Annotated in this window: 50 protein-coding genes and 2 tRNA genes (1 of these 52 running past the window's edge); 12 read left to right on the forward strand and 40 right to left on the reverse strand. The window is 61.6% G+C overall.

The window, feature by feature from the left end:
* Window positions 1-201 precede the first annotated feature (201 nt).
* From JS536_RS09795 to JS536_RS09840, 10 genes are all read right to left on the reverse strand, one after another.
* Window positions 202-1,443, reverse strand: a complete 1,242-nt coding sequence (locus JS536_RS09795) for an ABC transporter ATP-binding protein (protein ID WP_240544358.1) — start codon at window positions 1,441-1,443, stop codon at window positions 202-204.
* A 6-nt stretch (window positions 1,444-1,449) separates the two neighbouring features.
* Window positions 1,450-2,316 carry an ABC transporter permease subunit gene (locus JS536_RS09800; protein ID WP_214356822.1) on the reverse strand — a complete coding sequence of 289 codons (867 nt, stop codon included), beginning with the start codon at window positions 2,314-2,316 and terminating at the stop codon, window positions 1,450-1,452.
* A gap of 26 nt (window positions 2,317-2,342) precedes the next feature.
* Window positions 2,343-3,269 (reverse strand): ABC transporter permease subunit, encoded by a 927-nt coding sequence (locus JS536_RS09805; protein ID WP_214356784.1) that lies wholly within the window; start codon window positions 3,267-3,269, stop codon window positions 2,343-2,345.
* A gap of 50 nt (window positions 3,270-3,319) precedes the next feature.
* Window positions 3,320-4,492, reverse strand: coding sequence for an ABC transporter substrate-binding protein (locus JS536_RS09810; RefSeq protein ID WP_214356785.1), 1,173 nt, complete (start codon window positions 4,490-4,492; stop codon window positions 3,320-3,322).
* Between the two features lie 292 nt (window positions 4,493-4,784).
* A complete protein-coding gene (locus JS536_RS09815; RefSeq protein WP_214356786.1) occupies window positions 4,785-5,972 on the reverse strand; it encodes a D-alanine--D-alanine ligase family protein in 1,188 nt (395 codons plus the stop codon).
* Between the two features lie 100 nt (window positions 5,973-6,072).
* Window positions 6,073-7,074 carry an NAD(P)H-dependent glycerol-3-phosphate dehydrogenase gene (locus tag JS536_RS09820; protein ID WP_214356787.1) on the reverse strand — a complete coding sequence of 334 codons (1,002 nt, stop codon included), beginning with the start codon at window positions 7,072-7,074 and terminating at the stop codon, window positions 6,073-6,075.
* A gap of 276 nt (window positions 7,075-7,350) precedes the next feature.
* A complete protein-coding gene (locus JS536_RS09825) occupies window positions 7,351-8,268 on the reverse strand; it encodes a lysophospholipid acyltransferase family protein (protein ID WP_214356788.1) in 918 nt (305 codons plus the stop codon).
* A 194-nt stretch (window positions 8,269-8,462) separates the two neighbouring features.
* Window positions 8,463-8,852 carry a Rid family detoxifying hydrolase gene (locus JS536_RS09830; RefSeq protein WP_055427441.1) on the reverse strand — a complete coding sequence of 130 codons (390 nt, stop codon included), beginning with the start codon at window positions 8,850-8,852 and terminating at the stop codon, window positions 8,463-8,465.
* 45 nt (window positions 8,853-8,897) lie between these two features.
* The gene (locus tag JS536_RS09835; protein ID WP_214356789.1) at window positions 8,898-10,013 is read right to left on the reverse strand and encodes a glycerophosphodiester phosphodiesterase family protein; all 1,116 of its coding nucleotides are present in this window, start codon (window positions 10,011-10,013) and stop codon (window positions 8,898-8,900) included.
* 666 nt (window positions 10,014-10,679) lie between these two features.
* Window positions 10,680-11,666 carry an HNH endonuclease signature motif containing protein gene (locus JS536_RS09840; RefSeq protein WP_109057976.1) on the reverse strand — a complete coding sequence of 329 codons (987 nt, stop codon included), beginning with the start codon at window positions 11,664-11,666 and terminating at the stop codon, window positions 10,680-10,682.
* 87 nt (window positions 11,667-11,753) lie between these two features.
* Here JS536_RS09840 and JS536_RS09845 point away from each other — a divergent pair, with 87 nt between their 5' ends.
* On the forward strand, window positions 11,754-12,029 hold the full coding sequence (locus tag JS536_RS09845) for a helix-turn-helix transcriptional regulator (RefSeq protein WP_109057977.1): 276 nt from the start codon (window positions 11,754-11,756) through the stop codon (window positions 12,027-12,029).
* 7 nt (window positions 12,030-12,036) lie between these two features.
* Here the strand turns inward: JS536_RS09845 and JS536_RS09850 are convergent, their stop codons facing one another.
* The 7 genes from JS536_RS09850 to JS536_RS09880 form a co-directional block, all read right to left on the reverse strand.
* Window positions 12,037-12,435: a hypothetical protein gene (locus JS536_RS09850; RefSeq protein WP_109057978.1), complete on the reverse strand. Its 399-nt coding sequence runs from the start codon at window positions 12,433-12,435 to the stop codon at window positions 12,037-12,039.
* Window positions 12,436-12,483: 48 nt separating this feature from the next.
* A complete protein-coding gene (locus JS536_RS09855; protein ID WP_214356790.1) occupies window positions 12,484-14,055 on the reverse strand; it encodes a DUF3631 domain-containing protein in 1,572 nt (523 codons plus the stop codon).
* Window positions 14,052-14,627, reverse strand: a complete 576-nt coding sequence (locus tag JS536_RS09860) for a hypothetical protein (RefSeq protein ID WP_109057980.1) — start codon at window positions 14,625-14,627, stop codon at window positions 14,052-14,054. The genes JS536_RS09855 and JS536_RS09860 overlap by 4 nt, the downstream gene beginning before the upstream one ends.
* Complete coding sequence (locus JS536_RS09865; RefSeq protein ID WP_109057981.1) at window positions 14,624-14,851, reverse strand: helix-turn-helix domain-containing protein; 228 nt, start codon at window positions 14,849-14,851, stop codon at window positions 14,624-14,626. The genes JS536_RS09860 and JS536_RS09865 overlap by 4 nt, the downstream gene beginning before the upstream one ends.
* A 155-nt stretch (window positions 14,852-15,006) precedes the next feature.
* Entirely contained in the window at window positions 15,007-15,465 is a 459-nt protein-coding gene (locus JS536_RS09870) for a hypothetical protein (protein ID WP_146194752.1), read from the reverse strand.
* A gap of 30 nt (window positions 15,466-15,495) precedes the next feature.
* A complete protein-coding gene (locus JS536_RS09875) occupies window positions 15,496-16,839 on the reverse strand; it encodes a site-specific integrase (protein WP_109057982.1) in 1,344 nt (447 codons plus the stop codon).
* Between the two features lie 172 nt (window positions 16,840-17,011).
* Window positions 17,012-17,084 (reverse strand) — tRNA-Arg (locus JS536_RS09880).
* A 219-nt stretch (window positions 17,085-17,303) separates the two neighbouring features.
* Here JS536_RS09880 and JS536_RS09885 point away from each other — a divergent pair.
* Window positions 17,304-17,930 (forward strand): hypothetical protein, encoded by a 627-nt coding sequence (locus JS536_RS09885; protein WP_214356791.1) that lies wholly within the window; start codon window positions 17,304-17,306, stop codon window positions 17,928-17,930.
* Between the two features lie 30 nt (window positions 17,931-17,960).
* Here JS536_RS09885 and JS536_RS09890 read toward each other — a convergent pair whose 3' ends face one another.
* The 3 genes from JS536_RS09890 to JS536_RS09900 form a co-directional block, all read right to left on the reverse strand.
* Window positions 17,961-18,932: a tetratricopeptide repeat protein gene (locus tag JS536_RS09890; protein WP_214356792.1), complete on the reverse strand. Its 972-nt coding sequence runs from the start codon at window positions 18,930-18,932 to the stop codon at window positions 17,961-17,963.
* An 85-nt stretch (window positions 18,933-19,017) separates the two neighbouring features.
* A complete protein-coding gene (locus JS536_RS09895) occupies window positions 19,018-20,055 on the reverse strand; it encodes a hypothetical protein (RefSeq protein ID WP_214356793.1) in 1,038 nt (345 codons plus the stop codon).
* Window positions 20,052-21,245 carry a hypothetical protein gene (locus JS536_RS09900; RefSeq protein WP_214356794.1) on the reverse strand — a complete coding sequence of 398 codons (1,194 nt, stop codon included), beginning with the start codon at window positions 21,243-21,245 and terminating at the stop codon, window positions 20,052-20,054. Before JS536_RS09900 ends, JS536_RS09895 begins: the two co-directional genes overlap by 4 nt.
* An 81-nt stretch (window positions 21,246-21,326) precedes the next feature.
* Between JS536_RS09900 and JS536_RS09905 the strand changes: the two genes are divergently transcribed.
* On the forward strand, window positions 21,327-22,313 hold the full coding sequence (locus JS536_RS09905) for an FKBP-type peptidyl-prolyl cis-trans isomerase (RefSeq protein ID WP_214356795.1): 987 nt from the start codon (window positions 21,327-21,329) through the stop codon (window positions 22,311-22,313).
* Between the two features lie 239 nt (window positions 22,314-22,552).
* Here the strand turns inward: JS536_RS09905 and nucS are convergent, their stop codons facing one another.
* The 10 genes from nucS to metA form a co-directional block, all read right to left on the reverse strand.
* Window positions 22,553-23,368, reverse strand: coding sequence for an endonuclease NucS (gene nucS, locus JS536_RS09910; RefSeq protein WP_214356796.1), 816 nt, complete (start codon window positions 23,366-23,368; stop codon window positions 22,553-22,555).
* A 282-nt stretch (window positions 23,369-23,650) separates the two neighbouring features.
* Window positions 23,651-23,944: a F0F1 ATP synthase subunit epsilon gene (locus tag JS536_RS09915; protein WP_109057989.1), complete on the reverse strand. Its 294-nt coding sequence runs from the start codon at window positions 23,942-23,944 to the stop codon at window positions 23,651-23,653.
* On the reverse strand, window positions 23,944-25,431 hold the full coding sequence (atpD, locus tag JS536_RS09920; RefSeq protein WP_109057990.1) for a F0F1 ATP synthase subunit beta: 1,488 nt from the start codon (window positions 25,429-25,431) through the stop codon (window positions 23,944-23,946). Before atpD ends, JS536_RS09915 begins: the two co-directional genes overlap by 1 nt.
* A 9-nt stretch (window positions 25,432-25,440) precedes the next feature.
* Window positions 25,441-26,361 (reverse strand): F0F1 ATP synthase subunit gamma, encoded by a 921-nt coding sequence (locus JS536_RS09925; RefSeq protein ID WP_109057991.1) that lies wholly within the window; start codon window positions 26,359-26,361, stop codon window positions 25,441-25,443.
* Window positions 26,362-26,364: 3 nt separating this feature from the next.
* Window positions 26,365-27,993: a F0F1 ATP synthase subunit alpha gene (gene atpA, locus JS536_RS09930; RefSeq protein ID WP_109057992.1), complete on the reverse strand. Its 1,629-nt coding sequence runs from the start codon at window positions 27,991-27,993 to the stop codon at window positions 26,365-26,367.
* An 80-nt stretch (window positions 27,994-28,073) separates the two neighbouring features.
* On the reverse strand, window positions 28,074-28,904 hold the full coding sequence (locus tag JS536_RS09935; RefSeq protein WP_214356797.1) for a F0F1 ATP synthase subunit delta: 831 nt from the start codon (window positions 28,902-28,904) through the stop codon (window positions 28,074-28,076).
* Between the two features lie 46 nt (window positions 28,905-28,950).
* Complete coding sequence (locus JS536_RS09940) at window positions 28,951-29,472, reverse strand: F0F1 ATP synthase subunit B (protein ID WP_109057994.1); 522 nt, start codon at window positions 29,470-29,472, stop codon at window positions 28,951-28,953.
* Window positions 29,473-29,561: 89 nt separating this feature from the next.
* Window positions 29,562-29,792 (reverse strand): ATP synthase F0 subunit C, encoded by a 231-nt coding sequence (gene atpE, locus JS536_RS09945; RefSeq protein WP_109057995.1) that lies wholly within the window; start codon window positions 29,790-29,792, stop codon window positions 29,562-29,564.
* 116 nt (window positions 29,793-29,908) lie between these two features.
* Window positions 29,909-30,718, reverse strand: a complete 810-nt coding sequence (atpB, locus tag JS536_RS09950; RefSeq protein ID WP_109057996.1) for a F0F1 ATP synthase subunit A — start codon at window positions 30,716-30,718, stop codon at window positions 29,909-29,911.
* 466 nt (window positions 30,719-31,184) lie between these two features.
* On the reverse strand, window positions 31,185-32,225 hold the full coding sequence (gene metA / locus JS536_RS09955) for a homoserine O-succinyltransferase (protein ID WP_214356798.1): 1,041 nt from the start codon (window positions 32,223-32,225) through the stop codon (window positions 31,185-31,187).
* Window positions 32,226-32,699: 474 nt separating this feature from the next.
* Between metA and JS536_RS09960 the strand changes: the two genes are divergently transcribed.
* Window positions 32,700-32,776 (forward strand) — tRNA-Met (locus tag JS536_RS09960).
* A 52-nt stretch (window positions 32,777-32,828) separates the two neighbouring features.
* Here JS536_RS09960 and JS536_RS09965 read toward each other — a convergent pair.
* The 3 genes from JS536_RS09965 to JS536_RS09975 all read right to left on the reverse strand — a co-directional run bounded on the left by JS536_RS09965 (window position 32,829) and on the right by JS536_RS09975 (window position 35,770).
* Window positions 32,829-33,062: an antitoxin gene (locus tag JS536_RS09965; RefSeq protein WP_170115054.1), complete on the reverse strand. Its 234-nt coding sequence runs from the start codon at window positions 33,060-33,062 to the stop codon at window positions 32,829-32,831.
* A 40-nt stretch (window positions 33,063-33,102) separates the two neighbouring features.
* Window positions 33,103-33,375: a BrnT family toxin gene (locus JS536_RS09970; RefSeq protein WP_214356799.1), complete on the reverse strand. Its 273-nt coding sequence runs from the start codon at window positions 33,373-33,375 to the stop codon at window positions 33,103-33,105.
* 451 nt (window positions 33,376-33,826) lie between these two features.
* Entirely contained in the window at window positions 33,827-35,770 is a 1,944-nt protein-coding gene (locus tag JS536_RS09975; RefSeq protein ID WP_214356800.1) for a cell surface protein, read from the reverse strand.
* Between the two features lie 238 nt (window positions 35,771-36,008).
* Between JS536_RS09975 and JS536_RS09980 the strand changes: the two genes are divergently transcribed.
* The 8 genes from JS536_RS09980 (at window position 36,009) to valS (ending at window position 47,252) form a co-directional block, all read left to right on the forward strand.
* Complete coding sequence (locus JS536_RS09980; protein WP_214356801.1) at window positions 36,009-38,252, forward strand: alpha-1,4-glucan--maltose-1-phosphate maltosyltransferase; 2,244 nt, start codon at window positions 36,009-36,011, stop codon at window positions 38,250-38,252.
* Window positions 38,253-38,420: 168 nt separating this feature from the next.
* Window positions 38,421-38,915 (forward strand): inorganic diphosphatase, encoded by a 495-nt coding sequence (locus tag JS536_RS09985; protein ID WP_109057823.1) that lies wholly within the window; start codon window positions 38,421-38,423, stop codon window positions 38,913-38,915.
* Between the two features lie 331 nt (window positions 38,916-39,246).
* Window positions 39,247-39,825 (forward strand): manganese efflux pump MntP family protein, encoded by a 579-nt coding sequence (locus tag JS536_RS09990; RefSeq protein WP_109057824.1) that lies wholly within the window; start codon window positions 39,247-39,249, stop codon window positions 39,823-39,825.
* A 145-nt stretch (window positions 39,826-39,970) separates the two neighbouring features.
* Entirely contained in the window at window positions 39,971-40,675 is a 705-nt protein-coding gene (locus JS536_RS09995; RefSeq protein ID WP_214356802.1) for a hypothetical protein, read from the forward strand.
* 260 nt (window positions 40,676-40,935) lie between these two features.
* Window positions 40,936-41,733 carry a response regulator transcription factor gene (locus JS536_RS10000; protein WP_214356803.1) on the forward strand — a complete coding sequence of 266 codons (798 nt, stop codon included), beginning with the start codon at window positions 40,936-40,938 and terminating at the stop codon, window positions 41,731-41,733.
* Between the two features lie 26 nt (window positions 41,734-41,759).
* Window positions 41,760-42,428 (forward strand): endonuclease III, encoded by a 669-nt coding sequence (nth, locus tag JS536_RS10005; protein ID WP_214356804.1) that lies wholly within the window; start codon window positions 41,760-41,762, stop codon window positions 42,426-42,428.
* Window positions 42,429-42,705: 277 nt separating this feature from the next.
* Complete coding sequence (locus JS536_RS10010) at window positions 42,706-44,358, forward strand: ABC transporter substrate-binding protein (RefSeq protein ID WP_214356805.1); 1,653 nt, start codon at window positions 42,706-42,708, stop codon at window positions 44,356-44,358.
* A gap of 143 nt (window positions 44,359-44,501) precedes the next feature.
* Window positions 44,502-47,252 carry a valine--tRNA ligase gene (gene valS / locus JS536_RS10015; protein ID WP_214356806.1) on the forward strand — a complete coding sequence of 917 codons (2,751 nt, stop codon included), beginning with the start codon at window positions 44,502-44,504 and terminating at the stop codon, window positions 47,250-47,252.
* Between the two features lie 313 nt (window positions 47,253-47,565).
* Here valS and JS536_RS10020 read toward each other — a convergent pair whose 3' ends face one another.
* From JS536_RS10020 to gatB, 7 genes are all read right to left on the reverse strand, one after another.
* Window positions 47,566-49,695 carry a hypothetical protein gene (locus tag JS536_RS10020; RefSeq protein ID WP_214356807.1) on the reverse strand — a complete coding sequence of 710 codons (2,130 nt, stop codon included), beginning with the start codon at window positions 49,693-49,695 and terminating at the stop codon, window positions 47,566-47,568.
* Between the two features lie 122 nt (window positions 49,696-49,817).
* Entirely contained in the window at window positions 49,818-50,207 is a 390-nt protein-coding gene (locus JS536_RS10025) for a chorismate mutase (RefSeq protein WP_214305008.1), read from the reverse strand.
* A 98-nt stretch (window positions 50,208-50,305) separates the two neighbouring features.
* Entirely contained in the window at window positions 50,306-52,507 is a 2,202-nt protein-coding gene (gene rho, locus JS536_RS10030; protein WP_214356808.1) for a transcription termination factor Rho, read from the reverse strand.
* A 401-nt stretch (window positions 52,508-52,908) separates the two neighbouring features.
* Window positions 52,909-54,522, reverse strand: coding sequence for an NAD(P)-binding protein (locus tag JS536_RS10035; RefSeq protein ID WP_214356809.1), 1,614 nt, complete (start codon window positions 54,520-54,522; stop codon window positions 52,909-52,911).
* 283 nt (window positions 54,523-54,805) lie between these two features.
* Window positions 54,806-55,120, reverse strand: a complete 315-nt coding sequence (locus JS536_RS10040) for a DUF2469 domain-containing protein (protein WP_033890645.1) — start codon at window positions 55,118-55,120, stop codon at window positions 54,806-54,808.
* A gap of 6 nt (window positions 55,121-55,126) precedes the next feature.
* Window positions 55,127-56,170 carry a GNAT family N-acetyltransferase gene (locus JS536_RS10045; protein WP_214356810.1) on the reverse strand — a complete coding sequence of 348 codons (1,044 nt, stop codon included), beginning with the start codon at window positions 56,168-56,170 and terminating at the stop codon, window positions 55,127-55,129.
* Window positions 56,171-56,444: 274 nt separating this feature from the next.
* Window positions 56,445-57,671: the 3' portion of an Asp-tRNA(Asn)/Glu-tRNA(Gln) amidotransferase subunit GatB gene (gene gatB / locus JS536_RS10050; protein WP_214356811.1), read on the reverse strand. It continues 273 nt past the right edge of the window; only the last 1,227 of its 1,500 coding nucleotides appear in the window; its start codon lies off the right edge, out of view — the gene reads right to left on this strand; it ends in the stop codon at window positions 56,445-56,447.

Genomic DNA, 57,671 nt, shown 5'->3' on the forward strand with positions numbered 1-57,671 from the left:
CCAAGATCGCGGGCGTCCGACCGGAAGACCACAACGAAACACCAGCCGACACCGACTAGGATTTCGCGCTCACTTCCAGTGAGGCACCACTCCCGGTTTCGCGCTCACTTTCAAATGAGGCACCTCGAGAATCCCGCGGCCCTGCCATCGTTAGTCGACGTTTGTCTACAACGACCGCCGCAACAGCGGACTGCGCGCCTTTCAGCAGGCGAGCGCGGCCACGGCGCGCGGCGTGACCACCACGTCGTCGCCGACGGCCAGGCCTGCGGGCAGTTCGCTGGCCGGCAGCTGCACGGTCACCTTGAGCTGTTCGCCCTTGTTCCAGCGCTGGTATTCGCCGGAGGTGATGACCGTGTCCACGCGCACCAGCGATCCCAGGAAGTGGATCACCTCGACGCGGGCGCGTTCGCCCACGTGGGAGTCGTGCTGCGAGGGCAGGGCCAGCGTGAGGTTCTCCGGGCGCACCAGCACAGCCACGGCATCGCCCTTGGTGGAACCGGGCAGCAGCGGCAGACGCTGGCCGAACACCACCGCCTCCTCGCCGTTGGAGGCGCCGGGCAAACGGTTGGTGAGTCCGATGAACGTGGCCACGTACTCGGTGGCGGGACGCTGGTAGAGGTCCTGCGGGGCCGCGATCTGCTCGATCTTGCCCTTGTTCATCACGCCGATGCGGTCGGCGACGGCCAAGGCCTCCTCCTGGTCGTGGGTCACGAACACGGTGGTGGTGCCGGTGTTGAGCTGAATGCGGCGGATCTCGTCGCGCAGCTGCACGCGGACCTTGGCGTCGAGGGCGGAGAGCGGCTCGTCGAGCAGGAGTACGCGCGGCTTGATGGCGAGGGCGCGGGCCAGGGCCACGCGCTGCTGCTGGCCGCCAGACATCTGCTGCGTGTACTTCTTGGCCTGATCGGCCAGTCCCACGAGCTCGAGCTGCTCCATGGCGACCTTGCGGCGCTCCTCCTTGCCCACGCCGCGCACTTCGAGGCCGAACGCCACGTTCTCAAGCGCGGTCATGTGCGGGAAGAGGGAGTAGGCCTGGAACACCATGGCCATCTCACGCTTGTTGACCGGCACGCCGGTCACGTCCTGACCGCCCACCATGATGCGGCCGCCTTGAATGTCCTCGAGGCCGGCCAACGAGCGCAGCGCGGTGGACTTGCCGCAGCCTGAGCCGCCGAGCAGCACCACCATCTCACCGGGCTTGATGTCGAGATTGAAGTCGTCGAGGGCGCGCTTGGTGGAGCCGGGGTAGATCTTGACCACGTCCTGCATCTGGATGGAGCCGCCGCCGCGCTTGGCGCTTTCGCGCAGCAGCTGCTTGGCGGCCTTGGTCACGTCCTTGCCGCGCACGCCTTCGAGCGTGGCGGTCGGGTCGTTCTTGAAAGCGTCCTCGTCCGGCTTGACGGCGGTGAGGGAGGACGCCGAAATCTTCTGATCAGCGGTCATGTCTGGTCACTTACCTTCCTTGGATTTGCGCATCGCGTCGGAGATGAGGTCGAGCGCGACGAGCAGCACCACGCCGAAGAGCAGAGCAAGCAGCGACATGGCGGTGGAGATCTGAGAGTTGGATTGGCCGAGCTGGTAGAGCGCGACCTGGAGGTTCATGCGGCCGAGCAGCGAGGCGACGGTGTATTCGCCCAGCACCACGGCGATGGAGATGAAGGATGCCGAAAGGATCGACTGCCACAGGTTCGGGATGATCACCCGGAAGAACACCTTGGGCCAGGAGGCGCCAAGCGAGCGGGATGCCTCCACCAACGTCTTGACGTCGATGGAGTTGAGGCCCACTGCGATGGCGCGGAAGGCGAACGGCATCACGAGGATCACGTATGCGAAGCACAGCCAGATGGGGTTGGTGCTCAGCACGTCGGCGGACAGCCAGCGGTAGATCGGGCCGAGGCCCACCACCAGCACGATGGCGGGGATGGTCAGCGGCAGCGTGGCCACCCATTCGATGGCGCGTTCCAAAGCCTTGGAACGGATGTGCACGATCACCATCGTGGGCACCATGAGCAGCAGCATGATCACCACGGTCACCACGCACAGCGCCAGCGAGGTTCCGAGGCCCTGCCACAGCACGGTCAGGTCCGCGCCCAGCGACTCGCCGTTGCCGGTGAAGATCGCGACCCACGGGGCCAACGACCAGCGACCGGACAGCGGGTGGCGCAGCGTGAAGATGAGCATCGAGAACAGCGGGATGAACAGGAATCCCAGCGTGACGAGCAGGATCACGAATTTGATGATGCTCTGCTTGCGTACGCGGGCGGCGCGCAGCTGCGGCGGCTTGGTGCCGACGGTTTCGGTCGCGACGGCTTCCACGGTCGCGTTTGTCGCATTCGTTTCGTTCACTGCCAACGTCCGGCCCTCTTTTCCACGGCGTGGCTCAACAGCATGACGATGGCCACGACCACGATCATCGCGAATGCCAGCACCTGAGCGAAGCCCTGCTGGTTCGGGTCCATCTCGTTGCGCATGGCGCCCTGGATCATCAGCGGCACCAGAATCGAGCGCTGGGAGAACAGGGCGGCTGCGGTGGCGTACGCGGAGAACGCGGAGGCGAACAGCAGCAGGAACGCAGAGATGAAGCGGGGTGCCAGGATCGGCAGGGCCACGCGCGTCCAGTACTGCACGGTGTTGCCGCCGAGCGATTCGCAGGCCTCACGCCACTGCGGACGGATGGAATCGACCGCGGGCAGGAAGATGATGATCATCAGCGGGATCTGGAAGTAGCAGTACACGGTCACGAGGCCCGGCAGCGAGCTCAGCCAGTTGGGGTTGACGGTCAGTCCGGTCACCTGCTTGATGAACATGGTGCCGATGCCGTTGATGCCGATGGTGGCGATGAACGCGAAGGCGAGCATCACGCCGCCGAACTGGGCGAGCACGGAGGAGATGGCGGAGACCATGCGGCGCATGAGGCCGTTGGGCTTGGCGCCGATCACCAGCGCGTAGGAGGCGAGGCCACCCACCACGGCGCCGATCACCGAGGATGCGATGGACACCAGGATGGACGTGACGAATGCGGAGACGGTGTTGGCTTCGAACAGCTTGCTGAAGTTGGCGAGCGTGAAGCCGCCGTCACGGGTCTGGAACGCGCCGAGCACCACGATCACGGTGGGCGCGAGCAGGAAGCACGCGGTGTAGGCGAAGAACGGCAGGGTCACGGCAAGGGTGCCGAGTTCCTGGCGATGCCGGGCCAGCGTGGAGGAGGTAGCGGACGGACCCGCGGCCTTGGCGGCTGCAGGTCCGTTCTGTGCGATTGCGGCGGTCATGAATGATGCCTTGATTCTTGACGTTTCGGTATGGTCACCGAGCCAGCGGCTCAGTTGCCGATCGTCTTGTCCCAGTTGTTCTGGAGCCAGTCGGTGATGCGGGTGGCGTCGTCGTTGGTGTAGTTCACAGGCTTGCCCTCGATGGTGATGGCGTCCTTGAGCACGTCCTTGTCCACGGTGCCGTCCTGCTTCATGGAGTCGAGCAGGACCGGGTTGGCGCCGCCCTTGAACCACAGGTTCTGGGCTTCGGCGGTGTACAGGTACTCCTCCCACAGGCGGGCGGCCGCCGGGTGCGGGGCGTCCACGTTGATGGCCTGGTTGTAGTAGCTGACCACCTGGGCCTTCGGGAAGGTCTTGTACTCCCAGTTCACACCCTTGCTCTTGAGCTCCTTCTTGTAGGAGGCCTGGTTGTAGGTCCAGTCCATGACCACGCCGGTCTGGCCGGAGTCGATGGTGCCGTTGGTCACGTCCACGGTGGTCAGGTTGCCGGCATCCTTGAGCTTCTTGAAGAAGTCGAGGCCAGGCTGCAGGTTGTTGATGTCGCCGCCGGCCAGCTGGTTGACCATGAGGTAGCCGTTGAAGGCGGCGCCGGCCTCGGCGGGCTTGCCGTTGAGGGCCACGGTGCCGGCGAACTTCGGGTCGAGCAGGTCCTCGAGCTTGGTGATGTCGCCGTACTTGTCCTTGTTCCAGCCGATGGACATGATGCCGGTGTAGTCGGCGTAGTAGGCGCCGTTGGCGTCCTTGTTCTCGTCCGGGATCTTGTCCCATGCCTGCACCTTGTAGGGGGCGAAGGCGTCCGTGGAGGTGGCGGCGATGGACTGGCCGACGTCGAACACGTCCGGGGCGGCGTCGGTGCCCTTGTTGGTCTTGGCGGCGTCCAGCTCCTCCTTGGAGGAGGCGTTCGGGTTGAGCTCGGTGATCTTGATCTTCGGGTACTTCTTCTTGAAGCCGTCAATCACCTCGCCGTAGTTGGACCAGTCGTGCGGCAGGGCGATGACGTTCAGGGCGCCCTCCTCCTCGGCGGCCTTGACGAGGTCGTCCATGGTGCCGAAGTCCTTCAGGGAGGTGGCCTTGGCGGACTTCTCGTTGACCTTCACGGCCTTGCCGGTGGAGGCGGAGCCGGAAGCGGAGTCGGAGGAGGCGTTGCCGGAGCCGCAGGCGGCCATGGTGAACGCCAGTACGGCGGCGAGGGAGCCGGCCGCGATCTTACGCAGGTTCTTCATGATGTTCCTTTTCTTGGGCATACATCCGGATACGGCATATGAGGCCGAATCCCGGGAGTCGTGGGCTTGTTTCGCGTCGTGATTCGCGCGGCCCGTAATTCCAAAAAACGAACATAAGCGTTCAGAATGTACCGACACTGGCGTGCAGATGAACGCTCGGCACCGTTTGGCGACCGTTCGCTGAACAAAAGGAAACCGAAGATGAATTCGTGACGATTGCGGCGGATACGTCAAAGGGGACCGACCTACCGGCCGATCCCCTTCAAGGCTTCCGTGAATGCAGGAACGCGCGTCAGCGCAGCACGCCCTCGATGAGGCGGGTGATGAGCTCGGTGTAGCCGATGCCCGTGGCCTCCCAGGCCTTGGGGTACATGGAGATCGGCGTGAAGCCGGGCATGGTGTTGATCTCGTTGACCATCACCGTGCCGTCCGGGGTCACGAAGGTGTCCACGCGGCTCAGTCCGGCGCCGTCCACGGCCTTGAAGGCGCGACGGGCCACGTCGCGCACGTCCTCCAGCACGCTCACCGGCAGGTTGGCCGGCACTTCCACGTGGCTGGCGGAGGCGTCCATGTACTTGGAGTCGAAGTCGTAGAACTGGTCGTCGTCCTGGTGGTCGAGCACGATCTCGCCGGGCCAGCTGGCCTCCGGCTCGTCGCCCGGCTTGTCGCACAGCACGGCGCACTCCACCTCGCGGCCGTCGATGCCCTGTTCGATGAGCACCTTCCAGTCATGCTCGCCGGCGGTGGCGATCGCGGCGGCCAGACGGTCGAGCTGGGTCTCGCGGTCGTCGGCCTGTTCCACCTTGGTCACGCCGAAGCTGGAGCCGGCGCGGGAGGGCTTGACGAACAGCGGGTAGGCCAGCTGGGCGGCTTCGATCTGCTCCAGCACGCCCGCGGCGGTGAAGTTGCGCGCGTCCACGGTGATGCCGGGCGCGGTGGGGATGCCGGCCGAGGAGAGCACCACCTTGGTGAAGTGCTTGTCCATGCAGGCGGCGGAGGCGAACACGCCACAGCCCACGTACGGTACGTCCATCATTTCCAGGAGGCCCTGGATGGTGCCGTCCTCGCCGTACGGGCCGTGCAGCACGGGCAGCACGGCGTCCACATGGCCCAGCGAGGTGAGCACATGGTTCATTTCGGGATCGTTGAGGCTCACGAAGCTCGTACCGAAACCGGATTCGCCGGAGCCCAGATGCTCCGGTTCGCCCATGAAGAAGCCGTCCTTGCCGCGGGAGGGGTCCAGCAGCACCGGGCGCGATTCCGGTGTGATCTTCACGGTCGGCAGCTCGCCGCCGTCCAGGCTCCATCCGCGCGGGTCCTCACCGTTGACGATCCACTTGCCGTCCTTGGTGATGCCGACCGGAATCGGCTCGAAGCGATCGGTGTCCATGGCGTTGAGCACGCCGGCGGTGGAGATGCAGGAGATCGAATGCTCGTCCGCACGTCCGCCGTACAGCACCACAACACGCTTTTTGGCCATAACCATCCCTATCTTTCGACTCTTGTCCGGCGTCTGTCCGCCGTTCCTAAATCCGTGACCCGAGTGTACTCGCGCCCCGGCCCTATGTTGGGCCGCAGTCCTACTCGGCGGTGACCTCGCGGCCGAAGAGGCCGGCCAGCATCTCGGAGCAGGAGATGCCCTCGTTGAGCACGCGGCTCATCTGGTAGGCCAGCGGGGTGGGCACGCCAAGCTGATCGCCGAGCGCCACGACGGCGTCCGTGGTAGGCACGCCCTCGGCCACGCCGTTGCTCACCTTGGTGGCCTCCTCGACGCTCATGCCCTTGCCCAGGTTGGAACCGAACGTGTAGTTGCGGGAGAGCGGGGAGCCGCAGGTGGCGATGAGGTCGCCCACACCGGCCAGGCCAGCGAAGGTCTTGGGATCGGCTCCGGCGGCCGCACCCAAAGCGGTCAGTTCGGCCAGACCGCGGGTCTCGATCATGGCAGCGGTGTTCTCGCCGTAGCCGGCGCCACGGGCCATGCCCACGGCGAGCGCGGTCACGTTCTTGAGGCTGCCGCACATCTCCAGACCGATCACGTCGGTGGTCACGAAGGCCTTGAAGTAGGAGGTGGTGCAGGTTTCGGCCACCTTCTTGGCGTTCTCGATGTCCTCGCAGGCCACCACGGTGGCGGCGGGGTGACGATCGGCGATCTCCTTGGACAGGTTCGGGCCGGAGATGGCGGCGAAACGGCCGGCCGGCAGGTCGAGGGTCTCACGCACCACTTCGTCCATGCGCTTGTTGGTCTTGCGTTCGATGCCCTTCATGAGGCTCACCACGATGGCGGTCTCGGGAATGAGGCCCTTGAACTCCGTCAGGGCCACGCGCGCGAACTGGGCGGCGATGGCCACCACCACGATCTCGGCGTCCTTGACGGCCTCGGCACGGTCGCCGGTGGCGGTCATGGCGTCCGGCAGCTTCTCCACGGACGGCAGGCGCACGCCGTTGTGATGATGGTCGCGGATGCCCTCCACGATTTCGGGCTCCATGGCCCACATGGTCACGGTGTTGCCCGCGTCGGCCAGCACCTGACCGAAGGCGGTACCCCATGCTCCTGCTCCGAGAACCGTTACTTTCCTACCCATGATGTTCGCTCCTTCGTTTGTCGCATGGGGTGCTGTTTTGCTGCTTCACGGCTGCCGCCGCTCAGCGTCGCCTACTGACAGTCCACCGGACTGTCAGCTTAACGGCTCCGCCCATGCTCCTGCTCCGAGAACCGTTACTTTCCTACCCATGATGTTCGCTCCTTCGTTTGTCGCATGGGTCCAGTCCCTCGGCTCCCCTTGTCAGGGGAGCTGTCAGCAACGCTGACTGAGGGGTAGTCATACGCCGCGCGATTACCTCGTGCCATGTTACTCCGGTTACTCCGCCGGGAACGGCCCGCCGATCTCGGGCCACGGCTTGCGGCTCATGCTGCGGTAGTCCCAATAGCCCTCGGCCGGGAATTGTTCGCCTCGGATCGCGGCCAGCACCGTGTTCATGCGCTTGAGCACGCGCCACGTCAGCTCGTTGACGGCCTCGACCGGCGGCTCGTCGCCCCACGAATCCATGTCCGTAAGCAAATCGGCGTAATCGAGCTGATGGTCGTAGCACATCACCACGTTCTTGCGCGGCCACGGCCACCAATGGTTGATGGATGCCGCGCCCCACGTGACCGCCGGGAACAGCGGCACCTGACGGCCCAGTCGGCGGGATGATTCGAGCGCGATGAATCCCACGCCCTCCTTGATGCTCATCACCCATTTCTGTGGGTCACGGGTCACGGTGCCTTCCGGCCAGACGGTGAGCGGACGGCCGGAGGTGAGGATGTCGATGGACGTCTCCTCGATCTGCTTGGCCTTGCCGGAGTGACGCTGGACCGGCTGCATGCCCACCAGCTGGAACCACTTGCCGATCACCGGCCACTTCGCCATCTCGGCCTTGGCCATGTACCGCGGGCGGCGGCCCATGTGGAACAGGCTGGCCATCGGCACGAACACGTCGAACATGGTCACATGACTGGCCGCGGTGATGAAAGGACCGTCCTCGGGTACCTGTTCGAGACCCCATGCGCGGGTCTTGCAGCTGGCGCGGAAGACCACGTCCACGCCGGTGAGCAGTCGTTTGGTGGCCTTGGGATTCTGTGCGTTGATCTCGTCGAGTTTGGCCTTGCGCCCCGCTCCAGTGGGGAAATCATGCATCGGATCGACCAGACGATGCTGTTTCGCAAGCTCGGCGACCCGTGCGTCGCTCAGGGGACTGACCGCGGAACGCGGTGACGGTTTTCCTTTGGATGCCATGCCCACCATTGTTGCACGGCCCCACCCGAATCGGAACCATCATTGTTCGCGTTACTCAGACCGCTCACGCCCAGCCCTACAGGCTCCCTACAGGCTCCCTACAGACGAAAGCGACCCGCCGCCCACCTCGGATTCGTATATCCAAGCAGACGACGGGTCGACTTAAATCGCAAAGCAAAATGGCGATCAGCGCATCACAGCACGGCGATGGCGTCGATCTCCACGAGCGCGCCCTTGGGGATGTCGTTGCCGCCGAACGCCACGCGGGCCGGCTTCACGGAGCCGATGAACACCTCGGCGTAGCGGGCGTCCACCTCCTTGAAGTCCTCCACGTTCTTCAGGTAGATGGTGGCGCGGCACACGTGCTCGATGCCCGTGCCGGCGGTGTCCAGAATGCACTTGATGTTCTTAAGCGCCTGAGCGGCCTGCTCGCCCGCGGTCTCGCCGGCCAGTTCGCCGGTGGCCGGGTCGATGCCCAGCTGGCCGGAGACGAACACGAATCCGTTCGCCTTGACGGCCTGGCTATACGCGCCCAATGCGGCCGGTGCCTCGGAAGTCGCGACCGCTTCCATCTTTTCGCTCATGATGATGCTCCTCTCATAGGTGGCGCCCGTCCGATACCGCCGGCGTCAGTGCCCGGCCATTGGCCGATTACGTTGCAGTCTAGCGATTGCACCGTCATGCGGGCCGTCCGATGCCCGCGATGCGGCCATATCGCCAGGCCTCCCCTGCCTCACCGTGAAGGCGAACCGGCGCGCCAGCCTGCGCACGCTTTTCGCACTGGCGCCTAGCACGCCGTCCGCACCGAGTTTCAGGCACCGTCTGCCTTCGTTATAGTCGCCGCTCACACCGGCGTACACGGGGATGTTGCTGCGGTTCGCGCGGTCCAGAACGGCCTGGTCCAGCCGGTTGCCACGCATCACCACGAAGCTCACTCCCCTGGGCCAGCCGACTTCCGGATGGCCCGCCGGGCTCACGCACTTGCCGACCGTCCAGCCCGGATGCAGCTTACGCATGAATTCGACCGCGTCGTCGTTGGTGGACATGAACATCGCACGGTCGGAGAAATTGTTGCGTTCGATCACGCGGGAGATGGCGCGGGTCAGCTTCGGCGCATGGACGGAACCGGTCTTCATGTCCAGCAGCAACCCCAGATGGTCGTTGACGTGCTGGGCGGCCATCACGGCCTGTTCGAGGGTCGGTACATGGAAGTCCTCGCCGTTCTGCCGCATGGTCAAGTGCTGCAGTTCGCGGGTGCTCAGGATGCCCACCGAGACGTTGCGGCCGTCCGCGGCGAGGCGGCCGGTGGAACGGTCATGGAAGACCACCGGGGTGCCGTCGGCATCCAACCGCACGTCGATCTCGGCATAGTCGGCACCGTTCGCGCCGGCGTTGGTGATGGCGTGCAGCGAGTTCTCGGGAGCGGAGTCATCACCGCGATGGGCGATGGCGAGCGGACGCACCTGCCAGTCGATCGGCCCGTCCTGCTCCTTGCGACGCACACGTACCGCAGCGGCCGTGGCCATGCCGGTGATCAGCGCCAACGCCAACACCAGCACGACGATCTGGGCGAGCCAGCGGCGGAGAGACTGAGTATGAACGGTTCCGGGTGCATTTGCAGGCGGAACCGCGGAGACATCCAATGCCCGATTCCGCGCGGTATGAGGTACGAACAGGAAATCGACGATATTGCGGAACCCACCGCCATGTTCAGGCCCTTGGGGATTATCCATCTTCGCCATCATGCACCTCCCTGCCGCGACGGACACCGCTTGCGCCGCGTAGTGCTTTCATTATGCGATGCAGCAGAGGTTCTTGCGCCTAATTTCATGCCAAGTTCATGGTTATCTCAGGGAAAACTCAGGGAGGCCCTGACATGGGCTCCGTCATACAAGCAGGGTCTCTTGTCTGACGGACAATACGGCTCCAAACCACCCGCGAGCAGTATGCAACAGCCTCTCAGCGGTCTTTTGAGTACAGAAGCGCATTCATCCTGTACCAGCAAGACCGCCAAACACCTTTTCTGCGGTCCTTTCAGTACAGAAGCCCTCGTCTCCTGGACTGAAACGACCGCAAATCGCCTCCTCAGCGTCCATTTGATGATAGGAACGAGCGTCTTCTAGCTCGAAACGATCGCAAATCGCCTGCTCAGCGACGGTTTCATGCCAGAAGCACCCGTCTTCTGTACCGAAACGATTGCTTAGTTCCACCGACCTGATACGAAAAACGGGATTCCAAGACCTTGCAAATCTTGGAATCCCGCCAATCTGGTGGGCCCAAAGGGAACTCAATATATATCGCCATAGCCGTTGCAAAATAAGGATTCTTATGAGTTTGAGGGATGCTTTGTACCTAAAATCGTACCCATAAGAACTTAATCAAGTGTTTGAGTAGCAGTCAGAGCCCCACGACTATTCTTGCATCTTAGCTCCCTTGCTGCGGTTGCAGCGCCAGCATAGTGTTTGCAGGTTGCTCTCCGTGGTCATGCCGCCTTTGGAGACGGGGATGATGTGATCGACCTCCAGCAGCAGGTGCGGTTCGGCGTTGAGGTTCGCACCGCAGATGCGGCAGGTGTAGTTGTCGCGTTGCAGGATGTACTTGCGCAGGGCCGAGGTCATGAGCGCTCGCTGTCCGGCCACGCTCTTGCGCCACTGGATTCGCCCGCTGAGGTATTCGACCATGGCGTTGAGGTTCGGGATGTCCAGCGTGACGACGGAGTTCGTCGAGGCGTTGCCGCCGGAGGAAACATATTGGAACTTGAAGCTGGGATAGAACATATCGTTCAGGGTCACGTCCTTGAAGCCGAGCTTCCTCGCCAGCTGCTTCTTGGCAAGCACCTTGATCGGGAGCGGTATCTCATTAGCGATGCTGCCCAGTATCTCGTTCTTCTCGCCCGCGAGCGCCTGCTTGCCGTCTTCGGCGGCGGTGAAGTTGTTGAGCATGGTCTCGAATTGGTTCAGGGTGGGCTCGTCCGCGTTGAATCCGAAGTATTTGCAGAGGTATTTTATGGGGTCTCGTTGTGCTCCGGCCACGATGTCGCGTGAGCAGTTGTAGACGTTGGCGGCGTTGCTGTCTTTCCTGAACTCGGTGCGCTTGTAGTTCCAGCGGCTGTTATCGCGTCGTTCGGCGTGGCCGCGGTGGGACATGTCGGTACCGATCTGGGTGCTTTTCAGTTCCTCGATGTGGTCGTTGAGGTTGTTGCAGTCTTGGATATGCGCGCTGATGCGGCTCTTGATGGCAAGGAACTTCGCGCTGCGGAAGTAGAAGAACTCATACGCCTTGTATCCGTAGACAATAACGAACAAGGCCAAGGCGATAGGCCAGTCCGATGTGGCCATGCCGCAGAGCAGAACCACCGCCCCCGCGGCCCATATGGCAGAACTCTTCAGGTTTGACATGCTGCACCCTTCCCTTTGGTAAGGCTTTACCCATAATGCTTTACCGGTAAGGCTATAGTCTAGTTGGCACAAACATAGCTTGGCAACATGCCACACACCCAGACGCCAGCGGACTGGCCCGAATACGCCAAGAGGCTGGGCTTAAGTATCCAGCGCCGCCGCGTCAGCATGAACCTGAGTCAGGAATACGTGGCCTATAACGCCAATCTCTCGCGTTTCACCTACCAGCAACTGGAAAAGGGCGAGTCACGGCCCGGCACGCCCTCCAATCCGAGCCTGATGAACGTGATGGCCGTGGCTCAGGTGCTGGACGTGACAATCGACGCCCTGCTACCCGAGCCGTGGCCCGATCTCCACGCCTGAACGGCCGTCAGGCGAACGTGATATTCACCTGCGGCGGCTCCGGCTGCCCCACCGTAGCATCGAGGGCCTGCCTCGGCCTGCCCTCCGCCCTATCCAACAGCTCACGCAACGCCTTAAGCTGCTGCACGGGATTACTGCCATCCTTGGCGCTCGCCAGCAACTGCAAAACAAGCTGCTGAACCTGCGTCAATTCACCACGCTCGACCTTCTCCATTTCGTTCGCCAATTGCTCGTCAGTCATATCGAGATAACGACGCGCAGTCAGCTCAAAGGAACGGCCTTTGGTGGGGAACGTATTACGCCGCTCCGGGTTCGTATGAAAACCCGTCACCGGGTGATTGCCTTGCGCGAACCTGCCCAGCTCGTCCCTGTCACCAGCGTTGTTGTTATCATCGTCGTCCGTCATTATTACGCCTTTCTCCGCTTGGAATGCAAGCGGCAAATATCACTATGCTCATAGGTTCACACCTCGCTTCGTTAGTTCGTCGGAGGTTTTATTGAGCCACAGCCCGGTGTTCTTAACCTTGCGAATAGCGAACAGCTGAGCTATCGAAAGCGCGGCCCAATTCTTCACATCGGCGGTGGTAATCAGGCTAGCGGCCCATTGCTCCAAGTCGGGCGTCGCATCGGCGGAAGACTCGAACACATCAGAGGGCCTGTCCGCATTGGAGCCCTTACTCTCATATAAAGTGTCCGATGCGTCCTTTCCGGCCAAAACGTCCGGCAGTTCGGGTTGCTGACTTTTGTTTACCCCCTCTCTAAAAGTGTTCGACATGTCCACAACGTCCAGCGCATTCGGCCTCGGTGGCCCTAGTTTCAACGTCTCCCATATTCTCAGGGCCTTCCACGCTTGAGAAAACGCCGAGAACCGATAACCACGTTTGGTATGGCCACGGTTGCGGCTCGCTTCTACACCGGCCTTCTTCAACATCGATGCCAAACGCTTCGTGGTCAGACGCCCGAAACTTCCTACTTGTTCGCTGCCCCATTGCTTCGGATTACTAGCTGCAAGGGCATCGCACATCTGCTGTGAACCGACAAATGGCATTGAAGCCCACTGACTCGCCCACAATCTCGCGATGTCTTTCAGCAGAAGAATGTGCGGCGAATCATTGGCAAGCCCCATGTCGGCATCCATTTTGGCTTGTTCCACGTACTCGGCGGACAAGCGGCGCACTACGTCAAGCCATTCGCCGGATTGCGTTTGAGCAATGCGGGCCAGCGGTAGCCATACTTCTTTATATCGTCCCTTGACGATATCAGGCAATATAGGACGCGGCTTGATAGACTCTTTCGCGATTGCCGCCCAATTGTCCAGATCGCGCTTCAGGTCAAGAAATTCCTGATCATTCTCGATTATCTCCCAGTCAGTTTCTTCTACCTCGTCGTTCGGATAGAGGAACACTTGGATACACCGCTGTTTTGTATCCGCCGAAAGGTCAGGGTTATTGCCTGCGAATGCAACAGGCGCATAGGTACTCTTACGTACCACCTTCCAACCGTGATTCTTATCCGGTTCCTGAACAGTACGGCTGCCTCCTCGCTTGTAACCGGTGTTTACTACGGCGATGAAGTCAGCAGTCAGGGGGTTATCCTTGCGCAAGCTCCTATCCGCCTCGTCTACAAGCAGCACATAGCCCTGATCGGCCAAGTTGGCAAGCAAGGACGCCGAACTGATTGCACTCAGCATTTCAGATTTCGCACACAAGTGCGCAATCCATTCCAGCAGTGTGGTTTTGCCCGCACCCGGTATGATGCTTGTAATCAACAGGCGTGGCGTCGTGTACATTTCGCGGTAAACTCGCGCGTGCATAATCCACAGGGCAAGTATCCTCAGATTGTCGTCCGATGTGCCCACGTGATTCTTCAGCATGCGGAATATACGGTCGGCAATTCTGCTGGGGTCGAAACTCTGTCCACCATCGCTGGACGTTTCGGTCGGGTAGGACGCATTGGACACATTATGCGAAGTAGCGCCGAACAGGTCGTCCTCCGGTCCCATATCTACGGTCGTATTCTCGATCATGCCACCACCTTCCACCCGTCGGCGAGCGCCGCCGCAATCTCATCCCAAGGCGCACCCGCCTGATTTGCGATGAACTTCAGGACGTTGTCACCCGTATAGTTCAAAAGTCGGGCGCTCGCTGCCATGCGTTGCCGTATGCAATGGAGGTCTTGCCGGTTGCGGGTCGGCAGTAAGCCGAGCGTAAGCACGCTGTCGATCATCACGTCGGTTTGGTTGGTGCGGATAAGCTTGTGACCGCGCTTTGGAAATGGGCCGGTAGTGAGCGTTGTCCGGGCGTCGGCGCACAGCAGCATGGCGGCTTGCAGCATCCTTAAGGCGGGGAGATCGTTGTTTTTAGCGGTGAACGCTATTGAAGTTGGTGCAATCCATGTAGCATATGAGCACATGGTCAGGCAGCGGGCCGTGCCGATGGCGTCGTGGGTGACGGTCAGCTTGTAGAGGCCATAGGCGGCCTCCAGTAGATAGTCGGTGGTGGCCTGAAGCACGTAGCCGGGCGCATTAGGGGCGAAATTCTCGCCTAGAATGGTAATTGACTTCCCCGCCCCGACATTAATCATGTTGGGGTTTCTCATTTTGCACTATCCTTCAGCACGGCTGCGTTTGCCGGGACTGCAAATAATGCCTCAACTGATTCGAGATCAATTAGGACTCGTCTTGGCGTAGGTTTGTAGTACTTCAGGATTCCTGAATACATCAAGTGCTGCACGTGCCGCTTGCTGCAACGCATTAAGCTTGCAGTTTCTGCGATAGTGAGTACTTTTGGAATATTAATATCTTTGCGTACGCTGACGCTCATGATACTCCGATCATGCCATCACTGCGTAGCAACTCACAATGTTTTTTACCCCTCCGCACCAGTGGAATACCAGCACCGGTCACATGGAGAATTCATACCATGCCTCTAGGTAGTATCGGGGAAGCTATGTGAATAATAGCACAAATGTACGAAGATTAGTGCAACTTGGCTAATATCTCTGTCAGAGAAACCGAAATCCACTCATTGTTCTTGTCATTTGGACAAATATCAATATGCTCGTCACCCGACATTTCATCTACGCCTTCAATGACAAAATAGCATTCTGCATAAGCGGGGGTTTCTTTCCCCGTCACGCAGATTCTTCGTCTGGCTCCAAATGCTCGCCCACTTTTTCTTACACGGTCGGTATGCCATTCCCCATCTTCAAAAGTGTTATCCAACCGTGTACGACTATTTTTCACCAGTTCCCTAACCTGCTTCGGCGCAGTTAGTTCAGTTAAATGAATTGCAAGTTCTCTCTTACTAGCCCCGAAACAAGCTTCCAAGGCAAGTTTTTTATTCCTGACGTATTTTCTATAAAGAACTGCTTTCTGTATCTTCGCTTCCGTGATATAGCTTTTAGCGTCTTCAGATCGTTGGATTCGCCATGCCATGGCCCATAATATCCTTCCCACAACGCAACATCATTGCGAAAACGTTGCAAGCTCGGCTTCCAATATCTGCCTTTTGGAGTCTAGCTGCTCCAACTCAGCAATTACTTTATTTAATTCGTTGCGCACGACTTCTTCAGTACGCTTCGGCTCAATAAGTTTTTCAAATGCCTTATTCCCCAGCTCTCGAACTCGCTTTTTGTCTGCTCGCTGATAATGTTTTACCCCTACGGCTACATCACGTCGGCGCGTTGCAGCCATATAGTCTTTTGCGTTTTCTGCATCGCGCGAAATCTGAGTATCATACGTGGCGCGCAATGTATGAAAATGCAAGTCGGAACGCCCAGCCTTTTCACGCGCTTCGGCAAATTGCTTTCGAAGGGTGTTCGGGCTTAATATTGAAGACCGCTTAGCCGAGATCAACATCGCCTCCGGACTGCTTGCGTTCGCGTACTTCTCTACGTGTTCTTTCAGCAAGTTCACCATTCCTTCAGGAATGGGCATAGCATCATTAGATGCAGCGTTTTTTGTATCCGCAAGACGCAATGGCCCTGTATCATTTTCTCCACGCCCTAGGCTATGGCGAACGCGCAACAGGCCATGTTTGAAATCTATATCGCATACTCGTAATGCACAGACCTCGCTGATACGCAAACCAAAAGCGGCGCCCAAGTAGACTGCAATTCTTGAATATTCGGGCATACTCTCATATATCACCCTTATTTCATCTTTCGTAGCTACGGGAATCTTCGCTTGTTCGCTATCAGGCACTTTGGGAAGAGGAATGCCTTCGCAGGGATTTTTAGAGATCAACGCCGGCCGCTCTTCGGTTTCCAATAGAGCCTTACGCATAATGGTACGCATTTCTTTCATGGCGCGCTGTCGAGCAAATGGGCCATATTGTTCCAGCCATTCAGAACATGCGCGAATATCTTTACTTGTGATATCGCGTATCAGCATATCTTTGAAGAAATCCGTTAGGTGTTTTACCGCTGTCTTCTTTGCTCGCATTGTGTCAGGGCGAACGGCTTCACCGGTAGCGGCATTTCGGTACCCTTCTAGATATCCTTCAGCGAAATCTTTGAATCTTACCGTCTTGTATCGCTCCAGCTCCTTGCGCTGCTTTGATGGCACATACGGCAGTCCTAGAGACGCCGCCTCATCCATACGACGAATCTCTTCCTTCAGCCAACTGCTAGCTTGCTCTTTTTGTCCGACTTTAAAAGACTTCGTAATGTACCTACCGGGCCTATTGGGGTCAAGCACCTTCGCTCGATACCCAGTCAGCTTTCCGTTTCGGTTTATCTTTGATATACCGCCACGGCCATTAATCGAGTTAGAACCTCTTGCGGCGCGTTTGGATGTTTTAACAGTCATACACACCTCCGGCCTATGTACCTAAGAATGTACCTAAGTGTTTCATAATCCGTCGTTTTCTGACATAAACCGTCATCTACTATGATACCGCACAACAGCCCATAAACCCAATAAAAATAACGGTTTTGCGTATAGAAAAGGGGCTCTGAATATAATTCAGAACCCCTTAGAGTGGGCCCAAAGGGGATCGAACCCTCGACCTTCTGTTCCGGAGACAGACGCTCTATCCACTGAGCTACGGACCCAGACAACTTCACTACTGTACACCACGCCCGGCCAGCCCGCACCCATCGGTCCGCCATTCGCAGCGATTTCACAGGTTCAACGAGGCCCATCGCGCAGAACAGCACGGAACAGCGCCAACCACCGCGTGGAATAGGCCCGCCGGCACACCCCGACTGCAAACCGTTGCAACAACGATTGCAAACCCCGCAAATCCCCGCGCTTCGCCCTACAATGGGGCTATGTCGGAACCTACAGATGACTTCGAATACGAGCGCCGCTTCTTCTGCCGCGAACTGCCGGCGGAATATGACGACGGCGATGCCCCGGCGCTCATCATTCAGAGCTACTACGTGTACACCGACAATTACGCCTTGCGCGTGCGGCTGCTCTCGCACAGCATACAGATGGACATGACGCCCGATTTGGACCCGATCGCCGTGCTGGAGGACAACCGCGAGCGCTTCTCCGAGGCATACGTCACTGTCAAAGGCCCATCCGTGGGCGGCACGCGCTATGAGGTGGAGCGCGAGATCGATACGCGCATCGCGGTCGAACTCGTCAAGCGCGGCGGCAGGGTGGTCATCAAGAACCGTTATTCCGTGTGGATCGCGGAGGACGGCTGGAGCGTGGACGTGTTCGGCGGCCCGAACGCGCCGCTCGTGGTGGCCGAGGCCGAGCGTGCCACGCCCGTCACCAATCTGACGATTCCGAAGTTCTGCATCACCGAAATCACCGATCAGCCGCGGTTCAACAACGACGGACTCGCCGAGCGGCCGTTCGGCGAGTGGAAGGATGATTTCGAGCGGGAGCTGGCCAAGGACGGCCCGCACTTCCAGCCGTATTTCGGCAAGAACCGGATGGCGTAGCGCGGGTCAAACCCTCGACTCAGCGCATCCTCAGTACATCAGCGTGGCGAGGCGACGACGGGCGCGCTTCAGGCGCTCATCGGTCGGCTCGGGAATGGCGAAGTATTCCAGCAAACGCTTGCGCACCTCGTCCAGGTCGGCCTTGTGTCCGGCGGCGAGGAAGTCCAGCAGACGGTCGAAGGCGTCCTGAATCTGGCCGCCGATCATGTCGATGTCGGCCACGGCAAGCTGCGCCTCGACGTCGTCCGGGGCGGCGGCCGCGGCGGCGCGCACCTCACGCACGTTCGCCTGACCGGAGCGGGCCAGCAGCAGCGCCTTGGCGCGTTCGCGGGCGGCGAGCGCATCGTGCGGGTCGGATTCCAGCACGCGCGCATATTCGGCGGCCGCACCGGCGTAATCGCCCTCCTCGGCCAGACGATGGGCCTCGGCGTGCTCGGGCGGCACCTGATCAGCACCGGCGGCACCGGACGCACCGGCGGACTTGGCCGCATCCGAATCAGGGTCGCCGGAGTACGGGGCGGTGCCGCTCACACCGGCCTGCGCAGCGGCCTGGATGATCTTCGGAATCACCTCGTCGCACAGCTGTTTGATCTCGTCGTCGCCCGGCAACCCCTGCAGCAGCGGCATCGGACGGCCGCCGATAAGCGCGAACAGCGCGGGCGCGCCCTGCACCTGCAGCGCCTGGGCGATGGATGGGTTCGAGGCGATGTCGATGCGGGAGAGCTGGATTTTGCCGTCCAGCGCGTTCACCGCGTCGCCCAGCGCGCGGGCCATCGGGAAGAGACGGTCGTCCGTGGGCACCCACAGCAGCATAAGGATCGGGAACGTGGCCGAGGTCTGCACCATGGCCTGGAAGGTGTTCTCGTTGGTGTCGATCACGTAGCCGCCGGCCGCGGGAGCGCCGCCCGCCTGCCCCGGTTCGGCCTTGACCTGATGCTTGAGAGCCTCCAGATCCACTGCCCCTGCCAGGGACACTCCGGGATGGAACTGCTGATCAGCCATACTTGCCTCCACAAATGCTTACAAATACAAAAACGGTGCCGGAACCGATTGTAGTTCCGGCACCGCAAGTACGCGGCGGATACGCTCAGAGCGCTTCGACCTTGACCGGCTGACGGTCGGCGCCCACTGCGGTGACCTGCGCGTCGGCCCCGCCGGCCTTGGGGATGTACAGCGCCACCACATTCACATACGTCACCTGCATGGTGCTGGTGTACTTGTCGCTGTTGTACAGGGCCTTCTCGTCGTCCGAGGCGGGCTGCGATTCGCGGCCGTCGCCGGCCTTGCGCACCCACACGGAGTTGATGCGGCCCACCACCAGCTCGCCGCCCTCAGCCGAGCGCATGACCCACATCTGGTCGGGCACGGCCTCGAAGGTCTGTTGCTGGGTGCCGTTGTTGCGCTCCATGCCGGCCTGCACGTCCGCGGCGGTCTTGGCCAGGTTCTGGCGCAGCAGATCGTCCGCGAACTTGGAGGCGTACTGGCTGTTCGAGCCGTTCTGCAGCACGTCCGCATACTGGGTCAGCGCGTCGGCGGCGGTCATGACCAGGCCGCTGTCCTTGGCCGACCCCTGCTTGGAACCCAGCGTGGGAATCTCGAACTTGGGCAGCTGTGCGCCCTCGAACAGGCGGGCCATGGCCACCAGCTTGTAGTTCTGGCGGGCGGAAGCCTGATTCATCACCAACAGACGCTTGGACTGCTGGTCCGACGTGGTGGTGGTGATGGTGAACACCGAGCGCGGCCAGCCGTCATCGGTGGGAATCACGACCTGCGCCACGTCCTTCGGAATCACGGCGAACTTGCTCAGGGAGCCGGTCTTCTGTGCCACGGTGATCTGGCTGCTGCGGATCTCCAGCTGCGGGCCGCCCATCACGGCGGCGAGCTGGTCCACGCTCTTAGCCTGATCGGCCGCGTCGATCCCATCGAGGATCGCCAGTCGGATCTTCTTCTCCTGCGCTTCGGTCAGGTCCGGCGTGGCCTGGGTGGACGAATCGGCCACCGGCGTGGGCAGCTGGCCTTCGCAGGCGGCCAGCGGGGTCACCATCGCGGCGACGGCGAGCGCGGCGACGGCGAGCCTGCCCCACCGTGCGAATGGTGCACGTGCGAACGTATTCGGCTTGTTCATCGGCTCTCCTCCTGTCCATCGCCGTTCGCATCACCGCTGTTGTTGACCTCCTGGGCCAAGCGGGAGAAGTACGCCTGCAGTTCGTCGGGCGTGATCACCGAAGTCGATTCGGCGTCGGTGTTGGCGGCAGGCAGCGGCGATGCGCCGGTCTGGTCGGATGCGGCCGGTGCCGCGGACTGCTGGTCGGCGACCAGGTTGCGGGAGGCGGGATCGATGATGGTGGGTGACTGTGCGGCGGATTCGTCGGTGCCGGACTGCTCGCTGACGGCCGGCGTGGCGCCACGGCGATGCGAGGCGTGACGACGGCGCTTGCGGCCGGCGGCATCGCCCGAAGCCGGGTACGACGGGGCCACGGCTCCGGAAGCGGCTCGTTCGGCACGCTCGGCGAAGGACAGTCCGGCCTCCACGACCTCATGGGCCACGCCTTCGATCACGCGCTTGTTGCGGCGCTTGTGCGGCGGCATGGCGAACACGGAGGCGCACAGCACGGCGATGATGGCCAGCAGTCCGCCGGACAGGTAGAACGGCATGGCGAAGTCCGGCACCTCGGAACGCACCCAGTTGAGCTTCACGGTGGCGTCCGCGTTGCCTTCGCCCAGATCCACGATAGCCACGGTGGCACCGGTGGCCTTCTTCACGTTGAGCGTGGCGGAACCCGTGCCGCACTTGACGGAGGTCCACAGATCGGAGTCCTTGAACGCTACCTCGGCGGTCGCGTTGGCGGATGAATCGGACGAACTGGACGAATCGGAATCGGACGACGAACTATCCGAGCTGCCCGAGCCGGAGCCGGCACGCTCGGTGCTCAGCGTGGTCCACGAGCTCAGCCCGGTGATCCGCTGGTATGCATCCGAACCGACCCAGCCGGTCACATCCTTGGCGGGGCCCAGCGCCACGCACGTCTGGCCGGATGAGGACCGTGATTCCACGGTCAGCGTCGTGTTCTGGTCGAGCAGGTCAAGTACGCCCGGATCGGTGATGATGTATTGCGAGCCGGTGATGCTGGCGGAAGCGGTGATTTCGGTGGACGGCTTCCAGATCGTGGCATTCAAAACCCCCAGCACGATCGAGGCCACCGCAAGAAGTCCGAAGATGGGCGTCACCACGCCGCGCATGATTGTGGCATGCCGAGTAGGACGCTTTGGCTTGGCGTCCTGGTTCGGCTCTGTTGTCTGTTCTTCAGCACTCATAACGTTCCCATTCTACAATCTTCACCTCTTGATTACTCAAAACAGGCTGAAAATCAGGGTTTGCCGGTAGGGTGGTGTGTCATGCGCAAGTCTTCCCTGACCAAGAATACGGTCTCTTTCCTGACCAAGTCCGCGGCCCTCGCCTGCTCGATGATCATGTGCGTCTCGCTGGCCGCCTGCTCGTCGTCCTCGTCCTCCTCGGACTCCAAGGATTCGTCCAAGTCCTCGTCTTCTTCTTCCTCCTCGTCCTCCGGTTCGGAGAAGAACCAGATCGCCGGCGTGACCGCCACCGGCAAGCTGGGCGAGAAGCCCACCATCTCCTTCAAGGCCCCGATGACCGTGTCCGACGGCTCGTACGTGGTGCTGCAGAAGGGCGACGGCGACGTCATCGAGGACGGCGACCGCGTGTGCTCCCGGGGCATCGCGCTGAACGTCAAGGACGGCACCGAGCTCATGGACACGTGGACCAAAAACGCCCCCGACTGCTCGATGGTGGTGAGCTCCTCCACGCTGAAATCCACGTATTACAACCAGATCAAGGGCGCCAAGCTCAACACCACCATCGGCTTCGGCGTGAACGATGAGAACTCGTCCGGCTACTCGTACATCCTCGCGATGACCTTCGTCTCCAAGTCCAAGGACTACACCAAGGCCACCGGCGAGAAGGTCGAGGACGTGCCCGCCGACCTGCCGAAGGTCACGCGCGCCAAGAACGGCAAGCCCTCCATTGACATGAACGGATACAAGGGCAGCAGCGAACTGGTGGTGCAGCCGCTCATCAAGGGCTCCGGCGCCAAGGTGAAGGAATCCGGCTCAGTCAAGGTGCAGTACACCGGCTGGCTGCTGGACGGCACGCAGTTCGATTCATCCTGGGACAAGGGCCAGGCCACCGAGTTCGCGCTGAGCGACGTGGTCAAGGGCTGGAGCCAGGGCCTGGCCGGCCAGACCGTCGGTTCCCAGGTGCTGCTGGTGGTGCCGCCGGACCTCGGCTACGGTGACAAGGCCCAGGGTTCGATTCCGGCGAACTCCACGCTGGTCTTCGTGGTCGACATCCTCGCCACGTACTGATCCGTCCGCCGTTTCCGGCTCCCCTCAGAGAGGGGAGCCTTTTTGTTGTTTTGATATGATTTGGCCCCCTCTGACGAGGGGGGCTGTCTCGTGAAACGAGACTGGGGGAGAGAAGCGGCGGTTTGCCGCGGGAAACAGCATCGGTCATAGGCCGATTCCTTCATTCCGGCGACTGCGTCGCGATCTCTCCCCCAGTCAGCTTCGCTGATAGCCCCCTCGTCAGAGGGGGCCAAGTCATATCAGAACAGCCTCAACGAATCGTCCTCGGTGCCCTTCATGTCGTCATAGTCGAGAATCAGGCAGGTGAAGCCACGGTCCTTGGCGAGCACCTGGGCCTGCGGGGTGATGGTCTGCGCGGCGAAGATGCCGTGCACCGGAGCCAGCAGCGGGTCGCGATTGAGCAGCTCGCAATAGCGCGTGAGCTGCTCAACGCCGTCGATGCCGCCATGACGTTTGATCTCCACGGCCACATGTTCGCCGTCGGCGTTGATGGCCATGATATCCACCGGGCCGATGGCCGTGGGATATTCGCGGCGCACGAGTTTGGCGCCCTTGCCGATACGTTCGATCTGCTCGGCCAGATACCGCTGGAGATGATCCTCCACGCCGTCCTTGATGAGGCCCGGATCCACGCCCAAATCATAGGACTGGTCGGAGTAGACGTGGTACAGCGTGACCTCCAGCACATCCGAGCCCTTGTCCGAGGTGACGCGCAGCACCTTTTCCACGTGTTCGGCGGATTCAATGGAGTCGGCAGCCGCCCCTTCGGCCGCAACGGACTCCTCCAAAGACGAGGTATCCGCATCGGCCCCCGCTCCCCCGCTCGTCAGGGCATCGGACGACGCATCGTCCTCGGGAGCCTCAGACGTCTCCGGCGTGATCTCGCGGATCGTGCACGGTGCCGCCATCCAGTTGAGTGGCTTGTACGAGCCCAGTTCGGAGAAGATCAGCAGGCTGGAATCGGCCTTGATGAGCAGCACGCGCTTGGCCGGGGGCAGCGAGGCGTTGAGTCGGCCGGAATACTCGGCGGAACAGTCGGCAACAATGATTCGCATAGGCCACCACTGTAACGATGCCGCATAACAAGTCTCTTTCGGGCTCCCCTCAGTCAGCTACGCTGACGGCTCGTCCTGCAATTAATGACGAACTTCGTTCGCGCTCTGCTGGCTCGACTGTCGTCTCGCACATCGCCTACAAACAGCTCTGCTGTTTGCTTCACGGCAATGTCCTCAGAAAGGGGAGCCAGAAAAGAACGAAAAGGCTCCCTCCGGGGAAAACCCAAAGGGAGCCTTACGAGAGCCAACACACGGCTCAAAGGAAGCTCAAGCGAGCGACACTCACTCCTGACCGGAGTACTGCACGTCGTGGCCGCGTTCGACCGCCACGGTGAGCTTGTTCGAGTCGAAGGAGATGAATCCGTCAGTCACCTCGAACATGTGGCGAACGCCATCGGGCTCAACCACGGTGAGCGTACCCTGCTTGATCACCGTGAGCACAGGCTCATGGTCCGGCAGAATGCCCATGCCGCCTTCGGAGGCGGGAATGGTCACGCTCGACGCCTCGCCGTGCCACACCGGGTGGTCGGCGGCGACGATGTTGACCTTCATCGTGGTCTTTTCCGATTCAGCCATCACTCACCAAGTTCCTTCTGCATGTTGTGCCACTTCTCCTCGAGGTCGTCGATGCCGCCGATGCCGGAGAACGCCTGCTCCGGGACGTCGTCGTACACGCCGTCGCAGATGCGGGTGAAGGCCTCGATGGTCTCGTCGGCCGGCACGTAGGAGCCGGGGCGACCGGTGAACTTCTCGGCCACGTAGAAGTTCTGGCCGAGGAACTGCTCGATGCGGCGAGCACGGTTCACGGTGGTCTTGTCTTCCTCGGAGAGCTCGTCGATACCGATCAGAGCGATGATGTCCTGCAGCTCCTTGTTACGCTGCAGAATCGCCTTGACGCGGTTGGCGCACTCATAATGGGCCTGGCCCACGTAACGCGGATCGAGGATTCGCGAGGTGGAGCTCAGCGGGTCCACGGCCGGGTAGATACCCTTGGATGCGATGTCACGGGAAAGCTCCGTGGTGGCGTCCAGGTGGGCGAAGGTCGTGGCCGGGGCCGGGTCAGTGTAATCATCGGCCGGCACGTAGATGGCCTGCAGCGAGGTGATGGAGTGGCCTCGCGTGGAGGTGATGCGCTCCTGCAGGGCACCCATCTCATCGGCCAGGTTCGGCTGGTAACCCACGGCGGAAGGCATACGGCCCAGCAGCGTGGACACCTCGGAACCGGCCTGCGTGAAGCGGAAGATGTTGTCGATGAACAGCAGCACGTCCTGGTTCTGCACGTCACGGAAGTACTCGGCCATGGTCAGTGCGGTCAGCGGCACGCGCAGACGGGTACCCGGCTGCTCATCCATCTGGCCGAAGACCAGGGCGGTCTTCTCAAGCACGCCGGCCTCGTCCATCTCACCGATCAGATCATTGCCCTCACGGGTACGCTCGCCGACGCCGGCGAACACGGACACACCGCCGTGGTTCTGGGCCACACGCTGAATCATCTCCTGAATCAGCACGGTCTTGCCCACACCTGCACCACCGAACAGACCGATCTTGCCGCCCTGCACGTACGGGGTCAGCAGGTCGATGACCTTGATGCCCGTCTCGAACATCTGGGTCTTGGACTCCAGCTGGTCAAAGGCCGGCGGGTTGCGGTGGATGGGCCAACGCTCGGTGACGGTGATCTGCTCATCCGGCTTCTTGTTGAGGATGTTGCCGGACACGTCGAAAACGTGGCCCTTGGTCACGTCGCCGACCGGCACGGAGATCGGGGCGCCGGTGTCGTACACGGCGGCGCCGCGCACCAGGCCGTCGGTCGGCTTCAGGGCGACGCAACGGACCGTGGAGTCACCGAGGTGCTGTTCGACCTCAAGGGTGATCTCGGTCGACTTGGCTTCGCCTTCCTCCTTGGCGCCGGTGTTGACGATGGTCACGTGGAGGGCGTTGTAGATGTCGGGCATATGGCCGACCGGGAACTCAACGTCGATAACCGAACCCTGGACTCGGGTGACGCGACCGTGAACCGGCTCGCCGTTGGTCTCGGAAGCCACAGTGGTCTGATTCTCAGCCATAGTGCGTTCCTACTCTTCCTTTGTGTTCAGCGCATCAGCGCTGCCGATGATTTCGGTAAGTTCCTGGGTGATCGAGGCCTGACGCGAAGCGTTGAGCTTGCGGGTGAGGTCGTCGACCAGATTGCGTGCGTTGTCCGTTGCCGTGTGCATGGCGTTCTGGCGGCTTGCGGTCTCGGAGGCCGCGGCGGTCAGCAGGCACTCGTGGATACGGGACTGGACGTACTTCGGCAGAATGGCGTCCAGCACCTCGTCCAGGCTCGGCTCGAAGGAGTACAGCGGGGAGATGTCCTCCGCGGCCTTCTCGTTCTCCGGGTCCGGGACCTTGGCTTCGTTCTCCACGATCTCCACGGGCAGCATGCGCAGCACGCGCACCTTCTGGACCACCATGTTGATGAACTCGGTGAAGACGATGTAGAGTTCGGAAACTCCGCCCTTCTCCGCCGGCTTCATATAGGCGTCCATCAGTGTGTTGGAGATCGTCTCGGCGATCTCGACGCCGGGCTGGTCGGTGTCGCCTTCCCATGTGGCCGCCACGTCACGGTTGCGGTACTTGTAGTACGTCGAACCACGACGGCCGTACACGAACAGCTCCGGCTGCTTGCCATCCGCCTCGAGGCGGGCCAGCAGCGATTCCGTTTCACGGATGATCGAAGAGGTGTACGGGCCGGCCATGCCACGATCCGAGGTGAGGGCGAGAACAGCCACGCGCGGGTTGCTCTCGTCCTTCACCGCGATCGGATGCGTGATATGGGTATGTGCCACCAACGCTTGCACGGCATCGAAAATCGCATCGGTGTACGGCTTCGCGTTCAGGGCCACGTCACGGGCCTTGGCGATGTGCGAAGACGCGATCATCTCCTGGGCGTTGAAGATCTTCTCCAACGACTCGGTGGAGTGGATGCGTGATTTCAATGCGAGTTGCGAGCCCATGGCTTACTTCTCTCCCGCCACGATCTTTTCCTGCTCGACCGGAGCGGCCTTGGACGTGTCGGGCTTCTTCTCCACCAGCGGCTTGCCGGCGGAGGTGACGAAGGTGGCACGGAAGGCGTCCACGGCCTTGCCGAGTGCAGCCTCGGTGTCGGCGGTGAAGTCCTCGGTCTCGCGGATGGTCTTGAGGATATCGGTGTTGTGGTCGAGGTAGTCCAGCAGACCCTGCTCGAACGGAAGCACGTCGGCCAGCTCGAGGTCATCGAGCTTGCCGTGGGTGCCGGTCCACACGGACACGACCTCTTGCTCCATCGAGTACGGGTGGAACTGCGGCTGCTTCAACAGCTCGGTCAGGTGGGCACCACGGGTCAGCTGGGCCTTGGATGCCGCATCCAGATCGGAGGCGAACATGGCGAAGGATTCCAGCGAACGGTACTGCGCCAGGGAGATCTTCAGCGTACCGGAGACCTTCTTGAGAGCCTTGGTCTGTGCGGCGCCACCGACTCGGGAGACGGAGATACCGACGTCCACGGCAGGACGCTGGTTGGCGTTGAACAGGTCGGACTGCAGGAAGATCTGGCCGTCGGTGATGGAGATCACGTTGGTCGGGATGTAGGCGGACACATCGTTCGCCTTGGTCTCGACGATCGGCAGACCCGTCATCGAGCCGCCACCGAGGTCATCGGAGACCTTGGCGCAGCGTTCGAGCAGACGGGAGTGCAGGTAGAACACATCACCCGGGTAGGCCTCACGCCCCGGCGGACGGCGAAGCAGCAGGGAGATCGAACGGTAGGCTTCGGCCTGCTTCGACAGATCGTCGAAGACGATGAGCACGTGCTTGCCGTTGTACATCCAGTGCTGGCCGATGGCCGAGCCGGTGTACGGCGCGATGTACTTGAAGCCGGCGGAATCGGAAGCCGGGGAGGCCACGATGGTGGTGTACTCCATGGCGCCGGCATCTTCCAGGCTCTGCTTCACCGAGGCGATGGTGGAGCCCTTCTGACCCACGGCCACGTAGATGCAGCGCACCTGCTTCTTCGGGTCGCCGGATTCCCAGTTGGCCTTCTGGTTGATGATGGTATCGATCGCGATGGCGGTCTTGCCGGTCTGGCGGTCGCCGATGATGAGCTGGCGCTGGCCGCGGCCGATCGGCGTCATTGCGTCGATGGCCTTGAGGCCGGTGGACAGCGGCTCGTCGACCGGGTGGCGGTGCATCACGTCCGGAGCCTGGGCTTCGAGGATGCGGCGGCCTTCGCTCTTGATCTCGCCGAGGCCGTCGATCGGGTTGCCCAGCGGGTCGACGACACGGCCGAGATAGCCGTCGCCGACGGGCACGGAGAGCACTTCGCCGGTACGGCGCACTTCCTGGCCTTCCTCGATTCCAGCGAAATCGCCGAGAATCACCACGCCGATTTCACGGGCGTCAAGGTTGAACGCCAGGCCGAGCGTGCCGTCTTCGAACGTCAGCAGCTCATTGGCCATGCAACCAGGCAATCCCGTCACGTGGGCAATGCCATCGCCTGCCGTGGCGACATATCCCACTTCCTGGGTGGGGGTGTCGCTCGGCTGGTAGGACGAGACGAAGTCGTCCAAGGCCTTGCGAATCGAGGCGGGATCGATGGTCAGTTCTGCCATGATCACTCCTTCTATTGGTTATTGTTCAGTCAAGTCTTTGCTTGTGTTCCGCTGCGCGGATGGGCCGGAAGCCGGTCCGCTCAGTTGGTGTCCGCCTTCACGGTGCGGTGCAGGTTCTGCAGCTGTGCGACCACGGTGTTGTCCGTGACCTCGTCGCCGATCTGGATGCGCATGCCGCCCAGGACCCTCGGATCCACCACGGAGTTGATGTGCACCGGGCGTCCGGCCTTGGCCGAGTAGACCTTGGTCAGTCGCTCGATCTGCTCCTTCTTGAGCGGGGTCGCGGTGGTCACGGTGACCATGGACTCGCCCATGTGGCGGGAGAACTTGTTGATGAGCCACTGGATGGTCTCCAGGTAGCGGCGGCGACGCAGGTTGCAGGTGGCGTGTTCGGCCAGGCGCATGGTGATCTTGTTCAGGCCCTTGCCGTCGAAGATCTCACGGAACAGCTTCACGCGGGATTCGCTGGTGGCCTGGTCGTCGTACAGCTTGGCACGCACGACCGGCAGCGTCAGCAGCGCGGAGTGCAGCTGGGACAGCTCGATGGACACCTGCAGCGTGGCGTCGGTGGCGTCGGCGTAGTACATCATGGCGTCCACACCGAAGTCCTCCACCGCGTTGGCGATGTCTCGCGCACGGCTCCAACGACGGGAGACCAGATCGGTCATGATCTCCAGGGTCATCGGATGCTCCGCGCCCTTGAACAGCTCCTTGAGCACCGCGATCTTGTCGGCCACCGGCCTGGAGGGGTCGGTCAGCGCTCGTTCCAGCGGAAGGTTGCGGTCGAGCACACCGGTGATCTTGAACAGTTCGTTGCCGATCCGCCATGCATCCTCACGGGTGTCACGCAGCTTCGGGGCGAGCGAGTCACGCGACTCGCGGTCTGCAATACGAGATGCCTCTCCTCGCATGGTCACCTCCCTTTCTGGTTACGGATGTTCCTGACGATGTTCACAGTCACTTCTTGGCGTCCAGGTCGTCGAGCAGCGAGTCGATCATCGAGGACTGCACATCGCTGTCCTGCAGCTTGGCGCCGAGGATCTTGCCGGCCAGGGCGGTGGCAAGCGCGCCGACCTCGCCCTTGAGCGAGACCATGGCCTGCTGCTGCTGGGACTTCAGCGAACGCTGGGCGTTGGCGGTGATCTGGGCCGCATCGGCTTCGGCGCGGGCACGGGCATCGGCCACGATGTGGGATGCCTCGGCGCGGGCGTCGTCGCGGATCTTGGCGGCCTCCACGCGGGCGGTGCTCAGCTGGGCCTCGTACTTGGCCTTCGCCTCGGCGGCGTCCTTCTGAGCCTGCTCGGCCTTGGCAATGCCGCCTTCGATCTTGGCGGCACGCTCATCGAACACGGCCTGGAACTTCGGCATGAAGAACTTGTAGAAGAACACCGCGATGATCAGCAGGATGATCAGCGACCATACGATGTCGTAGACCTTGGGGATGAACAGATTGATTCCGTCTTGCTCCGCGAAAGTCATTGTCGTTCTCCTTTCATTGCTTCGTTTCCGTTGTCATTCACGATTCCGTTGCACCATCACGCCGTACGGGTGCGGCGCAACGGCAACGATCAACGGAAGATGAAGCCGGCGACCAGACCGAGGAGGGCCAGAATCTCGACGAATGCCAGACCCAGGAACATCAGGGTCTGCAGACGGCCGCCGAGCTCAGGCTGACGAGCGGTGCCTTCGATGGTCTTGCCGATCAGGATGCCCAGACCGATGCCAGGGCCGATGGCGGCCAGGCCGTAGCCGATTGCGTTGAGATTACCAGCGACCTCAGCGAGGGTGATGATATCCATGGGTTTTTCCTTTCTGGTTTTTCTTCTATACGAAGGAAATATTGAAAATCTTGTGGTTTGGAGCGATGCGTTCCGCGAGCGGCCCGGTGTTCGGGCGCGTGCTCAAGCGGTTGCGGTCACTCGGCCTCCGGGTAGCTCATGTTGATGTATGCGGTGGTCAGCATGGCGAAGATGAAGGCTTGCAGGGCGGCGACCAGGATCTCGAACAGGGTCATGGCCAGGCCGGCGGCGAAGGTGCCCACGCCGAGGATGGACCACAGCTTGTTCGGGATTTCGATGAGGAACCACTGGGTCGCGGCGAGGCACACGGCCACGGTGATGTGGCCGGCCACCATGTTGGCGAAGAGTCGCAGCGTCAGGGAGACCGGGCGGATCACCAGCAGCTCGAGCAGCTGAATCGGGGTCAGCAGGATGTAGATGGGAGCCGGAACGCCCTTGGGGAAGAGCTCGTCCTTGAGGAAGTGGCCGAGGCCCTTCTCTCGTGCGCCGGCGATCCAGTACTGCACGAAGCACCAGCCGGCGAAAACCAGCGGCATGGTGATCGTGGCGGTGGCTGCGATGTTGAAGCCGGGGATGATGCCGCACAGGTTGAACACCAGAATGGTGAAGAACATGGTGGTAATCATCGGCAGATAACGCTGGCCACGCTCCTTGCCCATCACCTGATAGACGATCTGGTCACGCACAAACTCGATGACCCATTCGATGGCACCCTGCCAACGACCGGGAATCAGCTTCGCACGTGCGGCCGAGACGCCCAGGACCACCAGCATGATCGCCGTGGCGATGACGCGCACCATGATGATGCGGTCCATGGCGAACGGCGTGCCGGGGAAGATGATCTGGGGAAGAAGGAAGTCGTCGGTGGTCGGGAATTCCGGACCATCCGCGGCCAAAGCAAGCCCGCTGAAAAGGGCATCGTTCATTCTCACGCCTCCTGCTTCTTCAATGTCAGGTGTCAGTTTAGACCAGCGGAATGGCCGAATGTGACGTTGCGGTTACTTTCGCCATTCCACTCCGGGGTATGCCATGCGTGGACTGGAGTCGACGCTGGGCATTCGACTCCGAATGACTGAAAGGTGATTATTGGCCTGCGTTGGGACAAAGTCAACGCCCACCGGGCGTGTCCGGCCTGAGCCCTACTGCCGTAAGGGATTTATGGTTTTGTTATCTTTCGATTCCGTATTAGACGGTTGCGCGCGAGGTGCCGGGTTTCGCTCATTCGACAGTCCGCATAATGGACATGTCAGTGTCCGCGTTGCGGTCAATTTCGAACCGACGAACCAACATTTTTCCTGTCCGATTCGTGGACACCCTCGACCGCGACGCGGCAAATTCCGGCAAAGCGCAAAAAACAAGGCTCCGTCAAACCGACATCGGCCGAAGGGAGCGCTACTTCCCCTGAATCACCCCATACCCGTCATGCATGAACGGCGCGAAGTTGTCCTTACGCGGGCCGCCGGGCAGATGACGAATCGACCGATCCGTGCCCAGCTTCTTCTCGGCCCTGAGCTGCGGCACCTCGGTCAGGTCGTATGGCGTGGTCTGATACACCCAGTTCAGCCAGTTGCGCCACAGCAGGTTGCCATGCGCGCGCCAGCTGAACAGCGGTTCCAGGGACGGGTCGTCGTGCGGGAAATAGTTCTGCGGGAACGGCACGTTGGTCATGCCCTTCTTCATGTCGCGCTCATATTCTTCCGCGAGCGTGTACTTGCCGTACTCCCAATGCCCTAGGGCGAACACCTCGGAGAAGTCGCGCGTGGCCACCAGACCGGGGCCGGACTGAGGACCCCAGGTCAGCACCTGAAGTTCCTGCTTCTTCAGGGCCAGATCGGCCTCGTTCACGCCGGCGAGGCGGGAATGCGGCTGGAGCGCGATCTCGTCGAAGCCATTGGTCAGGAAGCAGTATTCGTCCTGCAGGTACTGGGGGAAGACGCCGAAGATCTTCTGCGGGTAGTCCACCTTGCGCACACCGTAACGGTAATAGAGTGCACCCATGGCACCCCAGCACAGATACATGGTGGAGAACACGTGGGTGGAGGCCCAGTCAAGGATGGTCTTGAACTCCTCCCAGTAGTCCACCTCCTCGAACGGCATGTGCTCCACGGGGGCGCCGGTCACCACGAAGCCGTCGTAGTAGTTGTCGCGGAAGGCGTCGAGCGTTTCGTAGAACTTGACCAGATGATCGGCGGAGACGTGCGTGGCCTCGTGGGTGGAGGTCTTCATGAAGTCCACTTCCACCTGCAACGGGCTCTTCGAAATGAGACGCAGCAGCTGGGTCTCGGTCTCGATCTTCTTGGGCATGAGATTCAGGATCACCAGTTTGAGCGGGCGGACGCGCTGACGCTCCGCCTCGGGCTTCTCAAGCGCGAAGATACGCTCCGAGTCGAGGATGTCACGGGCCGGCAGGCCACTGGGGATCTTGATAGGCATGCTCCCATTATGTCCTTCCGCCGGATATGTCGCATGCAGGTTCACCCGAAGCCGGCCCGATGCGCCATAGATTCCGTTTATGGCGCGTTATTCGAGAGGTCGGCCGCATTCGCCGGGGCGAGCGGCGTCCCACCCAATCCCTCGCCTAATCCCCCGCCCCTCACATAATCCCCGCCTACGAACCTCGAGCCCTTACGTCCCGACCACCTTGTCCTTTCGTATGAGATCCGGACGCCCCACACGCCTCGCCCCGCCCACGCACCCTGCACACGCCACACTTCCTCCGTACTTTCGCGCGAAAGTACGTCTCACCCAAGACTCGCGCATTTGAGCGTCCGAATATCCCCTGCGCCCCGCCACTCTCGCGCCCGCGTTCCGTAAATATAAAAAACGCGACACGCCGAAGACACACCACACATTGACTTTTTCCGACGCATCAGTAAAGTAGATAAAGCTGTCGAAAAGACAAGCCGACGCGGGGTGGAGCAGCTCGGTAGCTCGCTGGGCTCATAACCCAGAGGTCCATGGTTCAAATCCATGCCCCGCTACCAACAAAAGGTTGGAATCCAATCGGATTCCAACCTTTTTCCGTTTCCGACTGCCTCAGGCTTCGCTCGTAGAGTCCACCCGCCGACGGTCACGACGAAGCCGCTCTGCTATCCACGTATTCACCACGGCATTACGGCTAATCGCCAATTCACTCGCCTCTTTGTCCAGCTCACTCACCATCCACGCCGGCATAGTGAAGGTAACGCGCTTCTCCAATGGCGGATGGTGTTCTACGACTGCGTGATCCATGTCAAAGTAGTCGAGGACATCTTCCCCATTGTCAAACATCTCATCCAACTGTTCACCGGCAATCGCGCCTTTGCCGGACTCATTCACTTTGCTCATAGAAGTCCTCCTCGTTCTTCCGCGAACGCCGAACCGAGATAATTCGAATTCTCTTGCCGCGCCTCGTAGTGATAGCCGTCCAATGCTTGTCCCCGATCATGCCGAAAACCAAATACCGAACATCATCATTGCCTGGATTGGCCGCAACGACAGTAACGGTTTTCGCATCATCCCACAGCTGCTGCGCAGTATCGAAATCGATTCCGTGCTTAGCTAGGTTGCGTCTGCTCTTATCTGGGTCATACTCGAATTCCATCGAATATCCTTGTCTACAGTATACGTCAAATTACCGTCTAAACAACATCACATAGACATCAGAAACACATCTATGTATTTCTGATGCGGGACAACGCTCTAGTACAACCGTTATTCGCCCATCGTCCCGCACCGCTCCCGCCGCCGCGAGCTGTCCAAAACAGGAAAATGGCTTATTTCCAACGTTTTGAAGCCAGGCCTCGCGGGCACAACAACCTGTGAAAACGTTCGACTCATGCGCTGTCCAGCACTCTCACGGGACAACACGCAAAATGGCTGGTTTTTCACGCATCGTCCCACACTCCATCCACATGCCGATAGACGGAACTCCACATATCGGACATCCATCTATGCAGTTGCAGAAGCACCATAGAACAACACGGATAGTCATTGAAAAGGCCAGACATTCACAAGGAATTACCTGGCCTTTCGTTTCAACACATCAGAACCGCTTACAAGCTCCGTCGCTTAATCGCGGCAAGCATCATAATGCCCACCGAAAGCACCGAAACCCCAATCCCCGACAACAACAAAACCGCAGATCCCGTCTTACCAAGCTGCTTTGAAGTGGTTGTCACTTCTGGCTGTTTAAGCTCCTCTTCAGGCTCTGGCTCTTCCCGAAGTTCCAGCTCTAGCTCGGTTGCATACGTACGCTCTTGGGCGTCATCATATCGGCTGGAGACCAGCGCTGCCCGATCGTCACCATCGAACGACCATACAAAGACATACCATCCGCTTCGCTCCGCAGTTATAGTAATGGCCTTTCCTTCAGCATCTTTTTGCCCAGCACCTACTTTGTAAGTGCCGTTCTCTGCCGGTACATTCCATTGAGCGACCAACTTATGATTGGCGTCTTCTTTGTCCGGCACCTTCTCGGTAGAAGGTTCATATGCATCATGATTGGAAGAATCATCAGCATCTCCGGACCACCAAACACTTACTTGGGCATACGGTAGATCTGCGTCGAATTCATATTTCTCGTTTCCTGCAAACGAACCATGCTTTTCCGGAAATCCCGACACGGTAATTGTGTCACTTAAATCCGAACCAATTTCTACAAGTTGCTCCGTAACTTGCGAAGAGACTTCAATTGAACGACGGGTTAGATTCGTCTCTGACGGTTCAAGGAAGCTGCTCGTCCAATCACCTTCCATATATTTTTTCACATTATCATCCTGGACGGCACGCTCAAAGGCCCAAACCCAAGTACCAAAATCGCTATTCTGCTTCGCCAAATATTCTTTCTCCCCGTCAATCTCGGTCACAGCTCGCACCTGAATAGTCTGCTCCGGATGTTCAAAGGAGGCTCTACCGTACGCAACTGGCTTGTGTCCATCCGAAGCAAGTCTTTCCAAGAATTCCGCCGTAGTCTCATACTCCATTGGAGTTATGGTCTTACCTAAATCATCGGCATCAATGCCATCAAAGTAATATCCAGAAGCCAATACCTTCATTCCGGTATCCCATTGACCGGATTCGAGCTTGCTAGTCACCTCATCAGATACGGAATCTCCCTTTTCAATGATTTTATCCGTTACTCGCGTTGAAACCGATGGCTGAAAAATAGACCGGCCAACTTCGAACGTAGCCGAAACCCCATCCTGCGTAATCGAATTGGCCAAAGCCACCATATCTTGAGCACTATCAGCCTCAATCAGTTGCTCACAATCATAAGAAACCTCTGCCGTTACTTCGCCTTCCCCGTCAGATTCCCACGACAAGGATTCAGCTGTCTCTTCAGAGATACCAGAGAATGTATTATCTCCATTCCCGACAAAATGAGCAGGCCCCTTCAACGTTACTGTGTACTTCACCCCGGCAATCGGGTTGCCTAAAGAATCCATCACGGCAACCTCGACCGCACCCGAATGAGGCGATTCCGTTTCTGTTCGAATAACTTGAGCTTTCGCCGGCACCTTATCAGCCGATTCATTCCAAAGTTTTTCTGCTAAATCAATAACATTAGGATGCTGTTCTTTGAGCGCCGCCCTGTGCCCATTCCATGCATCTTCCATCTTTCCAAAGTTATCTTGAACTATAACGGAAATTGCTGCATGCGTTTCAGCATCTACATCATGATATTTTGAAAGAATCCAAGCCATACGTCGAGCTTCTACAGTGTTCTGAACAAATGTCGTTGAACCAATAGCTCGATCTGTCATCTTTCCGGCTTCGATACAGTAATAATGCCGCCCTTGATTATCCGTTCCGACCAATCCTTGATAAAACCACTTATCGTCGTACTTAAATTTGATTCGAGTTTCTTCAGTAGAAGGAGTGAGAGTGATTTCCTCATCCGCATAAGCGGAAACAGCTGCCACAATCCCAAGCATCAGGGTTAGGGCTAGGAGCATTGTTAGTGCGGCCATGCTCTTGCGCCGCCATTGTGTTGCCATCTCTCGGATCCTTTCCGTAAGGGCCGCGCGCTTCCTTACGTGCGGCTAGGTCGAGCATGGCAGTTTCGCACACACAATCCCAACATTTCCAACCGATGTGGCCCCGGCTCCCCAACAGCCGGGAAGTTGTGGATAACCGGCCGGCAAAGTTATCCACATCACACTGTTTATCGAACGTTTACACGAAAGTTATCCACAATGCACAAGAAATACCACGAAATGCACGTACCCCCTTAGAATGGGCAGTATGGCAGTACAACAAAGCGCAGAGCGCAATACAAGTAGTAACCCAGACTCCAAGGCCTCGAAGTCAAAGGCGACTTCTGCCGCCAAGAAGACCACGACCCGCCGCAAACGGGTTGACCCCGAAACCCGCCGCATGAACCAGGCCCTCAACGGGCTGGTGGGCGAAGCCCCCGCTCCCGTCATCGATGCCAGCGAGCCCGGCCAGTTCGGCCGCATCAACGTCATGGACATCACTCCCGCCGAGGAACGCGGCATCTATCCGGCCCGCGTGGAGATCGGCGAACCCTTCAAGGTGACCGCCCAGGTCTTCATCGAAGGCCGCACCAAGGTGGGCGCCACCGCCGTTGTGCGCAATCCGCGCGGCAAGGAGACCCTGCGCCTCCCGATGACCTGCACGAACCCCGGCCTGGACCGTTGGGAGGTCACGCTCAAGTGCGGCGAACACAGCGATCTCAAGCCGTGGGACGAAGGCTACGCTGCCGTCAAGCGCCAGCTGGGCATCTGGACCGTGACCGTCGAGGGCTGGGAGGACACGTACACCTCTTGGCTGCACGACGCCACCATCAAGGTGAAGGTCAAGGACGATGTGGAGAACGCGCTGGATTCCGGCGCCGAGCTGCTCGCCCGCTGGGCCCTGACCAAGGACGCAGGCCTGTCCGCCAAAGACCGCAAGGTGATTGAGCAGGCCGCCGAGACCATGGCGAACAAGGAGCTCGCGCCTGAGGATCGTCTGGCCGCGGCCACCGACCCGGCCGTCAAGGCCCTGCACGAGACCCATCCGCTGCGCGACGGCCTCTCCCCCAGCCAGCCGCAGCGCTTCAAAGTGGAGCGCCCGAAGTCCAGCTTCGCCGCCTGGTACCAGTTCTTCCCGCGCTCCGAAGGCGCCACCGTGGACCCGGAGACCGGCAAGATCACGCAGGGCACTCTGAAGACCTCCATCGCAGGCCTGGAACGCGCCAAGGCCGAAGGCTTCGACATCGTCTACCTGCCGCCGATCTTCCCCATCGGCGTGACCAACCGCAAGGGCCGCAACAATTCGCTGATCGCCGGCCCGAACGATCCGGGCTCCCCGTTCGGCATCGGCTCCGAGCTCGGCGGCCACGACACCGTCGATCCGCTGCTGGGCACCATGGACGACTTCAAGGCCCTGTGCCAGCGCGCCCATGAGCTCGGTCTGGAGATCGCGCTCGACTTCGCGCTGCAGTGCTCGCCCGACCACCCGTGGGTCAAGCAGCACCCGAACTGGTTCCGCCACAAGCCGGACGGCACCATCGCCTTCGCCGAGAACCCGCCGAAGAAGTACCAGGACATCTACCCGATCGACTTCAACGCGGACATGCCCGGCATCGAGAAGGAAGTGGAGCGCGTCCTCAACCTCTGGATCGAGGCTGGCGTGACCATCTTCCGCATCGACAACCCGCACACCAAGCCGGTCCGCTTCTGGCAGGACGTGATCGCCGCGGTGACCAAGAAGCATCCGGAGATCCTGTTCCTGGCCGAGGCGTTCACCCGTCCGGGCATGATGCGCGCGCTGAGCTATGTGGGCTTCACACAGTCCCACTGCTACTTCCCGTGGCGCAACACCAAGGAGGAGCTGGCCGAGTACCTGCCGATCACCAACGGCGACGACGGCTACTACCAGCACAACACCTTCTGGCCCACCACGCCGGACATCCTCACCGCCTACGTGCGCGACAACGGCATCGCCGGCCACTGCGTACGCGCGGTGCTGGCCGCCATGGGCTCTCCGAGCTGGGGCATCTACAACGGCTTCGAGCTCATCGAGAACAAGCAGCGTCCGGGCTTCGAAGAGCAGATCGACAACGAGAAGTACGAGGTCAAGGTCCGCGACTGGTCCAAGGCCGAGAAGTACGGCGTGGCCAAGATGCTCACCACGCTCAACAAGATCCGCCGCGAGCACCCGGCCGCGCTGAGCTACCACAACCTCACCGTGCTGCCCACCTCCGACCCGAACATCCTGGCGTTCGCCCGCCACACGCCGGCCGAACTGACCGGCACAGGCCAGGCGGACACGCTGATCGTGGTGGTGAACCTGGACGGCCACAACGCGCACCAGTCCACCGTGCACATCGAGCTTGACGAGCTGGGCCTGCCCACCGACCGCCCGCTCAACGTGCGCGACGAGCTGACCGGCCGCGAGTTCCAGTGGGGCTGGGACAACTACGTCTCGCTCGCCCCGTGGGCCGACGTGGCGCACATCCTGTCCGTGCAGTGATCGCGCAGGACTGTGCAGCGATCGACTGATCAGTCCATAGGAAAGCGGGAGTCGGAGATGTCCGGTTCCCGCTTTTCCGTTCTCGGACCGCGACGCAGCGTGACTGCGCGCCGCCCGAGGTAGTAGTGTGTGTAACGAATAGTTTGCCGATTCCCTAAGGAGAAAACAATGGCAGAAACCTTCAACGTCGTGGTCGAGATCCCGCGCGGTTCCAAGAACAAGTACGAAGTCGACCAGGAGACCGGCCGCGTCTTCCTGGACCGCGAGCTGTTCACCGCCATGGGCTACCCGGATGACTACGGCTACATCGAGGGCACCCTGGGCGAGGACGGCGATCCGCTGGACGCCCTAGTGATGGTCAACAACTCCGTGTTCCCGGGCTGCGTCATCGAGTGCCGCGCTGTGGGTCTGTACCACATGGAGGACGAAGAGGGCGGCGACGACAAGGTGCTGTGTGTGCCGGCCGATGTCCGTTACGACGGCATCAAGGACGTCAAGGACGTCAATGAGTACCACCTCGCCGAGATCAAGCACTTCTTCGAGCAGTACAAGGCCCTGGAGCCCGGCAAGGAAGTCAAGCCCGGCGATTACTGGACCGGTGCGGACGTCGCCGAGAAGGAAATCGTCGAAGCGCGTGAGCGTCTCGCGAACAGCGCGAAGTGATTTCCGACAGGACAGTCCGGTGGACTGTCCGCGGCGACGTGCGAAGACGCGGCAGCGGCTGAGCCAACATTGAGCCAGCCGAAGGCTGTCCGTAATCGCGGGACCGTTGCAGAGAAGGAGATTGTCGAGGCTCGTCAGCGTCTCGCCGATTCCCAGAAGTGACGCTCTGACGTTCTGACTTCATGGCTTCCCTCACACGAGGGAAGCCATATTTGTTTGGTCCTTTCGTGTATAATGCCTTCTTGTCTTTTCAACTAGGCGTAGGCAGCGTGTGGGAACGCTGGTCGAGGCCCATCGCGCGGATGCCCGGCGATGAACCTTCTTCATATTCATGATTTCGATCATCATTCAAACCTTGTTGATTTCCGTTTCCGTGGCTATGGATGCGTTTGCCGTTTCCATCGGAAAGGGACTGACCGTCACGCGGGTCCGCGTGCAGGATGCCATCAAAACCGCGCTCTGGTTCGGCGGATTCCAGGCGCTGTTCCCGATTCTTGGCTATTTCGCAGCCTCGACGTTCAGCTCATACGTCACCGCGTTCGATCATTGGATCATCTTCGGCTTGCTCGTGTTCATCGGCGGCAACATGGTGCACGAGGCGTTCGAGGAGGACGAGGAGAACGCCAAGGAAACCGCCCAGTTCGACTGGAAGCACATGCTCCCGCTGGCCGTGGCATGCAGCATCGACGCCTTCGCCGTGGGCGTGAGCCTGGCGTTCATGAAGACCAACATCATCTTCGCCGTGACCACGATCGGTGTGATCACCGGCCTGTTCTCCGCCGCGGGCCTCTACATCGGCCGCGTGTTCGGCTCCCGCTGGCAGAAGCCTGCGCAGATCGCGGGCGGCGTGGTGCTGATCCTCATCGGCCTCAAGGTGCTGCTGGAGCATCTCGGCATCCTAGCGCTGTAGCCGCTGCTGCAATCACTGCGCAATCGAAGCCAGGCAAGCACCAGTTCCCGAAAGCGCAAGCCCGTATGCAAAAGCCCGCAATCGTCCGCTTTCCTGCGCACGACGTAGGATATTATGAGACGTTTTCCTACCGAGAGGCTTCAACATGAGCGAAATCACCCAGCCGAATTGGAAGAACAAGGCTTTGGGCATGTTGCTGACCCAGTTCACGGCCTATGTGCTGCTCATCGCCGCCACGGCCATCCCCACCCGCGGCATGTTCCCGGCCATTCCGCTGATCATCGCGGCGCTGGTGCTGGGCGAGTTCGTGCTGTTCTGGCCGTTCCACGGCTCCACGCTGGATCGTGCGGTCACCATCGCGTTCGGCGTGGCCTCGCTGATCTTCGTGGCGGTGCCGTTCCCGTCCGGCGACGTCCCGCCCGAGCAGATCGCCAAAAGCGGCGAGGCCTACCCGTGGTATTCATGGGCGCTGGCCGCCGGCCTGCTGCTGGTGGTACTGGTGATCTTCTCCTTCGGCCGCCAAATGGCCCGCGAGAACCGTTCGCACCTCATCCGTTCGCTCTCCCATGCCGTGACCTCCGGCGTGGCCGCCATCGCGGTGGCCGGCTGGTGCTTCCTGCCGGCGCTGGGTTCCATGCTGCTCAAGGGCACCACCGCCGGTACCGTGACCGTCATCGTGCTGGTGATTCTGGCGCTCGCCCTGGCCGTCGCATCCACGCTGTGGGTGCGTGACGCCGACCCGGATCCGGCGATCCGTCACCCGTGGATCGGCACCGGTCTGCTGCCGGTGATGCTGATGGGCGTGACCATCGCCGCCGCGACGCTGATCCTGTCCCGTCTGGGAGCCTGAAGCCGGCTCTGCCCCCGGAATCATTCGATAATCATTCCAATACCTGGCACCGTGCCCCGTCTGTGAGTCGCCTCGCAGACGGGGCACGTTCATATTCCGCATACGTAACATCCATGTGTCCCGCACACGCGCGTACAATAATGTCAACGTGACGGCAGCGGCGTGACAACGTTCGACTCACGGACCTTGCATCGATAAGAATCGCGGTCCTGCCGCGAAATCAAGTAAGAGGGGGAATTAGCGTGACGGATCTTACGTTGATGACATTCGCCAGCGATCCCGCCACCGTACTGCCGTCCCTCGCCCTGCTCTCCCATCGTGTGCGCGTGCTGCCCATGGATGCGGCAAGCCTGGTGAAGATGCCGGAGAACACCATTCTGTTCCTGGACGCCCGCGACGATCTGGCCACCGCCAAGACGCTGTGCCGTCTCATCCACGCCTCCGGCCTGTCCACACCGATCGTGCTGGTGCTCACCGAAGGCGGCTTCACCGTGGTCAACTCCCAGTGGGGCATCGCGGACGTGGTGGTGACCACCGCCTCCCCCGCCGAGGTCGAAGGCCGCCTGCGCCTCGTCTCCGAGCGCGGCAATGCGCCCGCGACCAGCTCGCCGTCCGGCGCTTCCACCGAACCCGGCACCACCGTGGAGGACGGGCAGATCCGCTCCGGCGATCTCATCGTGGACACCAATGGATACACCGCCTCCCTGCACGGCCGCCCCATCGACCTGGCGTACAAGGAATTCGAACTGCTCAAGTACCTGGTCCAGCACCCCGGTCGCGTGTTCACGCGCGCCCAGCTGCTGCAGGAGGTGTGGGGCTACGACTACTATGGCGGCACCCGCACCGTGGACGTGCACATCCGTCGTCTGCGCGCCAAGCTCGGCGGCGAATACGAGCATCTCATCGGCACCGTGCGTAACGTGGGCTACCGTTTCGACCCGCCCGAGAACGACCGTGGCGAGGCCGCGGCCAAGCAGGCCGCACAGTCGGCCATCCGCAGTGACGCAGTCGATCCTGATGCCGACGGCGGCGCTCCGGCGCTCAACACCGCCGCCTGATTCCGAGCCGATTCGAGGCAAACCCCATGCGCGAGACCAAAACCGCGCGAATCGAGCGGATGCATCATGAATACGCCATCCTGTGTCAGGTGATTCCCGCTCCCGAGTGCGCACTGCATTTCTCCACGCCGCTGCAACTGCTCATCGCCACCGTGCTGAGCGCCCAGACCACGGACAAGCGCGTGAACACCGTGACCCCGGAACTATTCGCCACGTTCCCCACCGCCGCCGCGCTGGCCGCCGCCAACCCCGCCCAAGTGGAGGACATCATCCATCCGTTGGGCTTCTACCGCTCCAAAACCCAGCATCTCATCGGCCTTGCCACCGCCCTGGACGAACGGTTCGGCGGCAAGGTGCCACATACGATGGACGAGCTGACCAGTCTGCCGGGCGTGGGCCGCAAAACCGCGAACGTGGTGCTTGGCAACGCCTTCGGCATCCCCGGCTTCCCGGTGGATACGCATGTGATGCGCGTGACCGGCCGTCTGCGCTGGCGTTCGGACTGGCGCATCGCGAAGTCCGATCCGGTCAAGGTCGAAAAGGAGATCACCGCCTGCTTCCCACCCGAGGAATGGACGGATCTGTCCCATCGACTCATCCTGTTCGGCCGGGCCATCTGCCATGCCCGCACGCCGGACTGCGAGCACTGCCCGCTCGCCGATTCCTGTCCCAGCTTCGAGCCGGCGAAGGCGTAAGACCAAGGGCTGGTCACACGGCATCGCTGAAACCTCTCAGTGAAGGAGGAGGGCCAGTACTTGGCTCGTTCCCTTTGCTAAATCCGGTTTTCGCGACGGCATGCGTCCAAGCACTGGCCTTCTGCCATCACTGAGCCGCTTAGCGACGGCAAACCGCCAGTCACCGGTTAGAGAACGTCGCAAAAAGAACCGTCAGTGAAGTCAGATAGCCAACGCATGGCATGCAACCTACGCCCGCACCGTCTCCCCATCGCTCGCCACCGCTAGACTGGGCTCCATGCGAAGCAGACGGGACAATGCGTGGGTTCAGTGGGGCGTCTTTCTGGGGGTGGCCGCACTGCTCAGCGTGCTCGTCTGGGCCGGCTGGTCGGTCATCAATCATCGTTCGATGATTCCGTTCGGCGATGCGGGCACCGAAGATGCCACGACCGTAAAAGTTGGCGTGACGGATATGCCGGAATCGCTGGATATCCGACCGTCCGCATCATCGGAAGCAAGCGAAGCCGCCGCCGATCCGACCGCAATCGACACCGTCTCCCCCGCTGAACGACTGCTCATCGGCAACGTGTACGAAACGCTTGTCACCGTGGACCAGCAGAACCGGCTTCAGCCGGGACTCGCCACGAAATGGACCGTGGCGAATGACGGCCTGACCTACACCCTCACCATCGCCAAAAACGTCACGTTCTCCAATGGGCACACGTTGGACGCGGCGGATGTGGTGTGGTCGTTGCAGCAGGCGGTCAATGGTCAGGCCGCGAGCCAGACCACGAATCAGTCCGCCGGTAATTCCATCAGCAACAGCGATACGAACAGTCTCGGCAGCCTCGCCTCGGTGACCAATCCGGACGCCACGACCGTCGTCATCACCCTGAACCAGCCGAATCCCACACTGTTGCGAACGTTGTCCGGCAAGCTCGGCGTCGTATTCGACGCGGAAGCGGACGGCACCGATTACGCCGCGAAGGCCGTGGGTTCCGGACCGTTCATCGTGCGCGGCTTCCGTTCCGGCCAATCACTCACCCTCGCACGCAATGACGAGTATCACGGCACCAAGGCGGCGAGCGCCGCCGTGACCGTGACCAAATACGACAGTGACGCCGCGCTGGTGAAGGCCCTGCAGAACGGCGATATCGAACTGGCCCAAAATCTCGGCGCGGATGCGGCGGCGTCGCTGCAGAGCGAGTCCGCGAAGGCAAGCACAACGAACGGCATCACCGTGACCAAAGGCGCCACCACGAGCAAGGTGATGCTGGCGTACAATCACGGCACCGATTCGCTGCTCTCGGACGAACAGGCGCGCAAGGCGTTCCGCTACCAGATCGACGCGGCCGGCATCACGGGCTCACAGGCGGACAGCGATGGAGCGTTGGGCGGACCTATCAGCCCGCTCGAATCGGGCTATGAGGATCTGACCGGGCTGTTCCCCTATGACACGGCCCAAGCGCAGTCGATGTTCGGGTATTTCGGCGACCAGTACCTGACGACGGTAAATCTGGTGGTCACCGAGCGTTGGCGAACGTTGGCGGAGACCATCAAGCAGCAGATCGAACAGGGACCGCGGCCGAGCGTGAACCTTGAAGTGCTTTCCGACGCCGATTACGCGGCGCGTATCCAGACCGGCACGTGGGAGATGACGCTGATGAGCATGGACGGCACGGACGACGCCGGCCTGTTCGTGGACGGGAACGGACCGTTCCACTATGACCGCGCGGAGGCGCAGCAAGCGTATGCATCGGCGCGGGCGGCCACGAACGATGCGGACTATGCGGAGCGGATGAAAACATATGCGCGGCTGCTCAGCGAGGATGCGGCCGCCGACTGGCTGTACACACGGGCCTGTTTCACGGCCGCGCGAAGCGGCGTGAGCGGGTACCCGACCGCACTGACGGATCAGCGACTGCCGCTGGCGAACGTACGCATCGGCTGAAATCCCGAGGAGCGTGGCAGGCCCACCCGGATTCCGCAGCTCCCGGCACTGGACGTCAAGCCCCAATGCACCGCCCACGGGGTCACCGGCAAAAGGGCCGGAAAAGGCCGCCTTGTCATGCAACACGCATAGACTTTGGCCTTATGACTGAAGGCAATTCCATCATCAACGCCAGCCTCACCCCACTGCCCGACAAGGTCGGCGTGGACGGTCTTGAGGATAAGTGGCGCGCCGTTTGGGATGAGAACGGCACCTACAAATTCCAGAACACCCGCGACCGCAAGGCCGTGTACTCCATCGACACCCCGCCGCCCACCGTCTCCGGTTCGCTGCACGTGGGCCACGTGTTCTCCTACACGCACACCGATGTGATCGCGCGTTACAAGCGCATGCGCGGCTTCGACGTGTTCTACCCGATGGGCTGGGACGACAACGGCCTGCCCACCGAGCGCCGTGTGCAGAACTACTACGGCGTGCGCGTGGACGTCTCCCTGCCGTACGACCCGGACTTCAAGCCGCCGTTCGAGGGCACCGACGGCAAGAAGATCGACGCCAAGGACCAGGTCCCGATCTCCCGCAAGAACTTCATCGAGCTGTGCGAGAAGCTGACCGCCCAGGACGAGAAGCTGTTCGAGGCGCTGTGGCGCAAGCTGGGCCTGTCCATCGACTGGTCCCAGACCTACCACACCATCGGCGAGCACCCGCAGCGCGTGGCCCAGAAGGCCTTCCTGCGCAACCTCGCCCGCGGCGAGGCCTACCAGCAGGACGCCCCGGGCCTGTGGGACGTGACCTTCCAGACCGCCGTGGCCCAGGCCGAGCTTGAGAGCCGCGAGTACCCGGGCTTCTACCACAAGGTGGCCTTCCGCTTCGAGGACGGCACCCCGATCTACATCGAGACCACCCGCCCGGAGCTGCTGGCTGCCTGCACCTCGCTGATCGCCAACCCGGACGACGACCGCTACAAGAAGTACTTCGGCCAGGAGGTCTACTCCCCGCTGTTCAAGGTCAAGGTGCCGATTCTGGCCCACCCGGCCGCCGAGATGGACAAGGGCGCCGGCATCGCCATGTGCTGCACGTTCGGTGACGTGACCGATGTGCAGTGGTGGCGCGATCTCAAGCTGCCCACCCGCCCGATCATTCAGCGCAACGGCCGCATCGTGATGGATACCCCGGACTGGATCACCGATCCGGCCGGCCGCGAGATCTTCGCGGAGACCGCCGGCAAGACCACGTTCTCCGCCCGCAAGGTGATCGTGGACAAGCTGCGCGAGTCCGGCGATCTGGACGGCGAGCCGACGCCGACCAAGCGTATGACGAACTTCTACGAGAAGGGCGACAAGCCGCTCGAGATCGTCACCTCCCGCCAGTGGTACCTGAAGAACGGCGGCACGGACGCCAAGCTGAACGCCGAGCTCATCGAGCGCGGCAAGGAGCTGAACTTCCACCCCGACTTCATGCGCGTGCGTTACGAGAACTGGGTCCACGGCCTCAACGGCGACTGGCTCATCTCCCGCCAGCGCTTCTTCGGCGTGCCGTTCCCGCTGTGGTACCCGGTCAAGGCCGATGGCGAGCCGGATTACGATCACCCGATCACCCCGAGCGAGGACATCCTGCCGATCGACCCGACCATCGACGTGCCGACCGGTTACACCGAGGACCAGCGCGACGTGCCCGGTGGCTTCACCGCCGAAAAGGACATCATGGATACGTGGGCGACCTCCTCGCTCACCCCGCAGATCGTGACCCACTGGGCCGAGCCGGACGAGGCCTCCAAGGCCCTGTTCAACGCCACGTTCCCGATGGATCTGCGCCCGCAGGGCCAGGACATCATCCGTACCTGGCTGTTCTCCACCGTGGACCGCGCGCACCTTGAGAACAAGTGCCTGCCGTGGGCCCACGCCACGCTGTCCGGTTGGATCCTCGATCCGGACCACAAGAAGATGTCGAAGTCCAAGGGCAACGTGGTGGTGCCGAACGAGCCGATCGAGAAGTTCGGCGCGGATGCCGTGCGCTACTGGGCCGCCGCCGCCCGTCTGGGTCTGGATGCCACGTACGACATCGGCCAGATGAAGATCGGCCGTCGACTGGCCATCAAGCTGCTGAATGCCACCAAGTTCGCACTGGCCATCGGCCGCGAGGACGAGAACCATCATGTGGGTGCCGCGGCCGAGGCCGTGTGGAACCCGGCCGATGTGACCGAGCCGCTGGATCGCGCCGCCATGGCCAAGCTGGCCCATGTAATCCGCCAGGCCACCGACGCGCTGGAAGCCTACGAGCACTCCAAGGCGCTGGAGGCCATCGAGTCCTACTTCTGGCAGTTCTGCGACGACTACATCGAGCTGGTCAAGAACCGCGCCTACGGCACCCCGGATGAGAAGGGCGTGGCCCCGTCCGAGAAGGCCGTCCGTTCCGCCCGCACCGCACTGGGCCTGGGCCTGGACGCCTTCGCCCGCCTGCTGGCCCCGTACCTGCCGTACGCCACCGAAGAGGTGTGGAGCTGGATGCACGCCGGTTCCGGTTCGGTGCATCGCGCCGCCTGGCCGACCCCGGAGCCGTACGCCGCGGCTGCCGCCGGTGTTTCGCCGGAGACGCTGGCTTGGGCCGGCAAGGCCGTGGAGCAGCTGCGTAAGATCAAGTCCGAGGCCAAGGTCTCCATGAAGACGCCGATTCTCTCCGTTGCGCTGACCGCCGCGCAGGACGGTGTGGACGCGATTCGCGCCGCGCTGACCGATATCGCGCAGGCCGGCCGTGTGGTGGGCAAGTTCGATCTCGTGGCCAAGCACGCTGAGGAGGAGTCCGCCGAGGACGCCGCCGAAGCCGCTGCCACTGAGGCAGCCGAGGTTGCCGTCGAGTCCAGCGAGCTCGGCGAACCGCCCGTCAAGAAGGCGAAGTAAGCCCTGCCCTTGGCTCCCCTCTCTAAGGACATTGCCGTGAAGCAAACAGCAGAGCTGTTTGTAGGCAATGTGCGAGACGACAGTCGAGCCAGCAAAATGCGAACGAAGTTCGTCCCTAATTGCAGATGAGCTGTCACCGTAGGTGACTGAGGGGAGTACCTAATGGGGGAAGCCCCGACCGTTACTGGTCGGGGCTTCCTCCATATCGTTTTCATACCATATATTCATATTTCCGTGTAATTGCAGACACCGCAATCTCACGCCAACCACGGCCTGTACCGATTCCCCGGCGATGAAGGTATCTCCTTACAGATCAGACGGTAGGGATAACCAAGAGGTAGCGGGGATCGCCGGTGTTGGCTTGGGGCACGGACGAGCCGAGTTGGGTGATGGCTTGGGCAATGAGTGTGCCGGCGTCGCCGAGTTCCACGGTCTCGCCGATGAGCGTGCTCATGTCATGCGTGAGCAACGTACCGCCCCTGTCGAAGCCGAACAGGACAGGCGCGGCATCGGTGTCGTCCGCGGCATCGCCGGACTTACCCGATTTGCCGGATGCTGACGAGGCACTGTCACCGGAGCCGCCGGAACCGGACGTATTGGATTGCGACTGACCAGACTGACCAGACTGACCGGCATCGACGTTGCCGGACGCACCGGAGTCACCGGACGACTTTCCGCCGCCCAACGCGGAGGTGAGACCATTGGCGTAACTCATCACGTCGCCGGCGGACATGGACATCGTATCGTCCACGAGCGAGGCGTTGGCGTCCTGCGATTGCTGTTGTTTGGCGGCCTCGGCCTGCTTCAGTGCGGCCTGGGCCTTGCGTTTGGCGTCGGCGGCCTTGGTGCGGCCGTAGAACGACTGCGACTGCGGATCCACCAGTCCGGCGAGCGCACGAGATTCGCTGATGGTTTCGGCCTGACTGGTTTCGGTGTTCTTGCTCACGCCATTCTTGGACGTCTTCGCCGCATCCGAAGCCGTAGTGGCTCCAGTATTGCCGGAATCACTGTCCGCGCTGCCATCCTGCGTGGCGTCCGCATTGTCCCCGCCCTCGAACTGATCGGAGAAGCGCAGCACGATCTGCTTCAGCGCCTGGGATTTGCCGGTGTGCTCGCAGGCCGCAGCAAGCGTGCTCATGGCGGCGTCCACCTTGGATTGCGCGTCCTTCAGATCGTCGCTGTCGTTCGTCTCGGCGATGGCCTGCTGTGCGTAGGCAGAGGCGCCGAAGGACGTGCCGCCGGTCAGCGCGGACAGGTTGGCGGTGTAGACGTCCGTGTATTTCATCGAATACGGGATCATCGCGGCGGAAAGCTGGCTCTGCCCCTCGGAGTACTGCTTGAATCCCTTGGTGGCCTCCCCGGCAGCCTCGGAGGTCAGATCGTCAATAAGACCGGTGGTGCCCTGCTGCTGGATGCGGCGGATCACCTCGTCCAGCGCATCCACGGCACCCGCGTGCATGTGTGCGGCGCTCACGTTGTTCACCGCGTTGGCCAGGTCGATCACGGCCTGTGCGAGCGGCGTATCGCCGGACAGTTCGCCGGCGGTTCCCATCAGCGCGGGCAGCTGTGTGGACGTGCCGATGGAACCGGACAGGTGATTGGTGTACGAGCCCACGTACGCGGCCATGTAGCCTTCGAACGTCTGCTTGTGGGCGGCTTTGCGCTCGGCCACCACGGACTGGTCCAGCTTGCGCTCGTTGTCCCGCAGGGCCTTGAGCTGATCCACGAGCTGCTGGTGCTCGCCCGAGCCGGCGTCGGTCAGGGAGTCGACCAGCGCGGCTGCGGTCGTGGTGAGTTGTGCGGCATCGGAACCTGAGACCGACGCGGCGTTGCCGGATTCACCGGCCGCCTCAGACAGCGAGGCGAGCGCCACGGTACTCATCGTGAAGTCCTTGGCGTTCATATAGCAGCTGAAACTCAGGCCGGAACCGGCTTTACCGGCCGCCGCGACGACGGTGTCCGAACCTTGCGTGGCGAGTAAAACGCCTTTATCCACGGAGATGTCGTCGGAGACCTGGGTGGGCACGGTGAACGCGACGACGGGAACACTGTCGTCAGCCTCGTCAGTGGCGGGCTTGACATCGATGTATATGCCGACGAGACCGGATGCGCCGCTCACGGTTGCGGCGTCCACGTTCGGACCATCGAGCGAGTAGGTGACCGTGATCTTCCACGGGGAGGCCGGGGCGGTATCGGAGTCGGCGGGAATGCGCGTGACGGCGGAAGCGGTGTCAGAATCGGCGTCGGACGCGACCGTCCCGTTTGCAGAACCGGTCACATACCAGCGTACGGGCGCGCCCCCGTCATCCAGCACGGCGTATCGGTCGGCGGCGGAGGCCAGAAGAGGCCCGTAGTCCACGTCGGCCGGACGGCTGAGCCATGCACCACCGGTGGCGGCCGTCACGCACAGGGCGCAGCTGACCAAGGCGGCGGCAAGCTTCATACCATCAATCCCATCGATACGGCCGGTCAACATGCATCAGGCGGCGCACTCGCGCGCGACTCACGGACCGGGGCGGATAACCAACTCCGTATCAATCTAGTCGAGGCACGCCCCAGCGAAAATTAGGCGAACACGTCCAGAACGCCCGGATCACCGCCGGCATCGGCGATGCGCTGGTGACGCTTCTTGGCTTCGGTCACCACGAATTCGCGGTATTTCTCCGCGATTTCCGGGTCAAGGCCGGCATCGACGGCGATGCGATGGAGGCGCTCGATCTGGTAGTCCTCACGCTTGGTGTCCTCCGGGGCGAATCCGGCGTTGGCCTTCAGCACGCCCACCTGGGACGTGGTCTTGAACCGCTCGGCGAGCAGTGAAATGACCGCGGAATCGATGTTGTCGATGGATTGACGAAGCGCTTTGATCTGCGCCACCGCCTTCGCGGTCTCCGGGTGGGCCGCCGCTTGGGCGGAATCGATGGTCGTCCTCTGCCAGTCACTGCTCGTTTCGCTCATAGATTCGAGGATACTCCAGTCTTGGGAAGCCGTCGATGCTCCATCGTGTATTAAAAAGGTTCCCCTCACCGCTAGCGAGGGGAACCAAGGAATCGAAATCAGTTGCCGTTCACGGCGTTGCCGTTGTTGGCCTGCTGCACGATGGCGGCCAGGAAGTCGCGGTTGGTGGCGGTCTTCTTGAGGCGCGGCACCAGCGTCTGGTAGGCCTGCTCCGGCTCCATGCCGCCGAGCAGTCGGCGCAGACGGTAGATGATCGGCAGTTCCTTGGGCTCGGTGATCAGCTCCTCGCGGCGGGTGCCGGAGGCGTTGATGTCGATGGCCGGGAAGAGTCGCTTGTCCGCCAGTTCACGGCTCAGGCGCAGCTCCATGTTGCCGGTGCCCTTGAACTCCTCGAAGATCACCTCGTCCATCTTGGAGCCGGTCTCCACCAGTGCGGAGGAGATGATGGTCAGCGAGCCGCCGTTCTCGATGTTGCGGGCGGCGCCGAAGAACTTCTTCGGCGGGTACAGGGCCTGGGCGTCCACACCACCGGACAGGATGCGGCCGGAAGCCGGGGCGGCGATGTTGTACGCGCGGGCCAGTCGGGTCATGGAGTCGAGCAGCACCACCACGTCCTGGCCGAGCTCCACCAGACGCTTGGCGCGCTCGATGGCGAGTTCGGCGACGGTGGTGTGGTCGGAGGCCGGACGGTCGAAGGTCGAGGAGATGACCTCGCCCTGCACGGTGCGCTCCATGTCCGTGACCTCTTCCGGACGCTCGTCCACCAGCACCACCATGAGGTGCACCTCGGGATTGTTGGTGGCGATGGCGTTGGCGATGTTCTGCAGCGTGATGGTCTTGCCGGCCTTCGGCGGGGAGACGATCAGGCCACGCTGGCCCTTGCCGATCGGGGCCACGATATCCATGATGCGGCCGGTGATCTTGTTTGGCGTGGTCTCCTGCTTCAGACGCTCCTGCGGGTACAGCGGGGTGAGCTTGGAGAACTGCGGACGGTTCAGGGCCTCTTCGACGCTCTGGCCGTTGATGGAGTCGATGGACTGCAGCGGCACGAACTTCTGGCGCTGGTTGCGGCGGTCGCCCTCGCGCGGGGCGCGGATGGAGCCGTGCACGGCGTCGCCCTTGCGCAGGCCATACTTCTTGACCTGTCCCATGGAGACATACACGTCGTTCGGGCCGGGCAGGTAGCCGGAGGTGCGCACGAAGGCGTAGGAATCCAGCACGTCCACGATGCCGGCCACCGGCACCAGATCCTCCTGCGGCTCCTCGCGGCGGTCCGCACGGTCGTTGCGATCGTTGCGGTCGGCGCGATCATTGCCGCGGTCGGTGCGATCGTCGTAACGGCGATCATCGTCGCCGGCACCCATGTTGTCGCGGTCGCGGCCACGCAGGCGACGGCCACGGCGGTCGGTGCGATCATTGTGCTCGGCGCGATCGTTACGGTCGTTGCCACGGTCACGATTGCGGCTGCGGCGCACGAAATCGCGTTCCTCGCCCTGTTCGGCGTCCTCGGACTGCTCCTGCTTCTGCGTGGGCAGGGTGGCCAGGATGTCGTCGAGGTCGCGCACGTTCTCCTCATCGCCTTCCTGACGGCGACGACGACGCGGCTGCTCGTCCTCATCGTCGCGCACGCGGCGAATCAGCGGTTCGGCGTTCTCGTCGCGGCGGTTGCGGCGACGACGGCCCTCGGCATCGCCGCCAAGGTCGAGCGTGGCGAGCAGGTCGTCGCCATCGGTGTGCTGACGGGTCTTGCGACGGCCGGATTCGGCCTGATCGTCGTTCTTGTTGCGACGGTAGGAACGGGTGTCGTCCGCGTGATCCTTGGCATCCTTGTTATCCAGCGCACGACGGGAGCGACGCGGCTCGGAGGCGGCGGCATCCAGGGACGGCAGGTCAAGCTGGGCCACGACGTCGGACACGGACTTCTCGCCCCTGCCGGACTTGGCGGGCTTTTCGGCCTTGGACGGCTTTTCGGCGGTTTCGGCCGGGGCCTGCTGCGGCTGGTCCTGTGCGGTTGCGGCGGGAGCGGCAGCAGGCTGGTCGGCGGTCGGAACGGGCTGCACGGCCGGGGCCTGGTCGGCGGTGGCCGGCTTGGTCTCCGCGGCTTCCTTGGCGGCCGGAGCGGCGGTCTTGGGCGCGCGCACCGTGACGCCGGCCGGCGGTTCACCGCCGTTGCGCGCGGCCTGCAGGGTGGCGAGAAGGTCGGGCTTGCGCATGGTCGACGTTCCGCGCAGACCCATCTGCTTGGCGAGCTCCTTGAGCTCAGGCAGCTTCATATCCTCAAGATTCTGGCTGTTTGCCACTAGTGTGCCCTTTCCATACCGAACAGGCTTGCGCCTCTGACGGCGTTAAGAGTGATTTGCGGTTGTACCGCACATAGAGGTTCGCGGCGTCTCTGTTACCTAGCGAACTTCGAATACTGTACAACGGCTCGCCGACCAACGCAAAAACAGCGCACACATAGTAAAAAAGCTCCCCTCAGCGAGGGGAGCCGGGGAGAAAACGAAAGGGAGCCCGGCTGTGATTTCCAGCGGGGCTCCCCTCAGTCTCACTTCGTTCGACAGCTCCCCTCAAAGAGGGGAGCCGAAAGAAAAGCGGTGCTTTTCCAAGAAAAGTAAATAACGTGTGCGGCAACGGCCGTTCGAAGCCGAAGGCGTACGAAGGTACGTCGAGCGCTGAGAAAAGGCCGTTGACGCTCCGTTATCTACTTTTCTTCGTGGTAGGACTTTTCGGTGTTGACCGACCACACGTTCTTCTTGGAGGTCTTGCCGGTCTTGATGTTGCCGACGGCCTCGATGGCGGTGGCCATGGAGTGGTCCATGTTGTTGTAGTGGTGCTGGCCGTTGCGGCCCACGCAGTAGAGGTTGCCGAAGGAGTCGAGGTATTCGACGAGCTCGTCCATCTGGGCGTAGGTGTCGAAGTAGGCCGGGTAGGCCTTCTTGACCTTCTCGCGGTGAGTGTCGAGCACGTCGTCCGGGCTGGAGATGACCTTCATGCGCACCATCTCGTGAATGGCGAACTTGACGCAGTCCTCCTCGCTCATGTTCCAGAAGGCGTCGCCCTCGTTGCAGAAGTACTCGAGACCGATCCAGACGGTGTTGTCCACGTCCTTGACCAGGTACGGGCTCCAGTTGTTGAACACCTGGATACGGCCCACGGTGTAGCCCGGATCCTGCACGTAGATCCAGCAGTCCGGCACGATCGGCGGGTTGCCGAGGGTGGGGATGTTGGTGGTGTTCTTCAGGCGCATGCGCTTGACCAGGAGGCCCACAGTCACGAAGTCGCGGTACGGCAGGCCGTTGGCGATGGTGGTCATGTCCGCGGGGGCGACCTTGGACTCGGGGGCCTCGGCGTCCTCACCGGCGGCGTCGATGGCGTTGACCAGGTCCTTGATAGGCATGGAGGAGATGAACTGGTCGGCGGCCAACTCGGTGCGGTTGCCCTCGGAATCCTCGTAGACCACGGAGGAGATGGAACCGTTGGACTGGCGCACCTCGATCACCTTGGCGTCGGTGATTACCTTGGCGCCGTTGGCGGCGCAGCGCTTCTCGACGGTCTCCCACAGCTGGCCCGGACCGTACTTCGGGTACCAGAACTCCTCGATGAGGGAGGTCTCCACCTCGGCGTTGGAGCGCTTCTTGGGCAGCAGCTTCTGGAAGGCGTTCTTCAGCACGCCCATCACGCTCAGGCCCTTGACGCGCTGGGCGCCCCAATCGGCGGAAATCTGGGAGGGGTGACGGCCCCACAGCTTCTCCGTGTAGCCCTCGAAGAACATGGAGTAGAGCTTGCGGCCGAAGCGGTTGATGTAGAAGTTCTCGAGATTGTCCTCAGGCAGCTTGTGGAACATGGACTTCAGGTAGCTGAAGCCGGCCTGCATGGTCATCACGAAGCCCATGGCCTTGAAGGTGGCGGGCTTCAGGGAGATCGGGTAGTCGAAGAAGCGGCCGCCGTAGAAGATGCGGGAGACGCGGTGACGCTTGAGCATCACCTCATCGGTGACCTCGGGATCCGGGCCGCCGGGTTCGAGATCATGGTGACGGCCGAGCTTCTTGTCGTCATAGCTGGGGGCGCCCTGCAGCGGCAGGACCTCCTTCCACCAGTCCATGATGCGGGTGTCCTTCGAGAAGAAGCGGTGACCGCCGATATCCATGCGGTTGCCGTTGTGCTTGACGGTGCGGGAAATGCCGCCGAATTCGCGGGTCTCCTCGAGCACGGTCACGTCGTAGTTCTCAGCGCCGCCGTCCTTGACGAACTCCCAGGCAGCGGTCAGACCGGCGGGGCCACCGCCGATAATCACCACGGATTGCTTTTCGCTCACTTGAAATCTCCTTCTAACCAAATCAGCGATAGCTTATCCCAAGCCCCGGAAGCGCACGCCGACCTTGTGCATTTCCTCAACGAATATTCATAGTCGCGACAACAAAACGGCAGAACCATCTTTCCCCCAGACCAATCGCGGTCTGCCTCCTCCAACAACGAGCTGAGGGAGCGGGATAGGTGATGCTGGACCGTAAGCTTGGCCAAACGGCCTTGAGTGTGTCCAGCGTCATCTATCCCGCTCCCTCAGCGGTCAACGACAACAATCGGTTATGAATCCGTCGTTAATGGATGTCGTCAGGGATGTCGATGTCGGTTTTCTGCACCTCTTCGACGTTGACGTCCTTGAACGTCACGATGCGGACGGACTTGACGAAACGGCTGGAACGGTACACGTCCCACACCCACGCATCGGTGAGCTGCACGTCGAAGTACACGTCCTGTCCGGCGGAGCGGACGTTGAAGTCCACCTTGTTCGCCAGATAGAAACGGCGTTCGGTCTCCACCACGTAGGTGAAGAGCTTGATGACGTCTCGGTATTCCTTATACAGTGCGAGTTCGGCGTCGGTTTCGTAGTTGTCGAGATCCTCGGCGCTCATGCTTGATTACTCACTTTCCGTGTCACGCTTGCGGCCTCGGCCCAGTGTACGCCACCATGCTTCCTTCGAGGTCTTGCGTTCGTTCTGACCGTACGGCCAGTTGCTTTCTTCGTCGGCGATCCGGTTCGCACCGGAGTCGCTCCGCTGCTCTTCCTTGGTTTCCTGCCGCTGCGGTGCCGCTGCCGCCGGCTTCGGGGCCGGGGCGCTGCCCGCATCGCCGTCCTGCGCATCGGCCGGGCTCGCGATGTTCTGCTGGATGGCGATGGAGTGCTCGCGGGCGGACAGGGCCTCCTTGACGCCCGGATTGTCCTCGATGAGGTGCATGCCGAAAGCGTCGAGCGAACGGATCGGATCGTACTCGTCCACCAGCGTATCCATGACGATGAGATCCTGGTACTTGTTGTTCTCCGCGTCCCACAGGGCGTCGCGCGAGGTGCCGGACGGCACGAAACCGAGCGACTGGTAGACGGAGATGGAGCGGCTGTTCTTCTCCGGCACGCCCACCCAGATGCGGTGCATGCCCAGTCCGGCCGGCTCGGGGGCGAAACCGTACGTCATCACACGCGGCATGGCGTCGCGCGAGTAGCCGCGGCCACGGTAGTCGCGGCCGAGCACGATTTGGATGCGTGCGGAGCGGGACCAGCCATCGATGTCGATGAGGAAGATCATGCCGATGACGTTGCCGGTCGAGGCGGCATCCACCTTGCCATCGTCGTCATGATCGGCGTCGGTCAGCACGGCCCAGGCGATGGTGCGGCGGGATTCGGGATCGCCCACGCCGGATTCGGCGGGAGCCTGACCGGCCTCCCAGGCTTGGGAGCGACGGACCCAGGTGTGCACCACGGCACGCTCGGTGGCCGCGTCCTTGCCCGTGATCTTGGAGGCGCCATAGAAGGCGTCCAGCTCATCCAAGCGGGGCAGATCCTCCACGGTGGCCGGGCGCAGATGCACCATTTCGCCGCGAATCGGAGGAATGACGATGCGTTCGGACAAATCACGCTTCAGCCGCGCATCAGTAGCCATGCTCAACACCTCGTTGGTCCCTGCCATTGGTACTCGTCCCCTGTTTCGACTCATATTGCAGTGCCGAACCTATCTTACTCGACTGGACGAAAGCTGGAAACGGGCTGAAGTGGGATGTTCGCCACATGTTTACGCCGGTGGCGCATAAGGAGAGGTATACGAGAAAGGCTCCCCTCGAGGAGGGGAGCCGTCCGGCAAAGCGAACCGGGAAAGCACGCGGACGAATCCGGCACTCCCCTCAGTCAGCTTCGCTGACAGCTCCCCTCAAAGAGGGGAGCCTAAATGAGAGACCTTAAGACAATCAGCCCTTGATCTTGGACATGACGACCTTGGTCACGGCCTTGGCGTCGGCCTGGCCGCGGGTGGCCTTCATGACGGCGCCGATGATCACGCCCATCGGCTTCATGTTGCCGCTCTTGAGCTTCTCGACCACGTCGGGGTTGGCCTCGAACGCCGCGTCCACGGCCGACTCGATGGCGCCGTTGTCCTCGACGATCTTGTAGCCGTGCTTCTTGACGACCTCGTCCGGGGTGCCCTCACCGGCGAGCACGCCGGCGACGGTCTGCTTGGCGAGCTTGTCGTTGAGCTTGCCGTCGGCGATGAGCTTCTCGACCTCGGCCACGTCCGCCGGGGTGACCGGCAGCTCCTCGAGGGAGACGCCCTTGGCGTTGGCCTCGCGGGACAGCTCGCCCAGCCACCACTTGCGGGCACCGGCGGCGGAGGCACCAGCCTTGACGGTCTCCTCGATGAGGTCGAGGGCGTCGGCGTTGAGGATGTCGCGCATCTGCAGGTCGGTCAGGCCCCACTCGGCCTTGAGACGGTTGCGGCGCTCGCGCGGCATCTCCGGCATCTGGGCCTGGATCTCGGCGATGTGCTCCTTGGTGATGTGCAGCATCACCAGATCCGGATCCGGGAAGTAGCGGTAGTCGTCCGCATCGGACTTCACGCGGCCGCCGGCGGTGGTCTGCGAGGCCTCATCCCAGTGGCGGGTCTCCTGCAGGATCTCCTTGCCCTCGTCCAGACGGGCGGCCTGACGGCGGATCTCGTACTGGATGGTCTTCTCGATGCCGCGGAAGGAGTTCACGTTCTTGGTTTCGGAACGGGTGCCGTACGGGGCGTCGGCGGACGGGCGCAGCGAGACGTTCACGTCGGCGCGCATGTTGCCCTGCTCCATGCGGGCGTGGGAGATGCCCAGCGCACGCACGATGTCGCGGATGGCGCGCATGTACGCACCGGCGATCTCCGGAGCGCGGTCGCCCGCACCCTCGATCGGCTTGGTCACGATCTCGATCAGCGGCACGCCGGCGCGGTTGTAGTCCACGAGGGAGTGGTCGGCGCCTTCGATGCGGCCGTCAGCACCACCGACGTGGGTGTTCTTGCCGGCGTCGTCCTCGATGTGCGCGCGCTCGATCGGCACGCGGAACACGGTGCCGTCCTCAAGCTCGACGTCCAGGTAGCCGTTGCCGTTGGTCGGCTTGTCGTACTGGGAGATCTGGTAGTCGCGCGGCATGTCCGGGTAGAAGTAGTT

It is taken from the genome of Bifidobacterium sp. SO4, from assembly GCF_018555355.1.
Lineage (GTDB): Bacteria > Actinomycetota > Actinomycetes > Actinomycetales > Bifidobacteriaceae > Bifidobacterium > Bifidobacterium miconisargentati.

What these genes read in the sequence shown, in the direction of transcription:
- JS536_RS09795 (WP_240544358.1), bottom strand. Translation starts at nt 1,443, where the DNA reads ATGACCGCTGATCAGAAGATTTCGGCGTCCTCCCTCACCGCCGTCAAG.
- JS536_RS09805 (WP_214356784.1), bottom strand. Translation starts at nt 3,269, where the DNA reads ATGACCGCCGCAATCGCACAGAACGGACCTGCAGCCGCCAAGGCCGCG.
- JS536_RS09810 (WP_214356785.1), bottom strand. Translation starts at nt 4,492, where the DNA reads ATGAAGAACCTGCGTAAGATCGCGGCCGGCTCCCTCGCCGCCGTACTG.
- JS536_RS09815 (WP_214356786.1), bottom strand. Translation starts at nt 5,972, where the DNA reads ATGGCCAAAAAGCGTGTTGTGGTGCTGTACGGCGGACGTGCGGACGAG.
- JS536_RS09820 (WP_214356787.1), bottom strand. Translation starts at nt 7,074, where the DNA reads ATGGGTAGGAAAGTAACGGTTCTCGGAGCAGGAGCATGGGGTACCGCC.
- JS536_RS09825 (WP_214356788.1), bottom strand. Translation starts at nt 8,268, where the DNA reads ATGGCATCCAAAGGAAAACCGTCACCGCGTTCCGCGGTCAGTCCCCTG.
- JS536_RS09830 (WP_055427441.1), bottom strand. Translation starts at nt 8,852, where the DNA reads ATGAGCGAAAAGATGGAAGCGGTCGCGACTTCCGAGGCACCGGCCGCA.
- JS536_RS09835 (WP_214356789.1), bottom strand. Translation starts at nt 10,013, where the DNA reads ATGATGGCGAAGATGGATAATCCCCAAGGGCCTGAACATGGCGGTGGG.
- JS536_RS09840 (WP_109057976.1), bottom strand. Translation starts at nt 11,666, where the DNA reads ATGTCAAACCTGAAGAGTTCTGCCATATGGGCCGCGGGGGCGGTGGTT.
- JS536_RS09845 (WP_109057977.1), top strand. Translation starts at nt 11,754, where the DNA reads ATGCCACACACCCAGACGCCAGCGGACTGGCCCGAATACGCCAAGAGG.
- JS536_RS09850 (WP_109057978.1), bottom strand. Translation starts at nt 12,435, where the DNA reads ATGACGGACGACGATGATAACAACAACGCTGGTGACAGGGACGAGCTG.
- JS536_RS09855 (WP_214356790.1), bottom strand. Translation starts at nt 14,055, where the DNA reads ATGATCGAGAATACGACCGTAGATATGGGACCGGAGGACGACCTGTTC.
- JS536_RS09860 (WP_109057980.1), bottom strand. Translation starts at nt 14,627, where the DNA reads ATGAGAAACCCCAACATGATTAATGTCGGGGCGGGGAAGTCAATTACC.
- JS536_RS09865 (WP_109057981.1), bottom strand. Translation starts at nt 14,851, where the DNA reads ATGAGCGTCAGCGTACGCAAAGATATTAATATTCCAAAAGTACTCACT.
- JS536_RS09870 (WP_146194752.1), bottom strand. Translation starts at nt 15,465, where the DNA reads ATGGCATGGCGAATCCAACGATCTGAAGACGCTAAAAGCTATATCACG.
- JS536_RS09875 (WP_109057982.1), bottom strand. Translation starts at nt 16,839, where the DNA reads ATGACTGTTAAAACATCCAAACGCGCCGCAAGAGGTTCTAACTCGATT.
- JS536_RS09885 (WP_214356791.1), top strand. Translation starts at nt 17,304, where the DNA reads ATGTCGGAACCTACAGATGACTTCGAATACGAGCGCCGCTTCTTCTGC.
- JS536_RS09890 (WP_214356792.1), bottom strand. Translation starts at nt 18,932, where the DNA reads ATGGCTGATCAGCAGTTCCATCCCGGAGTGTCCCTGGCAGGGGCAGTG.
- JS536_RS09895 (WP_214356793.1), bottom strand. Translation starts at nt 20,055, where the DNA reads ATGAACAAGCCGAATACGTTCGCACGTGCACCATTCGCACGGTGGGGC.
- JS536_RS09900 (WP_214356794.1), bottom strand. Translation starts at nt 21,245, where the DNA reads ATGAGTGCTGAAGAACAGACAACAGAGCCGAACCAGGACGCCAAGCCA.
- JS536_RS09905 (WP_214356795.1), top strand. Translation starts at nt 21,327, where the DNA reads ATGCGCAAGTCTTCCCTGACCAAGAATACGGTCTCTTTCCTGACCAAG.
- nucS (WP_214356796.1), bottom strand. Translation starts at nt 23,368, where the DNA reads ATGCGAATCATTGTTGCCGACTGTTCCGCCGAGTATTCCGGCCGACTC.
- JS536_RS09915 (WP_109057989.1), bottom strand. Translation starts at nt 23,944, where the DNA reads ATGGCTGAATCGGAAAAGACCACGATGAAGGTCAACATCGTCGCCGCC.
- atpD (WP_109057990.1), bottom strand. Translation starts at nt 25,431, where the DNA reads ATGGCTGAGAATCAGACCACTGTGGCTTCCGAGACCAACGGCGAGCCG.
- JS536_RS09925 (WP_109057991.1), bottom strand. Translation starts at nt 26,361, where the DNA reads ATGGGCTCGCAACTCGCATTGAAATCACGCATCCACTCCACCGAGTCG.
- atpA (WP_109057992.1), bottom strand. Translation starts at nt 27,993, where the DNA reads ATGGCAGAACTGACCATCGATCCCGCCTCGATTCGCAAGGCCTTGGAC.
- JS536_RS09935 (WP_214356797.1), bottom strand. Translation starts at nt 28,904, where the DNA reads ATGCGAGGAGAGGCATCTCGTATTGCAGACCGCGAGTCGCGTGACTCG.
- JS536_RS09940 (WP_109057994.1), bottom strand. Translation starts at nt 29,472, where the DNA reads ATGACTTTCGCGGAGCAAGACGGAATCAATCTGTTCATCCCCAAGGTC.
- atpE (WP_109057995.1), bottom strand. Translation starts at nt 29,792, where the DNA reads ATGGATATCATCACCCTCGCTGAGGTCGCTGGTAATCTCAACGCAATC.
- atpB (WP_109057996.1), bottom strand. Translation starts at nt 30,718, where the DNA reads ATGAACGATGCCCTTTTCAGCGGGCTTGCTTTGGCCGCGGATGGTCCG.
- metA (WP_214356798.1), bottom strand. Translation starts at nt 32,225, where the DNA reads ATGCCTATCAAGATCCCCAGTGGCCTGCCGGCCCGTGACATCCTCGAC.
- JS536_RS09965 (WP_170115054.1), bottom strand. Translation starts at nt 33,062, where the DNA reads ATGTTTGACAATGGGGAAGATGTCCTCGACTACTTTGACATGGATCAC.
- JS536_RS09970 (WP_214356799.1), bottom strand. Translation starts at nt 33,375, where the DNA reads ATGGAATTCGAGTATGACCCAGATAAGAGCAGACGCAACCTAGCTAAG.
- JS536_RS09975 (WP_214356800.1), bottom strand. Translation starts at nt 35,770, where the DNA reads ATGGCAACACAATGGCGGCGCAAGAGCATGGCCGCACTAACAATGCTC.
- JS536_RS09980 (WP_214356801.1), top strand. Translation starts at nt 36,009, where the DNA reads ATGGGCAGTATGGCAGTACAACAAAGCGCAGAGCGCAATACAAGTAGT.
- JS536_RS09985 (WP_109057823.1), top strand. Translation starts at nt 38,421, where the DNA reads ATGGCAGAAACCTTCAACGTCGTGGTCGAGATCCCGCGCGGTTCCAAG.
- JS536_RS09990 (WP_109057824.1), top strand. Translation starts at nt 39,247, where the DNA reads ATGATTTCGATCATCATTCAAACCTTGTTGATTTCCGTTTCCGTGGCT.
- JS536_RS09995 (WP_214356802.1), top strand. Translation starts at nt 39,971, where the DNA reads ATGAGCGAAATCACCCAGCCGAATTGGAAGAACAAGGCTTTGGGCATG.
- JS536_RS10000 (WP_214356803.1), top strand. Translation starts at nt 40,936, where the DNA reads ATGACATTCGCCAGCGATCCCGCCACCGTACTGCCGTCCCTCGCCCTG.
- nth (WP_214356804.1), top strand. Translation starts at nt 41,760, where the DNA reads ATGCGCGAGACCAAAACCGCGCGAATCGAGCGGATGCATCATGAATAC.
- JS536_RS10010 (WP_214356805.1), top strand. Translation starts at nt 42,706, where the DNA reads ATGCGAAGCAGACGGGACAATGCGTGGGTTCAGTGGGGCGTCTTTCTG.
- valS (WP_214356806.1), top strand. Translation starts at nt 44,502, where the DNA reads ATGACTGAAGGCAATTCCATCATCAACGCCAGCCTCACCCCACTGCCC.
- JS536_RS10020 (WP_214356807.1), bottom strand. Translation starts at nt 49,695, where the DNA reads ATGAAGCTTGCCGCCGCCTTGGTCAGCTGCGCCCTGTGCGTGACGGCC.
- JS536_RS10025 (WP_214305008.1), bottom strand. Translation starts at nt 50,207, where the DNA reads ATGAGCGAAACGAGCAGTGACTGGCAGAGGACGACCATCGATTCCGCC.
- JS536_RS10040 (WP_033890645.1), bottom strand. Translation starts at nt 55,120, where the DNA reads ATGAGCGCCGAGGATCTCGACAACTACGAAACCGACGCCGAACTCGCA.
- JS536_RS10045 (WP_214356810.1), bottom strand. Translation starts at nt 56,170, where the DNA reads ATGGCAGGGACCAACGAGGTGTTGAGCATGGCTACTGATGCGCGGCTG.